The organism is Roseomonas haemaphysalidis, assembly GCF_017355405.1.
Taxonomy (GTDB): domain Bacteria; phylum Pseudomonadota; class Alphaproteobacteria; order Acetobacterales; family Acetobacteraceae; genus Pseudoroseomonas; species Pseudoroseomonas haemaphysalidis.
Window position 1 is genome coordinate 3,244,988 of the sequence record NZ_CP061177.1, and the last position, 55,705, is coordinate 3,300,692.

The 55,705-nt window shown below is 72.3% G+C and carries 49 protein-coding genes and 2 other RNA genes (2 of these 51 cut by a window edge); 36 read left to right on the top strand and 15 right to left on the bottom strand.

Features of this window, described 5'->3' with window-relative positions; all coding sequences use genetic code 11:
- The 3 genes from IAI59_RS15130 to hflK form a co-directional block, all read right to left on the bottom strand.
- Positions 1-282, bottom strand: partial view of a DegQ family serine endoprotease gene (locus tag IAI59_RS15130; RefSeq protein WP_207419012.1) — the start only. It extends 1,305 nt beyond the left edge of the window; only the first 282 of its 1,587 coding nucleotides appear in the window; it begins with the start codon at positions 280-282; its stop codon lies off the left edge, out of view.
- A gap of 182 nt (positions 283-464) precedes the next feature.
- Complete coding sequence (gene hflC, locus IAI59_RS15135) at positions 465-1,415, bottom strand: protease modulator HflC (protein ID WP_207419011.1); 951 nt, start codon at positions 1,413-1,415, stop codon at positions 465-467.
- A complete protein-coding gene (gene hflK, locus IAI59_RS15140) occupies positions 1,412-2,698 on the bottom strand; it encodes an FtsH protease activity modulator HflK (RefSeq protein WP_207419010.1) in 1,287 nt (428 codons plus the stop codon). The genes hflC and hflK overlap by 4 nt, the downstream gene beginning before the upstream one ends.
- A gap of 193 nt (positions 2,699-2,891) precedes the next feature.
- On the opposite strand from hflK, the gene IAI59_RS15145 reads away from it, so the two are divergent.
- From IAI59_RS15145 to IAI59_RS15155, 3 genes are all read left to right on the top strand, one after another.
- A complete protein-coding gene (locus IAI59_RS15145) occupies positions 2,892-4,016 on the top strand; it encodes an Mrp/NBP35 family ATP-binding protein (RefSeq protein ID WP_207419009.1) in 1,125 nt (374 codons plus the stop codon).
- A gap of 5 nt (positions 4,017-4,021) precedes the next feature.
- The gene (locus tag IAI59_RS23355; protein ID WP_207419008.1) at positions 4,022-4,708 is read left to right on the top strand and encodes a DJ-1/PfpI family protein; all 687 of its coding nucleotides are present in this window, start codon (positions 4,022-4,024) and stop codon (positions 4,706-4,708) included.
- Between the two features lie 75 nt (positions 4,709-4,783).
- Entirely contained in the window at positions 4,784-5,464 is a 681-nt protein-coding gene (locus tag IAI59_RS15155; protein WP_207419007.1) for a hypothetical protein, read from the top strand.
- Here the strand turns inward: IAI59_RS15155 and mbfA are convergent.
- From mbfA to thyX, 6 genes are all read right to left on the bottom strand, one after another.
- Positions 5,461-6,417 (bottom strand): iron exporter MbfA, encoded by a 957-nt coding sequence (gene mbfA, locus IAI59_RS15160; protein ID WP_207419006.1) that lies wholly within the window; start codon positions 6,415-6,417, stop codon positions 5,461-5,463. The genes IAI59_RS15155 and mbfA overlap by 4 nt on opposite strands.
- Positions 6,418-6,493: 76 nt before the next feature.
- Positions 6,494-6,796, bottom strand: coding sequence for a Dabb family protein (locus IAI59_RS15165; protein ID WP_207419005.1), 303 nt, complete (start codon positions 6,794-6,796; stop codon positions 6,494-6,496).
- Positions 6,793-7,689 (bottom strand): PfkB family carbohydrate kinase, encoded by an 897-nt coding sequence (locus IAI59_RS15170; protein WP_207419004.1) that lies wholly within the window; start codon positions 7,687-7,689, stop codon positions 6,793-6,795. Before IAI59_RS15170 ends, IAI59_RS15165 begins: the two co-directional genes overlap by 4 nt.
- On the bottom strand, positions 7,686-7,916 hold the full coding sequence (locus tag IAI59_RS15175; protein ID WP_207419003.1) for a hypothetical protein: 231 nt from the start codon (positions 7,914-7,916) through the stop codon (positions 7,686-7,688). Before IAI59_RS15175 ends, IAI59_RS15170 begins: the two co-directional genes overlap by 4 nt.
- 1 nt (position 7,917) lies before the next feature.
- On the bottom strand, positions 7,918-8,223 hold the full coding sequence (locus IAI59_RS15180) for a hypothetical protein (protein ID WP_207419002.1): 306 nt from the start codon (positions 8,221-8,223) through the stop codon (positions 7,918-7,920).
- Positions 8,224-8,225: 2 nt separating this feature from the next.
- Positions 8,226-9,164, bottom strand: a complete 939-nt coding sequence (gene thyX, locus IAI59_RS15185) for an FAD-dependent thymidylate synthase (RefSeq protein WP_207419001.1) — start codon at positions 9,162-9,164, stop codon at positions 8,226-8,228.
- Between the two features lie 262 nt (positions 9,165-9,426).
- Here thyX and IAI59_RS15190 point away from each other — a divergent pair, with 262 nt between their 5' ends.
- The 3 genes from IAI59_RS15190 (at position 9,427) to IAI59_RS15200 (ending at position 11,529) form a co-directional block, all read left to right on the top strand.
- Positions 9,427-10,587, top strand: a complete 1,161-nt coding sequence (locus IAI59_RS15190; RefSeq protein WP_207419000.1) for a M20 aminoacylase family protein — start codon at positions 9,427-9,429, stop codon at positions 10,585-10,587.
- Between the two features lie 5 nt (positions 10,588-10,592).
- Positions 10,593-10,924: a transfer-messenger RNA gene (ssrA, locus tag IAI59_RS15195) on the top strand.
- Between the two features lie 77 nt (positions 10,925-11,001).
- Positions 11,002-11,529: an SspB family protein gene (locus tag IAI59_RS15200; protein WP_207418999.1), complete on the top strand. Its 528-nt coding sequence runs from the start codon at positions 11,002-11,004 to the stop codon at positions 11,527-11,529.
- Here the strand turns inward: IAI59_RS15200 and IAI59_RS15205 are convergent.
- Positions 11,526-13,130 (bottom strand): helicase HerA-like domain-containing protein, encoded by a 1,605-nt coding sequence (locus IAI59_RS15205; RefSeq protein WP_207418998.1) that lies wholly within the window; start codon positions 13,128-13,130, stop codon positions 11,526-11,528. The two genes, IAI59_RS15200 and IAI59_RS15205, sit on opposite strands and share 4 nt — an antisense overlap.
- 268 nt (positions 13,131-13,398) lie before the next feature.
- Between IAI59_RS15205 and IAI59_RS15210 the strand changes: the two genes are divergently transcribed.
- From IAI59_RS15210 to IAI59_RS15235, 6 genes are all read left to right on the top strand, one after another.
- Positions 13,399-15,042 carry a fumarate hydratase gene (locus IAI59_RS15210; RefSeq protein WP_207419061.1) on the top strand — a complete coding sequence of 548 codons (1,644 nt, stop codon included), beginning with the start codon at positions 13,399-13,401 and terminating at the stop codon, positions 15,040-15,042.
- A 7-nt stretch (positions 15,043-15,049) separates the two neighbouring features.
- Positions 15,050-15,451, top strand: a complete 402-nt coding sequence (locus tag IAI59_RS15215; protein WP_207418997.1) for a RidA family protein — start codon at positions 15,050-15,052, stop codon at positions 15,449-15,451.
- Positions 15,451-15,849, top strand: a complete 399-nt coding sequence (locus IAI59_RS15220) for a VOC family protein (protein WP_207418996.1) — start codon at positions 15,451-15,453, stop codon at positions 15,847-15,849. The genes IAI59_RS15215 and IAI59_RS15220 overlap by 1 nt, the downstream gene beginning before the upstream one ends.
- A 102-nt stretch (positions 15,850-15,951) precedes the next feature.
- Positions 15,952-16,293, top strand: coding sequence for a hypothetical protein (locus IAI59_RS15225; RefSeq protein WP_207418995.1), 342 nt, complete (start codon positions 15,952-15,954; stop codon positions 16,291-16,293).
- A gap of 186 nt (positions 16,294-16,479) precedes the next feature.
- Positions 16,480-17,892, top strand: coding sequence for a class II fumarate hydratase (locus IAI59_RS15230; RefSeq protein WP_207418994.1), 1,413 nt, complete (start codon positions 16,480-16,482; stop codon positions 17,890-17,892).
- A gap of 4 nt (positions 17,893-17,896) precedes the next feature.
- Positions 17,897-18,115: a ribbon-helix-helix domain-containing protein gene (locus tag IAI59_RS15235; RefSeq protein WP_207418993.1), complete on the top strand. Its 219-nt coding sequence runs from the start codon at positions 17,897-17,899 to the stop codon at positions 18,113-18,115.
- Here the strand turns inward: IAI59_RS15235 and IAI59_RS15240 are convergent.
- Positions 18,112-21,033 carry an AsmA family protein gene (locus IAI59_RS15240; protein WP_207418992.1) on the bottom strand — a complete coding sequence of 974 codons (2,922 nt, stop codon included), beginning with the start codon at positions 21,031-21,033 and terminating at the stop codon, positions 18,112-18,114. The two genes, IAI59_RS15235 and IAI59_RS15240, sit on opposite strands and share 4 nt — an antisense overlap.
- Entirely contained in the window at positions 21,033-24,680 is a 3,648-nt protein-coding gene (locus tag IAI59_RS15245) for a hydantoinase B/oxoprolinase family protein (protein WP_207418991.1), read from the bottom strand. The genes IAI59_RS15240 and IAI59_RS15245 overlap by 1 nt, the downstream gene beginning before the upstream one ends.
- 179 nt (positions 24,681-24,859) lie before the next feature.
- Here IAI59_RS15245 and IAI59_RS15250 point away from each other — a divergent pair, with 179 nt between their 5' ends.
- From IAI59_RS15250 to ligA, 23 genes are all read left to right on the top strand, one after another.
- A complete protein-coding gene (locus IAI59_RS15250; protein WP_207419060.1) occupies positions 24,860-25,618 on the top strand; it encodes a TerB family tellurite resistance protein in 759 nt (252 codons plus the stop codon).
- Positions 25,615-26,364: an N-acetylmuramoyl-L-alanine amidase gene (locus IAI59_RS15255; protein ID WP_272877390.1), complete on the top strand. Its 750-nt coding sequence runs from the start codon at positions 25,615-25,617 to the stop codon at positions 26,362-26,364. The genes IAI59_RS15250 and IAI59_RS15255 overlap by 4 nt, the downstream gene beginning before the upstream one ends.
- Before the next feature lie 47 nt (positions 26,365-26,411).
- Positions 26,412-26,828: RNase P RNA component class A (gene rnpB, locus IAI59_RS15260), an RNA gene on the top strand.
- Between the two features lie 287 nt (positions 26,829-27,115).
- Entirely contained in the window at positions 27,116-27,589 is a 474-nt protein-coding gene (gene mraZ, locus IAI59_RS15265) for a division/cell wall cluster transcriptional repressor MraZ (RefSeq protein ID WP_207419058.1), read from the top strand.
- Complete coding sequence (gene rsmH, locus IAI59_RS15270) at positions 27,586-28,533, top strand: 16S rRNA (cytosine(1402)-N(4))-methyltransferase RsmH (RefSeq protein ID WP_207418990.1); 948 nt, start codon at positions 27,586-27,588, stop codon at positions 28,531-28,533. The genes mraZ and rsmH overlap by 4 nt, the downstream gene beginning before the upstream one ends.
- Positions 28,518-29,441 (top strand): cell division protein FtsL, encoded by a 924-nt coding sequence (ftsL, locus tag IAI59_RS15275; RefSeq protein ID WP_207418989.1) that lies wholly within the window; start codon positions 28,518-28,520, stop codon positions 29,439-29,441. Before rsmH ends, ftsL begins: the two co-directional genes overlap by 16 nt.
- 4 nt (positions 29,442-29,445) lie before the next feature.
- Positions 29,446-31,503 (top strand): peptidoglycan D,D-transpeptidase FtsI family protein, encoded by a 2,058-nt coding sequence (locus IAI59_RS15280; protein ID WP_207418988.1) that lies wholly within the window; start codon positions 29,446-29,448, stop codon positions 31,501-31,503.
- Positions 31,504-31,507: 4 nt separating this feature from the next.
- Entirely contained in the window at positions 31,508-32,956 is a 1,449-nt protein-coding gene (locus IAI59_RS15285; RefSeq protein ID WP_207419057.1) for a UDP-N-acetylmuramoyl-L-alanyl-D-glutamate--2,6-diaminopimelate ligase, read from the top strand.
- Entirely contained in the window at positions 32,953-34,326 is a 1,374-nt protein-coding gene (locus IAI59_RS15290; RefSeq protein WP_207418987.1) for a UDP-N-acetylmuramoyl-tripeptide--D-alanyl-D-alanine ligase, read from the top strand. Before IAI59_RS15285 ends, IAI59_RS15290 begins: the two co-directional genes overlap by 4 nt.
- Positions 34,323-35,414 carry a phospho-N-acetylmuramoyl-pentapeptide-transferase gene (mraY, locus tag IAI59_RS15295; protein ID WP_207418986.1) on the top strand — a complete coding sequence of 364 codons (1,092 nt, stop codon included), beginning with the start codon at positions 34,323-34,325 and terminating at the stop codon, positions 35,412-35,414. Before IAI59_RS15290 ends, mraY begins: the two co-directional genes overlap by 4 nt.
- Positions 35,414-36,775, top strand: coding sequence for a UDP-N-acetylmuramoyl-L-alanine--D-glutamate ligase (murD, locus tag IAI59_RS15300; RefSeq protein WP_207418985.1), 1,362 nt, complete (start codon positions 35,414-35,416; stop codon positions 36,773-36,775). The genes mraY and murD overlap by 1 nt, the downstream gene beginning before the upstream one ends.
- Positions 36,775-37,902 (top strand): FtsW/RodA/SpoVE family cell cycle protein, encoded by a 1,128-nt coding sequence (locus IAI59_RS15305; RefSeq protein ID WP_207418984.1) that lies wholly within the window; start codon positions 36,775-36,777, stop codon positions 37,900-37,902. Before murD ends, IAI59_RS15305 begins: the two co-directional genes overlap by 1 nt.
- Entirely contained in the window at positions 37,899-39,011 is a 1,113-nt protein-coding gene (gene murG, locus IAI59_RS15310) for an undecaprenyldiphospho-muramoylpentapeptide beta-N-acetylglucosaminyltransferase (RefSeq protein ID WP_207418983.1), read from the top strand. The genes IAI59_RS15305 and murG overlap by 4 nt, the downstream gene beginning before the upstream one ends.
- Positions 39,012-39,016: 5 nt before the next feature.
- Positions 39,017-40,450 (top strand): UDP-N-acetylmuramate--L-alanine ligase, encoded by a 1,434-nt coding sequence (gene murC / locus IAI59_RS15315; RefSeq protein WP_207418982.1) that lies wholly within the window; start codon positions 39,017-39,019, stop codon positions 40,448-40,450.
- 8 nt (positions 40,451-40,458) lie between these two features.
- Positions 40,459-41,355, top strand: a complete 897-nt coding sequence (murB, locus tag IAI59_RS15320; RefSeq protein ID WP_207418981.1) for a UDP-N-acetylmuramate dehydrogenase — start codon at positions 40,459-40,461, stop codon at positions 41,353-41,355.
- Positions 41,352-42,263 (top strand): D-alanine--D-alanine ligase, encoded by a 912-nt coding sequence (locus tag IAI59_RS15325; RefSeq protein WP_207418980.1) that lies wholly within the window; start codon positions 41,352-41,354, stop codon positions 42,261-42,263. Before murB ends, IAI59_RS15325 begins: the two co-directional genes overlap by 4 nt.
- Entirely contained in the window at positions 42,253-43,161 is a 909-nt protein-coding gene (locus tag IAI59_RS15330) for a cell division protein FtsQ/DivIB (RefSeq protein ID WP_237180902.1), read from the top strand. The genes IAI59_RS15325 and IAI59_RS15330 overlap by 11 nt, the downstream gene beginning before the upstream one ends.
- Positions 43,158-44,456: a cell division protein FtsA gene (gene ftsA / locus IAI59_RS15335; protein WP_207418979.1), complete on the top strand. Its 1,299-nt coding sequence runs from the start codon at positions 43,158-43,160 to the stop codon at positions 44,454-44,456. The genes IAI59_RS15330 and ftsA overlap by 4 nt, the downstream gene beginning before the upstream one ends.
- Positions 44,457-44,517: 61 nt before the next feature.
- On the top strand, positions 44,518-46,134 hold the full coding sequence (gene ftsZ, locus IAI59_RS15340) for a cell division protein FtsZ (protein ID WP_207418978.1): 1,617 nt from the start codon (positions 44,518-44,520) through the stop codon (positions 46,132-46,134).
- 221 nt (positions 46,135-46,355) lie between these two features.
- Complete coding sequence (lpxC, locus tag IAI59_RS15345; protein WP_207418977.1) at positions 46,356-47,303, top strand: UDP-3-O-acyl-N-acetylglucosamine deacetylase; 948 nt, start codon at positions 46,356-46,358, stop codon at positions 47,301-47,303.
- 80 nt (positions 47,304-47,383) lie between these two features.
- Positions 47,384-48,229: an outer membrane protein assembly factor BamD gene (locus tag IAI59_RS15350; protein WP_207418976.1), complete on the top strand. Its 846-nt coding sequence runs from the start codon at positions 47,384-47,386 to the stop codon at positions 48,227-48,229.
- A gap of 10 nt (positions 48,230-48,239) precedes the next feature.
- Positions 48,240-49,919: a DNA repair protein RecN gene (gene recN / locus IAI59_RS15355; protein ID WP_207418975.1), complete on the top strand. Its 1,680-nt coding sequence runs from the start codon at positions 48,240-48,242 to the stop codon at positions 49,917-49,919.
- Between the two features lie 43 nt (positions 49,920-49,962).
- A complete protein-coding gene (gene ligA / locus IAI59_RS15360; RefSeq protein WP_207418974.1) occupies positions 49,963-52,116 on the top strand; it encodes an NAD-dependent DNA ligase LigA in 2,154 nt (717 codons plus the stop codon).
- Here the strand turns inward: ligA and IAI59_RS15365 are convergent.
- Both IAI59_RS15365 and IAI59_RS15370 read right to left on the bottom strand, forming a co-directional pair.
- Positions 52,064-52,870 carry a hypothetical protein gene (locus IAI59_RS15365; RefSeq protein WP_207418973.1) on the bottom strand — a complete coding sequence of 269 codons (807 nt, stop codon included), beginning with the start codon at positions 52,868-52,870 and terminating at the stop codon, positions 52,064-52,066. The genes ligA and IAI59_RS15365 overlap by 53 nt on opposite strands.
- 14 nt (positions 52,871-52,884) lie before the next feature.
- The gene (locus tag IAI59_RS15370) at positions 52,885-54,666 is read right to left on the bottom strand and encodes an aminopeptidase P family protein (RefSeq protein WP_207418972.1); all 1,782 of its coding nucleotides are present in this window, start codon (positions 54,664-54,666) and stop codon (positions 52,885-52,887) included.
- A 191-nt stretch (positions 54,667-54,857) separates the two neighbouring features.
- Between IAI59_RS15370 and IAI59_RS15375 the strand changes: the two genes are divergently transcribed.
- Positions 54,858-55,199: a DUF1127 domain-containing protein gene (locus IAI59_RS15375; protein ID WP_207418971.1), complete on the top strand. Its 342-nt coding sequence runs from the start codon at positions 54,858-54,860 to the stop codon at positions 55,197-55,199.
- Positions 55,200-55,370: 171 nt separating this feature from the next.
- Here IAI59_RS15375 and IAI59_RS15380 read toward each other — a convergent pair whose 3' ends face one another.
- On the bottom strand, positions 55,371-55,705 hold the final stretch of the coding sequence (locus IAI59_RS15380) for a 50S ribosomal protein L11 methyltransferase (RefSeq protein ID WP_207418970.1). It continues 553 nt past the right edge of the window; the window shows 335 of its 888 coding nt (coding positions 554-888); the start codon falls outside the window, past its right edge; the stop codon is at positions 55,371-55,373.

Here is a 55,705-nt window from a genome sequence, read left to right on the forward strand (position 1 = left end):
CGGCGCGTCGGGGCGGCCGCCGCGCGCGGGGCGGTCGCCGCCGATGGTCTGGGTGGTCTGGATGTTCACGACCGAAGGCAGCAGCCGGCGCGCCAGCGGCGCGAAGGACGGCGGCTGGTTGGCCATCGGCGCCGGCAGGCCCTCGCGCGGCGTGGCGGGGGCCACGGGCGCGGTGGCGTTCGGCGGCGCGGCGCTGGGCGCGGGTTGGGCGTGGACGGAAAAGGGCGCCGCGAGCGGGACGGCTGCGACAGCAGCGGCCAGCATCAGGGGGGCGAGACGCATCGGCAGAACCTCGCTTTCGGCCGGAAGGTGCGGCCGGATGGGTCAGGGACGGGGGGCAGATAAGGCCCCCGTGCGGGATGGCAAAGGGCGCCGGGGCGCTCTGTTACGAAAGAACCCAACTCGCCACCGGCCGCAAGGGATGCGGCCGGTCCGACACAATCCGAGATGTTAACAGAAAGCCATCAAGGCGCCGACGTGGCCGGTGCCGGTGCGGTGGGCGCATCGGCGGTGGGGGCGCCCGGCGGCAGCGTGACCCCGGCCAGCGGCACGCCGGGCTGGGACGAGCGGAAGTAGCGGAAGAATTCTGAATCCGGCGTCAGCACCAGGCGGGCATCGCCTTCCGAGAAGGCTTCCCGATAGGCCTGCATGGTCCGCCAGAACTGGAAGAACTGCGGGTCCTGCTGGAAGGCGGCGGCGAACAGGCCGATCGCCTCCTGCTCGCCCTGGCCGCGCAGCACGTCCGCCTGCGCCTGGCTTTCGGCCAGGATGACGGTGCGCTCGCGGTCGGCGCCGGCGCGCACGCGGGCGGCCACCTCGGCACCCTCGGCGCGCGCCTCGCGGGCCACGCGCTCACGCTCGGACTGCATGCGGTTGAGCACCGCCTGGGTGTTCTCCTCCGGCAGGTCGGCGCGGCGGATGCGCACGTCCTCCACCCCGATGCCGAACTGCTGCGCCTCGGAATTCACCTGCCGCTTGATCTCGTCCATGATCCGCTGCCGGTCGGCCGACAGCACGGAAAGCAGCGGCTGGCTGCCCAGCACGCGCCGCAGCGACGACGAGACGATGGACGACAGCCGGCCGCGGATGCCGGCCTCCTGCGCGCCGGAGGTCTGGAAGAAGCGCAGCGGGTCCGTGATGCGGAAGCGGGTGAAGCTGTCCACGATCAGCCGCCGCTGGTCGCCCAGGATGATCTCCTCGCCCGCCAAATCGAAGTCCAGCAGCCGCCGGTCGAAGCTGACCACGGACTGGATGAACGGGATCTTGGCATGCAGGCCCGGCGTGCTGATCACGCGGATCGGCTCGCCGAACTGGGTGATCATCACCTGCTCGGTCTGCTGCACCGTGAACAGGGTGGAGGCGGCGGCGACGACGGCGACGACCGCGACGCCGGCCAGCAGGGTCAGGCGGTTCATCGGGCGGCTCCCTGCGCGGGGGCTTGCGGGGCGGGCGCCGCGCCGGCGGCGGGCGGCGTGGCGGGGCGCGAGCGATCGATCAGCCCCGGCGGCGCCGGGCGGGCGGCGCGCGGCGTGTTGCCGGCGCCCTGCGCGGCGCCATCCAGCGGCAGGTAGGGCACGACGCCCTGCAGCCGGTCGTCCACCACGATCTTGGGGTTGCGGCGCAGGATCTCTTCCATGGTTTCCAGGTACAGGCGGCGCACCGTCACGTCCTTGGCGGTCTGGTAGGCGGTCAGCACGCTGAGAAAGCGCGCGGCCTCGCCGCGGGCGCGGGCGACCTGCGATTCCTTGAAGCCCTCGGCTTCCTGCACAAGCCGCTGCCCTTCGCCGCGGGCGCGGGGGATGATGTCGTTGCGGTAGGCCTCGGCCTCGTTGCGGGCGCGCTCGCGGTCGGCATTCGCCCGCTGCACGTCGCGGAAGGCGTCGATCACGGCCGGCGGCGGATCGACCTTCAGCAGCTGCACTTGGGTGATCTCGACGCCCGAGCCGTACTGATCCAGGATCGCCTGCGTGCCGGTGCGGACCGACTGCTCGATCTGCGCGCGCGCTTCCGTCAGCGCCGGCTGGATGGGGGTGCGGCCCACCACCTCGCGCATCACGCTTTCGGCCGCCGACTTCACCGTCTGGTCCGGGTTGCGGGTGTTGAACAGGTATTCGCCCGCGTCGCGGATGCGCCAGAACACCGCGAAGTCGATGTCGATGATGTTCTCGTCGCCCGTCAGCATCATGCTTTCTTCCAGCACGTCGCGGGCGGAAACGGGGCGGGACAGCGGGCTGTCGTTGGCGCCGCGAAAGCCGACGTCCACGCGGTTGATGCGCGTCACGCGCGGCGTGGTGACGCTCTCCACCGGCCAGGGGATGCGGTAGTTCAGGCCCGGCTGGGTGGTGCGGTTGAAGGCGCCAAAGCGCATCACCACGCCCTGCTCGTCGGGCTGGACGCGATAAATGCCACTGGCGCCCCAGGCGATCAGCAGCACGGCCACGCCGCCCAGGATCCACTTGCGGTTGGACGCGCCGAACTGGCCGCCGCCACCGCCGCCCGGCAGGATGCGCCGCAGCGCCGCCTGCGCCTGGCGGATGGCGTCATCCAGGTCCGGCCCGCCGCCGCCATTGCCGGGGCCGCGGCCGCCGCCATTGCCGCCGCGGTTGTCCTGGGGCGGCTGCCCCCAGGGACCGCCCGGGCGCGGATTGCCCCACGGGTTCCCCCCGGAGTTCTGACCACCATTATTGTTCCAGGGCATCGGCCGGCACATCTCCGTGTCGTGTCGTCGCGCCACGCCTGCCGGCATGACGTTTGGCGGTTTCGGCCGCTTGCGCGAGGCGGGTGCATGCGCGACAGGGCCGGACCATATGTCGCCCTGTCCGGGCCATGGCGCAATGGCGCCACAGCGGGGGCGTGGCGGATATTGTCCGGGTGTAAGAGGTTTTCAAGCGATGACGGTTGAGCTGGCGGAAGCGGTGCGGCGGGCGCTGGCCGAGGTGCGCGACCCGGGAACGGGGCTGGACGTCGTGTCGTCCGGATTTCTCCAGGGCCTGTCGGCGCGCGACGGGCTGGTGCAGTTCGCCCTGTCCGTGCCGCGCGAGCGGGCGCGCGGGCTGGAACCGTTGCGCGCCGCGGCCGAGCGTGCCGCCGCCGCCGTGCCCGGCGTCTTGTCCGCCACCTGCGTGCTGACGGCGCACCGCGACGCCCCCGCCCCTGCCCCCGCACCCGGCGCCGCCCCCGCCCGGTCCAGCCGCCCCGCCCCCGGCCAGGGGCCGATGCTGCTGCCAGAGGTCAAGGCCATTGTCGCCGTCGCGTCCGGCAAGGGCGGCGTGGGCAAGTCCACCACCGCGGTCAACCTCGCCGTGTCGCTGGCGGCGGAAGGGCTGCGGGTCGGGCTGCTGGATGCGGACATCTACGGCCCGTCCCTGCCGCAGATGCTGGGCACGCAGGACAAGCCGCGCGCCAGCAACGGCCGCATCGTGCCGATCTCCCGCTGGGGGCTGAAGGCCATGTCCATCGGCTTTCTGGTGGAGCAGGAAACGCCCATGGTGTGGCGCGGCCCGATGGTGATGGGCGCGCTGGAGCAGATGCTCGGCCAGGTGGAATGGGGGGCGCTCGACATCATGATCGTGGACATGCCGCCCGGGACCGGCGACGCGCAGCTGACCATGAGCCAGCGCGTGCCACTGGCCGGCGCCGTGATCGTTTCCACCCCACAGGACGTGGCGCTGATCGACGCCCGGCGCGGCATCCGGATGTTCGAGAAGGTCAACGTGCCCGTGCTGGGCCTGATCGAGAACATGTCCTACTTCTGCTGCCCCAATTGCGACCACCGCACCGAGATCTTCGGCCACGGCGGCGCGCGGGCCGAGGCGGCGCGGATGGACGTGGAATTCCTGGGCGAGCTGCCACTGAAGCTGGCGATCCGCGAGCTCGCCGATGCCGGCACGCCGATCGCCGTGGCACGGCCGGAAAGCGAGGAGGCGCGCGCCTACCGCGCCATCGCCACCCGGCTGATGAGCAAGCTGCAACAAGGGGGCGCGGCGCCCGCCGCCCCCCGCTTCGTGGTGGAGTGAGCCTGATGTCGGACCCCCTGCAGATCGGCTTCGTGCTGTTTTCCGGCCAAACGCACCTGGATTTCGCGGGGCCGTGGGAGGTGTTGTCCCGCCTGCCCGGCGCCACGCTGCACGCCGCCGCCGCCGAGCTGGCGCCCGTCGAGTCCAGCGGCCTGCGCATCCTGCCCACCATCTCCTTCGAGCATTGCCCGCAGCTGGACCTGATCTGCGTGCCCGGCGGCCCCGGCCACCTGGCGGCGATGGAAGACCCGGCGGTGCTGGACTTCCTGCACCGCCAGGCGCCGGCGGCGCGCTTCGTCACCTCCGTCTGCACGGGCGCGCTGGTGCTGGGCGCGGCGGGGCTGCTGCGCGGCTTCGAGGCCACCACCCACTGGGCCTCGCGCGACCGGCTGGCGGCCTTTGGCGCGGAAGCACGGGACGCGCGCGTGGTGGTGGACCGCAACCGCATCACCGGCGGCGGCGTGACGGCGGGCATCGACTTCGCGCTGACCATCCTGGCGGCGCTGCAGGGCGAGAACTTCGCGCGCCAGGTGCAGCTTGGCCTGGAATACGCGCCCGAGCCCCCCTTCCCCGAGGCCGGCAGCCCCGACACCGCCGGGGCCACGGTGCTGGAAGCCGCCCGGGCCGCCACCGCCGGCTACCGCGCCCGCATGGCGGAGGTGGACACGCGCGCCGTGGCGCGGCTGGGGTGAGGCATCGGGCAACCGGGCGTTCATCATTGCGCGGCTAGGTTCCGCCGGACACCCAGTGCCGGAGCCACGCCGCCCATGACCGCCCAGGCCCGTATCGACGCCCCCGCCCCCACGCCCGACCTCGGCATGCTGATCGCCGCCGAGATGGCGCCGATGTTCCAGGAGCTGCGCGGCTTCATGGACCGCCGCATCGCGGAGCTCAGCGCCGAGCTGAGCGCCACCTCCGACATGGCGGACATGGCGGAGGAGAAGCTGTCCCGCCAGCTGGCCACGGTGCACGAGCAGATCGCGCAACTGGTCGCCATCCCGGCGTCCAGCGCCCGCAACAGCGGGCTGGAGCTGGAAGCGGTGGTCCATGCCACGGAAAGCGCCGCCAACGTGATCATGGAAGCGGCCGAGGCGATCTCGGCCTGGATTTCCGGCGGGCAGAAGGACGAGGCCTCCATCCAGGCGCTGTCCGCCCGGGTGAACTCGATCTTCGAGGCCTGCTCCTTCCAGGACGTCACCGGCCAGCGCATCCGCCGCGCCATCCAGCACCTGCAGCAGGTGGAAACCATGCTGGAGCAGATCGTGCCCGGTGTCGTGCCGGACGGCGCGCCCCGGCTGGTGATCGCCACCCAGATGCGCACCGTGACCGAGGCGGCGCTGGCGACCCCCGACCTGTCGCAGGACGACATCGACGCCCTGCTGAACGGCGCGCCGCCCAAGCCGGTTGAGATGTCGCAGGCCGAGATCGACGCGCTGCTGAACGGCTAGGCGCTGCCGATGAAGATGCCCGCCAGCAGCACCAGGATGCCGCCCAGCACCACCTGCAGGGTGGCGCTGAGGAACGGCGTTTCCATGTAGCGCCAGCGGATCCAGGCGATGGCGAAGAGCTCCACCACCACCACCATCCCCGCCACTGCCGTGGCGGTCCAGAAATCCGCGATCAGGTAAGGCAGGGTGTGGCCGAGCCCGCCCACCGCCGTCATCAACCCGCACACGCCGCCGCGCAGCCAGGGGTGGCCGCGGCCGGTGATCTCGCCATCGTCCGACAGCGCCTCGGTCAGCCCCATGCTGATGCCCGCGCCGATGGAGGCGGCAAGGCCCACCAGAAAGGCGCTCCAGCTGTCATGGGTGGCGAAGGCGGCGGCGAAGATCGGCGCCAGGGTGGATACCGATCCGTCGATCAGCCCCGCCAGCCCCGGCTGCACCACCTGCAGCAGCAGCGCCCGGCGCGCCTGGTGCTCTTCCGAGCTGCGCGCGTCGGGGGTCAGCAGCGCGGCTTCCAGCTCGCCGGCGCGCTGCTCGTGCTTGGCCTCGCTTTCGGCCAGGTCGCCCAAAAGGCGGCGGGTGTCCGTGTCCGTCGTGCGCTCGGCGGCCTTGGCATAGAAGCGGGCGGCCTGCTGCTCCATCAGCGCCGCCTGGCCGCGCACCACGTCCGGCCGCAGGTCCTTCATCAGCCACACCGGGCGGCGGCGCAGAAAGCCGCGCACGTCCTGGCGGGTGATGTAGGGCATGGAATGGCCGAAGCGCTGTTCAAACAGCGTCAGCAGGCGGCGGCGGTGTTCCTCCTCCTCTTCCGCCATGCCGTCGAAGACCGCGGCGGTGGCCGGATAGGCGGCACGCAGGCGCTGCGCGAAATGGCGGTAGATGCGCGAATCCTCCTCCTCGCTGGCCACGGCCAGGGCGAGAATCTCGGCTTCGCTCAGATCCTGCAGTCGCTTCATGGTCAGCGCCTCCTGCAGCGCATGTCGCGCCGCAGGAGCCAGAACGCAAGAATTTTATGGCAGCGTTTTCAATGACTTAAAGAGAATGCGGCGCGTTCGCAACATAGTCGGCCGCGATCCGCAGGTCGCGCAGCGGCCGCACGCGGTCGATCGACGCCTGGTAGGTCGGGTGCGCCTTGTAGGCGGCCAGCGCGGCGGCATCGGCGAATTCGCCATAAACCACCACGTCCACCTCGTTGCCGAGCTGGTCCAGCCGGCCGTTCAGCGTCACCTCCAGCAGCGTGGCGTGCGGAATGGTCTTGAGGATCGACAGCCCCTCCAGCACGGCGCCCACGTCCTCGCGCCGCCGGGCGCGAAAGAACACGATATGGCGGATCATGCGGCGGCTCCGGCCAGCAGCGTCGCGGTTTCGGCGGCGGTCGGCATGGCGGCGGCGGCGCCCGGGCGCCCCACCGCGATGGCGGCGGCGGCCGAGGCACGGCGCATCGCCTCCGCCAGCGTGGCCCCGCCGTCCAGCGCGGCGGCCAGGGTGCCGCACCAGCAGTCGCCGGCGCCAGTGGTGTCCACCGCTCGCGTCCGGAAGGCCGGCTGGTGGTGCAGGCCATCCCCAGTGGCGACCTCGGCCCCCTGCTCGCCCCGCGTCACGACCACGTCGATGCTCAGCGCCGCCCGCAGCGAGCCCGCATCCGGCGGCACGCCCAGGCGGCCGGCCAGCCAGTCGGCCTCGTGCTCGTTGGCGATCAGCAGGTCCAGCTGCCGCAGCATCGCCTCCGGCACCGGGGCGGGCGGGGCAAGGTTCAGGATGATGCGCGCGCCGCGCGCGCGGGCACGGTCCACCAGCAGCGCCATCTCGGCCACCGGCACCTCCATCTGCAGCAGCAGCACGGTGTCCGGCGTCAGCGCCGCGTCCTCCACCTGCGCCGCCGCCACGACGGCATTGGCGCCGGATGCCACGGCGATCTGGTTGGCGCCCCCCGCATCCACGCAAATGGCCGCGGCCCCCGTGGCCATGCCGGTGCGCGCCAGCCGCGACAGCTCCACCCCCGCCGCCAGCATGCCGGACAACGCCACCTCGGCCAGCGCATCGGTTCCGACGGCGCCGGCAAAGGAGGTCATGGCCCCGGCGCGGGCGGCGGCGGTCGCCTGGTTGGCCCCCTTGCCGCCGGGCGAGGCCTGCCAGCTGTCACCCAGCACGGTGTGGCCGGGCGCCGGCAGCGTGGGCGTGCTGAACACCAGGTCGGCATTGGCCGAGCCGAACACCAGCACGCTCATGCGCGGTGCTGCTCCACCTGGCGCCGCTGGCCCCAGCGATAGCCGAGCCACAAGGCGCCCACCACCAGCAGCGCCATGCCGGCGTCGTGGAACAGGAAGCTCAGCACCGCCCACACCAGCCCGAGCACCGCGCCGACCACCCAGATGCCCACCGAGAAGGCGGCGAACACGAGCATCAGCGGCAGGCCGAACACCAGCAGGATCAGCAGCATGGAAACCCAGAACACGTCATTCTCCCCCGGCCCGGCGGCGCGGAACGCGCATCCGGGTGATGGGAATATCGTGCTTCGCCGTGGCGCGTCCAAGGGCGAAGCCGCCAACGCCGGTCAGCAGCAGCAGCGCGCCAAGGTCCCCCACCAGCGCCACCGCCATGGGAATGCCGACGATCAGCACCACGACGATCACCGCCACCGGCAGCCAGTGGCGCGGCAACAGCGCCAGCCACAGGCTGAAGCGCGCCGCGCGGGTCGGGCCCTTGGGCTTGGCGGCGCGTGGCCTGGGGGCCGGGCGGGCCGCGCCGGGCTTGGCTGCCATGCTCAGGCCTCGCGGCCCAGCGTCTGCATCAACTCGCGCCATTCGCGCGGACTCAGGCCGCTGCCGCGCTGCTGCACCGCCTCGCCCGCCAGCAGGCGCCGGGTGATGTCCAGCATCTGCGCCGAAAAGGTGACGGCGCCGAGCCGGTAGTCGCGAAAGGCCTCGGCCACCGCCGGCACCCAAGCCTCCACCACGCCCATCATCGCCTCGGCATAGACGCGGATCTCGTACTGCGCGTGGCTGTCGGCGCGCAGCCGCAGGAAGCCCAGCAGGTTGTGCAGGTCGGCCTTCCAGTACCACTGGGTGTAGGTGTTCAGCGTCAGGTTCATGCGCGCCAGCTCGCGCGCCAGCCCCTGGCGGGCGGGGTCGCGCGGCGTGCCGTCCGGCGCCTCGTTCAGCATGTCCTCGTAGTGGTCGTAGGTCTGGTTGGCGTCGCGGCGCAGCAGGTCCAGCACATGCGCGGCATCCGCCCCGTCCAGCACCGCACCGCGCCCCTGGCGATTGACCACCGACTGCGCCGCCAGCTGCTCCGGCGCGGGGATGTAGAATTCCCGGTCCATCAGCGAATAGCGCGCGGAATACTCGTTCACGTTGGCCATGCGGTGGCGGATCCACTGGCGCGCCACGAAGATCGGCAGCTTCACATGGAACTTGATCTCGCACATCTCGAAGGGCGTGCTGTGCCAGTGGCGCATCAAATAGCGGATCAGCCCCCGGTCCTCTGTCACCGCCTTGGTGCCGCGGCCATAGGACACGCGCGCGGCCTGCACCACGGCGCCGTCGTCGCCCATGTAGTCGATGACGCGGACAAAGCCATGGTCGAGCACGGGGATCGGCTCAAACAGCATCGCCTCCAGCGCCGGCACGGTGGGGCGGAGGGTTTCGCTGCGGCCCGCCTTGGCCTCTGCCAGTTCCAGCCGTTGCGCGTCGGTGATGGCCATGTGCGGGTGCCCCAAACTCTCGATGCAGGCACCTAACCCGTCCCGGGGGGGACAGGAAAGGCCGGGGAAGGAATTCCCCGGACCCCTTCTTTCTTTCTCCGGGTCCGCGAGCCGGCACGGTGGGGCGCTCCGGCCGTGCCGGGTGGTCCCGGGGAACAGACAGAAAAAAGATGGGGTCCAGGGGAATTCCTTCCCCTGGCCTTTGCCCCCTCCCCGGCCCGGTGCTTGCATGACCGGATAGGCACAGAGGAGACAGCCCCGCATGTCCGCGATCGACCATATCCGCCGCTACGCCGCCGAGCTGGATGCCATCCGCCACGACTTCCACGTCCACCCCGAGCTGGGGATGGAGGAGCACCGCACCGCCGGCATCGTTGCGGACAAGCTGGAGTCCTGGGGGATCGAGGTGCATCGCGGCGTCGGCAAGACCGGCGTGGTGGGGGTGCTGCGCTCGGGCCGGGGCAACCGGGCGGTGGGGCTGCGGGCGGACATGGACGCCCTGCCGATGACCGAAAAGACCGGCTTGCCCTACGCCAGCCAGACGCCGGGCAAGATGCACGCCTGCGGCCATGACGGCCACACCACCATGCTGCTCGGCGCCGCCCGGTACCTGGCCGAGACCAGGAACTTCGACGGCACCGTCCACTTCATCTTCCAGCCCGGCGAGGAAGGCTGCGGCGGGGCGCTGGCGATGCTGGAGGACGGGCTGTTCGACCGCTTTCCCTGCGACGCCATCTTCGGCATGCACAACCGCCCCAACATGCCGGTGGGCGAATACGGCATCCGCCCGGGCGCCACGGCGGCGGGCGGCGCCTTTTTCGACATCACGGTGCACGGCAAGGGCGCCCATGGCGCGCGGCCGGAGGTGAGCGTGGACCCGGTGCTGGCGGCCTGCCAGATCGGCACGGCCATCCAGTCCATCGTCGCCCGCAACATCTCGCCCTTTGAGCCGGCGGTGATCTCGGTCACCAAGATCCAGGGCGGGGACGCCTTCAACGTGATCCCCGACACCGCCACGCTGGCCGGCACCGCCCGCTTCTTCTCGCGCGAGGTGGCGCAGCAGATCGAGCAGGGGCTGAAGCGGGTGGCGGAAGGCGTGGCGGCGGGGCTGGGCTGCACCGCCGAGCTGGATTTCCGCCTGATCTTCGCCCCCACCGTCAACGACCCGGAGCTGACCACGGCCTATGCCGATGTCGCGGCCGGGCTGGTGGGCGAGGCCAAGGTGGCCCGCGACAAGGAGCCTGGGATGGGGTCGGAGGACTTCTCCTTCATGATGGAAAAGGTGCCCGGCGCCTACATCCATGTCGGCAACGGCCCGGGCGCCACGCCGCACAACCCCGCCTACAACTTCAACGACGAGACCACGCCCTATGGCGCCGCGCTGTATGCCGGAATTGTTGAAGCGCAGCTGCCGAAGGGCTGAGGGAACCCCTCGCAATGGGGCCCGGCCCGCGCTATATGGGTCGGGCTTACCTTCGGGTGGCTATGGCGATAAACGGTATTTGGAATAAGCATTGCGGACCCGGGGGCAGTGCCCGGCGTCTCCACCAGGTTTCCGGCGGTTATCATCCGCAGGTTGGACATGGGGACGACACAGCTTCGACGCGTGCGGTAAAGACTTACCTTTTGCCCGGCATTGTACCGCCGTCATCGGGCTAAATCACAAGTGCCAATGATAACGGTCGCGAGACCGTGGCGCTCGCTGCCTAGAGATAGGTAAGCGCTGCCCGGGGGGAGCAGGGCAACAGAATCCCCCCACCTTTCCCGCCGCATGGCCTTTTGCCGCATCCATCGCTATCCTGGCCGCCGATCGATGGACCGGCCGGGATTTTGCACGATGACGGATGACACGAAGCCGGTCGAAAGCCTGCTTCCCTATGACCGCTGGACCGAGGACGCGATGCGCGAGGTGGCGCTGCGCGCGCTGGACCATGCCGGCGCACATGGCCTGCCGGGCGACCACCATTTCTACCTGACCTTCCGCACCGACGCGCCCGGCGTGCAGATCCCCGGCCACCTGAAGGCGCGCTACCCGGACGAGATGACCATCGTCATCCAGCACCAGTTCTGGGACCTCAAGGTGGACCGCGCGGCGCAGACCGTGTCGATCGGCCTGTCCTTTGGCGGCGTGCCGGCGCAGCTCTCCATCCCCATCGCGGCGATGACGGCGTTCTGGGACCCGCATGTGCGCATCGGCCTGCGCTTCGGCCCGGTGGCCGAGGCGGAGGATGACGAGGGCGAGGCCGCCCTGCCCCCGGCCGGCGACCTGCCGGGCGAGGCGGCCGAGGCCACGCCGGCCGAGCCGGACGCGCCCGCCCAGGTGGTCAGCCTGGACGCCTTCCGCCGCCGCCCGTCCCGCGACTAGCGCTTCAGGAACGAGCCCAGCACGCCGCGCACCAGCGCGCGGCCGACCTGGCCGCCGATCTGCGAGCCGACGCCGCGCATCACCGACTTGGCCAGCGCCTCGGCCGGGCTTTGCCGCCGGCCGCCACCGCCGCTCAGGATGTCCGACAGAAAGCCGCCGCCATCGCTGGCGGGCTCGGCCCGCGGGCGGGGGGCGCGCGGCGCCGGGCCGCGGGGCACCGGTGGCAGCGTGGCGGCGCCGCCCCAGGGGTCGGTGCGCCGCACCGGCGCATCGCCCCAGGGGGAGCGCGGCGCGACCTCGGCCGGCGCGGTGGCGGCGCGCGATTGCAGCATCTCGTAGGCGGATTCGCGGTCCTCCACCGTGTCGTAGCGCCCGGCCATGGGGCTGGCGGCGATCAGCGCCGCGCGCTGCTCCGCCGTGATGGTGCCCATGCGGGACTGCGGCGGGCGGATTTTGGTCCGCTGCACCACGCCCGGCACGCCGCCGGGCTGCAGGGTGGACACCAGCGCCTCGCCCACCCCCAGCTCGGTGATCGCGGCCTCGGTGCTGAAGCTCTTGTTGGCGCGAAAGGTCTCGGCCGCCGCGCGCACCGCCTTCTGGTCGCCGGGGGTGAAGGCGCGCAAGGCGTGCTGCACCCGGTTGCCGAGCTGCCCCAGCACCGCCGGCGGCACGTCCAGCGGGTTCTGCGTCACGAAATACACGCCGACGCCCTTGGAGCGGATCAGCCGCACCACCTGCTCCACCTTTTCCAGCAGCGCCTTCGGCGCATCCTTGAACAGCAGGTGCGCCTCGTCGAAGAAGAACACCAGCTTGGGCTTCTCCAGGTCGCCCACCTCCGGCAGCTCCTCGAACAGCTCGGACAGCATCCACAGCAGGAAGGTGGCGTAAAGGCGCGGGCGCTGCACCAGATCCTCGGCGGCCAGGATGTTGACGGCGCCGCGGCCGTCGGGCGCCAGCAGCATCAGGTCGGTGAGCGCCAGGGCCGGCTCGCCGAAGAAGTGCTCTGCGCCCTGCTGCTCCAGCACCAGCAGGCGGCGCTGGATGGTGCCGATGGTGGCCTTGCCGACATTGCCGTAATGCGCCGACAGCTCCGGCGCGCGCTCGGCCACATGGGCCAGGATGGCGCGCAGGTCCTTGAAGTCCAGCAAGAGCAGCCCGTCGTCGTCGGCCAGCTTGAAGGCGATGTTGAGCACGCCTTCCTGGGTGTCGTTCAGCTCCAGGAGGCGCGCCAGCAGCAGCGGTCCCATCTCGGACACCGTGGCGCGGATCGGGTGCCCCAACTTGCCGAAGACGTCCCAGAACACCACCGGGGCCGCTTCATAGGCGAAGTCCGTGACGCCGGTCTTGTGCGCCCGCTCCTCCAGCTTGGGGTTGGGGGCCGCCGCCTGGCTCAGCCCGGCCAGGTCGCCCTTGATGTCGGCGCAGAACACCGGCACGCCCTGGCGGGAAAAGGCCTCGGCCATGATCTGCAGCGTGATGGTCTTGCCGGTGCCCGTGGCGCCCGCCACCAGCCCGTGCCGGTTGGCCAGCGGCAGGGACAGCCATTGCGGCGCGCCGTCGCCGCCCAAGCCCAGAAGAATCGCTTCCGCCGCCGTGCTCATGCCCGCATCCCTCGCAATCCGCGCCATAACGCCAGCAGAAGCCGATCGGCTGCCGCTGTCCAGCGGCGCGGCACGGCTTAGCGGTTGGCTTGCCGGGCCGCCTGCGCTACCTGCAACGCCGAGCGACGCCGCCCCTCCCGGCCGGCGCCGGGACCCGTCCGAACCTCCCCCTGCCGGAGCGCGCCCGATGAATACCCCCCTCGACACCCCGCCCGTTTCCGGCGCCGCCCCGCTGGCCGACACGCCGATCACCGAAACCGATGCCGGCATGCCCGTTTCCCAGCGCACGAAGGGCTTCGATTATTCGCCCATGCTGCCGCTGGGCGAGGACAAGACCACCTGGCGCAAGCTGGACATCGGCGGCGTGCGGACCATCGAGGTCGAGGGCAAGACGGTGCTCAAGGTCTCGCCCGAGGCGCTGGAGCAGCTGGCCTTCACGGCGTGCAAGGAGGTGTCCCACTTCCTGCGCCCCGGCCACCTGGAGCAGCTCGCCAAGATCCTGAAGGACCCGGAAGCCAGCGCCAACGACCGCTTCGTGGCGCTGGACCTCTTGAAAAACGCTTCCATCGCCGCCGGCGGCGTGCTGCCCATGTGCCAGGACACCGGCACCGCCATCGTCTTCGGCAAGAAGGGCCAGCGCGTCTGGGTCGAGGGCGACGAGGAGGAGGCGCTGAGCTACGGCGTCCACCGCACCTATACCGAGACCAACCTGCGCTATTCGCAGATGGCGCCGCTGACGGTGTTCGACGAAGTGAACACCGGCAACAACCTGCCCGTGCAGTTCGACATCTACGCCTCCCCCGGCGACCACCATGCGGACGAGTTCCACATGATGTTCGTGCTGAAGGGCGGCGGCTCGGCCAACAAGACCTTCCTGTTCCAGCAGACCCGCGCGGTGCTGAACAAGCCCAAGCTGCTGGCCTTCCTGGAAGAGAAGATCCGCACCCTCGGCACCTCCGCCTGCCCGCCCTACCACCTGGCCATCGTGATCGGCGGCACCTCGGCCGAGACGACGCTGAAGACCGTCAAGCTGGCATCGACCCGCTACCTCGACGGCCTGCCGACCCAGGGCAGCAAGGCCGGCCACGGCATCCGCGACCCGGAGCTGGAGCAGGAGGTGCACAAGCTGACGCAGAACCTCGGCATCGGCGCGCAGTTCGGCGGCAAGTATTTCTGCCACGACGTGCGGGTGATCCGCCTGCCGCGGCACGGCGCCAGCCTGCCCATCGGCATCGGCGTGTCCTGCTCGGCCGACCGGCAGGTGAAGGCCAAGATCACGCCGGAAGGCGTGTTCATCGAGGCGCTGGAGCACGACCCCGCCCGCTTCCTGCCGGAAGCGACCGACGACATCCTGGGCGGCGAGGTGGTCAAGATCGACCTCAACCAACCGATGGACGCCATCCGCGCCGAGCTGAGCCGCCACCCGGTCAAGACCCGCGTGTCGCTGACCGGCACCATCGTGGTGGCGCGCGACATCGCGCACGCCAAGCTGCAGGAGCGGCTGGACCGGGGCGAGGGCCTGCCGCAGTACCTGAAGGACCACCCGGTCTACTACGCCGGCCCCGCCAAGACGCCGGAAGGGATGCCCACCGGCTCCTTCGGCCCCACCACCGCCGGGCGGATGGACAGCTACGTGGCGGCCTTCCAGGAGGCCGGCGGCAGCCTGGTGATGCTGGCCAAGGGCAACCGCTCCAAGGCCGTGACCAAGGCCTGCCAACAGTTCGGCGGCTTCTACCTCGGCTCGGTCGGCGGCCCCGCCGCGCGCCTCGCGCAGGACTGCATCCGCAAGGTCGAGGTGCTGGAATATCCCGAGCTCGGCATGGAAGCGGTGTGGAAGATCGAGGTGGAGGACTTCCCTGCCTTTATCGTGGTCGACGACGAGGGCCACGACTTCTACGACGGCCTGGAGTAGCGCCGCCTTGGCCCGCCGCCTCGTCACCTCGGGCAGCCGCTTCGAGGAACAGATCGGCTATTCCCGCGCGGTGGTGGATGGCGACTGGGTGTTCGTGTCCGGCACCACGGGCATGGACTACAGCACCATGCGGCTGGAAGACGGCGTGGTGGCGCAGGCCGAGCGCGCCTTCGGCAACATCGACCTGGCGCTGCACGAGGCGGGTGCGACCATGGGGGACGTGGTCCGCGTCACCTACATCGTGCCCGAGCGCGCGGACTGGGAACCCTGCTGGCCGGTGACGCGCAAGTGGCTGGGGCGGGCGCGCCCCGCCGCCACGCTGCTGCACGCCGGGCTGCAGGACGAGGCCATGAAGATCGAGATCGAGGTGACCGCCCGGCTGCGGCGCCGGCAAGAGGATGCGCGCTGATGCGGTTTTCCGTCGACCGTCTGGACCACCTGGTCATCACCTGCCGCGACGAGGAGATCAGTGCCTCCTGGTACCAGCGCGTGCTGGGCATGGAGCGCGAGGCCTTCGGCGAGAAGCGCCGCACGGCGCTGCGCTTCGGCGGCCAGAAGATCAACCTGCGCCCGGCGGAGTCCAGCCAGGCCGACTGGTCGTCCAGCCACAATCCGCAGGTCGGCACCGTGGACCTGTGCTTCGTGGTGGCGGTGGGGCCGGACGACATCGTGTCCCACCTCCGCGAATGCGGCGTGACCATCGAGGACGGGCCGGCGCCCAAGGTCGGCGCGCTCGGCCCCATCACCTCGGTGTACTGCCGCGACCCGGATGGCAACCTGATCGAGATCAGCACCTACGGGCGCTGAGGCACAGTTGGTAACATCGCTCACCACGATCTTACCCCAGCGCCGCCATATTCCGGCGCTGATCGTCGCTATATTGGGGATGCGTAAGCCCAGGAGGGTGACATGACGAAAAGCTTCCGGGCCTTGGCCCTGGCCGGTCTGACCGGCGTGGCGCTGATGGCCGCTTCCCCCGCCGCCGAGGCCCAGGGTTGGCATCGCCGCGGCCCCGGTGGCGGTGCCGTGGCCGCCGGCATCATCGGCGGCCTGGCGGTGGGCGCCCTGGCGGGCGCCGCCATCGCCGCCCCGCCGCCGCCGGCTTATTACGCGCCGCCCCCGCCGCCCGCCTATTACGCGCCGCCGGTGGCCTACTACGCGCCGCCGCCGCCCGTGTACTACGCGCCGCCCCCGCCGCCGGTGGCCTATTACGCGCCGCCGCCGCGCTACTACGGCCGGCCTTACTGGTAAGGTTTCACGAACCCCCGGGGCAGCAGCCCCGGGGGTTTCGCATAGGCCCCCGCCTCCGGCCTCCCCATATCCGCGCCTGAGCCTTATGATCCAGGCGCTGAGGCCGCACTCCCCTGCGGTGGTCCGCAGCGCCGCCCGCCCGCCCCCGCCGCCCCGGGGCGAGGCCCAACGGGGAGCTTCCACCGCATGACCACCCGCACCGAAACCGACAGCCTCGGCACCATCGAGATCGAACAGGGCCGCTACTGGGGCCCGCAGACCGAGCGCGCCCGGCTGCTGTTCCGCATCGGCACGGAGCGCTTTCCGCGCGCGCTGATCCGCGCCGTGGGCCTGCAGAAGCAGGCGGCGGCCGAGGCCAACAAGCAGCTGGGCGAGTTGCCGGCCGAGATCGCCGACCCGATCGCCTCCGCCGCCGCCGAGATCGCGGAAGGGCTGCGTGACGCCGACTTCCCCCTGCCCGTGTGGCAGACCGGCTCCGGCACGCAAACCAACATGAACGCCAACGAGGTGATCTCCAACCGCGCCAACGAGGTGCTGGGATCGCCGCTGGGCAGCCGCAAGCCCGTGCACCCCAACGACCACGTCAACCGTGGCCAGTCCTCCAACGACAGCTTCCCCACCGTCATGCACATCGCGGCGGCGGAGGCGGTCACGGCGCGGCTGATCCCGGCGCTCAAGGTCCTGCACGCCTCGCTGAGCCGGCGCGCGGAGCAGTGGCAGAAGGTGGTCAAGGTGGGCCGCACCCACCTGATGGACGCGGTGCCCGTGACGCTGGGCCAGGAGTTCCATGCCTGGGCCAGCCAGATCGGCCACGGCATCGCCCGCGTGGAGGCCACCCTGCCCCGGCTGCTGCAGCTGCCCCAGGGCGGCACCGCCACCGGCACCGGGCTGAACACCCATGCCGCATTCGACCGCGTGTTCTGCGAGAAGGTGTCCGCCCTGACCGGCCTGCACTTCCGCGCCAACCCGGACAAGTTCGAGGGCATGGGGGCGCACGACGCCTTTGTGGAGCTGCACGGGGCGCTGAACGTGCTGGCGGTGTCCTGCAACAAGATCGCCAACGACGTGCGGCTGCTGGGCAGCGGCCCGCGGTCCGGCTTTTCCGAGCTGTTCATCCCGGCGGACGGGCTGTCCTCCTCCATCATGCCGGGCAAGACCAACCCGACGCAGTCGGAAGCGCTGACCATGGTGGCAGCCCAGGTGATGGGCAACCAGACCACCGTCACCGTCGCCGCGGCGCAGGGGCACCTGGAGCTCAACGTCTTCAAGCCGGTGATCATCCAGGCGGTGCTGCAATCGGTCACGCTGCTGGCCGATGCCACGGAATCCTTTGCCCACAACATGGTGGACAAGCTGGAGCCCAACCTGCCGCGCATCGCGGAAAACCTGGCCAAGTCGCTGATGCTGGTGACCGTGCTGAACCCGCGCATCGGCTACGACAAGGCCGTGCAGATCGGCAAAAAGGCCCTGGCGGAGAACCTGACGCTGCGCGACGCCGCCGAGCAGCTCGGCTTCGTGTCGCCCGCCGACTTCGACGCCTGGGTGAAGCCGGAGGAGATGGTCAGCCCCGGCGCCTCGCTGCCCGGCGGCGGCGGCTGAGAACATGACCGGCGCGCATCTGGAAAAGCGCTCCTTCTCGCTGGCGGGCCACCGCACCAGCGTGGCGCTGGAGCCGACTTTCTGGGGCGCGCTGGAAGCACTGGCGGCGGCGCAGGGCCGGCCGCTGGCCAAGCTGGTGCAGGCGGTGGACGAGCAGCGGCTGGACTCCGGCGTGCCGCTGACCAGCGCCCTGCGGGTGCAGGCGCTGCTGCACCGCCCCTAGGGCTGCGCCGCCTTCCAGCGCAGCCAGTCGGCTAGGTCAGGCACCCGGCGCGGCTGTTGCCACGGCCCGGTCAGGCGCAGCCCGAAAGGCGGGCCTTCCGGCGGTGCCAGCAGCAGCGCGAGGTCCAGGCTGCCGCGCGCCAAGTCCAGCTCGCCCGCCACCGTGGCGGCGCCGCCCTGCCCGTCCAGGGCAATGCGCCCCTGCTGCAACATGGCCCGCCCGGCATTCAGCCGCAGCGTGGCATCCAGCTGGTCGAAGGCCGTGGCGCCGCCCATCATGGCCCGCCGCAGCGCTTCCGCCGCGTCCGGCCGCGCGGCGGCGCGCAACGCCTCGCCAAGGTCGATGCCCGTCAGCGTGCCGCCGCGCAGCGTCACCTGCGCCGTGCCGCCCAGGGTGGACAGCATGGCGGCGGGGCTGTGGCCGGTGGCCCACAGGTCCAGCGCGGCATCGGCCTGCCCGGCCGACGCGTCAAGCGGCAGCCCGGACAGCGGCCCGGGCAGCGCCATGCCGGACAGCCGCAGCTGCGCCGTGGCCTGCGGCGGCGTGGCGGCGCCATCCAGCGTCGCCGTGCCTTCCGCCTGCCCGCCGGCCGCCTCCGCCCGCATCTGGTCCAGCGACAGGACGCCGCCATTCAGCCGCAGCGTGGCGGCGGCCTGGGTCAGGGTGGGGCCCCAGGGGGGCAGCACGCGCGCGGCGGTCAGGGCCAGCTCGGCATCCAGCAGCCGCAGCGGCGCCAGGGGCAACGGCTCCTCGCCGCCCAGCGGCGCGGGCAGCGGCAGGCGCTCGGCCTGAATGCGCCCGGTCAGGCGCGGCCGGGCGGCGGGCGCCAGGGCCAGGGCCAGCTGCCCGCCGGCGCGCAGCTGGCCGGCCACGAGGTCGATGCCATCCAACTGCCCGCCGCGCGGCGTGGCGGCGATGGCGGCGATCAGCGAAAACGAGCCCTCGCCCAGCCATTCCGGCGCGGGCACCTGCAGGGCCTCCGCCGCGAAGCGCGGCGCGCCGGGGTGGCGCAGCGTCAGCGTGCCGCCAAAGCGGCGGGCCTGGCTGTCCAGCGTGCCGCTGGCTTCCATGCGGGCCTCGCCCAGGTCCAGCCCGCCGCGCAGCGCCAGCGCGGTCAGCGGGCCGCTGGCGGACAGGCGCAGCGCCAGCGGCTGGCCGGCGATCGGTGCCGTGGCGTCGCGGATCGCGGGCCAGGTGGCCGGCAGCAGCGCCAGCATGGGCCGCGCCACGGGGGCGCTCACCTCCAGCGCCACGTCGGCCAGCCGCGCCGGGCTGGCGGGGGTGTTGCCGGCGGCGGCCGTGGCCGGGGCCAGCACGCCGCTCAGCGCCGCCTCGCCCCCCGCCAGCTTGGCGGACACGCGGCGCGCGGTCAGCCGGCCGGCTTCCAGCGCCGCGTCCACCGACAGCCGTTCCAGCGCGGTGCCGCGCCAGCTGGCCTGCTCGGCGGCCAGCCGCAGGTTGGCGTCCCAGCCGGTGTTGCCGGTGGCCAGCTCCAGCAGGTCGCCCCGCTCCGGCAGCCAGGCATCCAGGTCCAGCCGGTCGAAGCTGAGGCCGAGGCCCAGCGCCGGCCGCGTGCCTAAGCGCAGCACGCCGGCGCCGGAAATGCGCGCGCCGTCGATGGTGGCGGCGAATTCCGGCATGGCGACCTGGGTGTCTTCCAGCACCAGCCGCATGCGCCCCTCGCCCTGGCGCAGCAGCGTCGGCTCGGTGCGTTCCAGCTTCGCGCCCAGCGCCAGCAGCGTGGTGCGCAGGGTGCCGCCGGTGAAGCGGATGGCCGTTTCCAGCTTGCCGCCGGCGCCGGGGCGCCCGGTGCTGGCGCCCGACAGCTCGATGCTGGTGTCGCCCGGCAGAATGGCCGCGACATCGGACAGCGTCAGCTGCTCGCCGTCCAGAAAGGCCGCCGCGCGCAGCCGGCGCAGGGTGATGCCGCCGGCCGTCGCCGCCTCGGCCGAAAGGTCGATGCCGAAGGGCAGCATCCAGGCGCCCGCGGACTGCGCCGCGTTGGCCTGGGCCTGGCGCAACGCCGCCACCCAGGGGTCCAGCGCCACCCGGCCGGTGGCCAGCGACAGGTCCAGCCGTGGTTCGGGCGCCAGCCGCAGCGTGGCGGCGCCGCGGGCCGGGCTGCCGGCGATGTCCAGCGCCAGGTCGTCGGCGGTCAGCAGGTCGGCGGTGGCGGACAGGCGGCCACGCAGGCGGAAGTTGCCGCCGGGGCCGGGCAGCAGGGCCGCCAGGTCGTTGCCGCCGCCCTGCAACGTGCCCTCGAAGCCGCCCTGCGGCAGCAGCACGCCGCTGGCGGACAGCGAGGCATTGCTGGCGGACACGGTCAGCGCCAGCGGCGCCGCGTCGTCGTCGCCCGGGCGGCTCAGGCTGGTTTGGAAGGTGGCGTCCAGCCCGCGCCAGCGGAAGCGGCCGTCGATGCGCAGCGCGTCCAGCGTGCCGCCGGCGGCGAGGTCCGCCGTCACCTGCTCCAGCGCCACGGAGCCGATGGTGATGCGGCTGTCCTCGATGCGGCCGCGCAGCCCGGTCAGCCACGGCGGCGGACGGAAGGACTGGGCGGAGGTGGGCGGCCAGGGCAGCCGCACCTCGGCGCCCACCAGCACCACCTCGCGCGGTTCCAGGCGCAGGCGCAGCAGCGCCCCGAGGTCGAGCCGCAGCCGCAGCGCGCGGGCCTGGATGGACAGGCCGCTGTCGGCATCGCCGATGGTCACGCCGCCGGCTTCCAGCATGGGCTGCGGCAGCAGCGCCAGCTTCACCGGTCCGGTCAGCATCACCGGCTGGCCCAGCCGCCCGGCGGCCAGGATGGCCAGCCGGTCGCGGTGCTCGTTCCAGTCGGTCAGGCGCGGGCCGAACCACAGCGCGAGCAACAGCAGCGGCAGCAGCACCAGCAGGCCGAGGCCGAGGCGGCGGGACCAGCCCATCAGCGGGCGGGCTTTCCCCAGCCGCCGCCGCCGGGGGTTTCCAGCCCCAGCACGTCGCCGGCGGCCAGGTCAGCCCGGTCGCGGCCACCCATGGGCTGCACGCCGCCATCGGCGCGCTCCACCCATTGCCGGCCGGGGGCGCCGTCGGCGCCGCCATGCAACCCGTGCGGCGGCACCTCGCGCCGGGACGCCACGATGATCGCCTGCATGGGCCGCAGAAAGCGGATGCGGCGCCGGGCGCCATCGCCGCCACGCCATTGCCCGGCGCCGCCGGAGCCGCGGCGGATGGAGAATTCCTCCAGCCGCACCGGGTAGCGCAGCTCCAGGATCTCCGGGTCGGTCATGCGGGTGTTGGTCATGTGGGTTTGCACGGCGGAAGCGCCGTCGAAGCCCGGGCCGGCGCCGACGCCGCCGCACACCGTCTCGTAGTACTGGTAGGTGCTGTCGCCGAACAAAAGATTGTTCATGGTGGCCTGGGCGCTGGCGCAGCTGTCCAGCGCCGCCAGCAGGGCGTTGCACACGGCCTGCGATACTTCCGTATTGCCTGCCACTACGGCGGCCCCGGGGCGCGGCGACAGAAAGGTGCCCTCGGGCAGCACGATGGTCAGCGGCACCAGGCAGCCGTCGTTGAGCGGGATGTCGCCGCCCGCCAGGCAGCGGAAGCAGTACAGCACCACGGCATGCAGCACGGCGGGGGGCGCGTTGAAGTTGCCCGGGCTTTGCGGCCCGGTGCCGGAAAAGTCGATGGTCGCGGCCCGCGCCGCGCGGTCCACCCGCACCGCCACGCGCAGCGGCGCGCCATCGTCCATGGTGTAGGCGAACGCGCCGTCGGACAGCCGGTCGATGGCGGCGCGGACGCTTTCCTCCGCGTTGTCCATGACGTGGCGCATGTAGGCGCGCACGGTGTCCAGCCCGAAGTCGCGCACGGCGCGCTGCAATTCCTGCACGCCCGTCTCGTTGGCGGCAACCTGCGCCTTGACGTCGGCCACGTTCACGTCCGGGCTGCGGGCCGGGTACTTGGCGCCGGCCAGCAGGGCGCGGAACTCCGCCTCGCGGATCCGCCCGCCATCGACCAGCAGGAAGTCGTCGATCACCACGCCCTCCTCCTCCAGCGTCGTGGAGTTGGGGGGCGTGGAGCCGGGGGTCAGGCCGCCGATATCGGCGTGATGCCCGCGCGAGCCGACGAAGAACAGGATCTCCGCCCCCGCCTCGTCGAACACCGGCGTCACCACCGTGATGTCCGGCAGGTGGTTGCCGCCATTGTAGGGGTTGTTCAGCGCCACCACGTCGCCCGGCTTCAGGGTGGCGCTCCGGGAGCGGATCACGGCGCGCACGCTTTCGCCCATGGCGCCCAGGTGCACCGGCACGTGCGGCGCATTGGCCACCAGCCGCCCGCCCGCATCGAACAGCGCGCAGGAGAAGTCCAGCCGTTCCTTGATGTTGACGGACAGCGAGGTGTTCTGCAGCACCAGCCCGGTCTGCTCGGCGATGCTCATGAACAGGTTGTTGAACAGCTCCAGCAGCACCGGGTCGGGCCTGCCGGTGGCGGCGGCGAGGGCGTTGGCGCGGGGCGCGGTGCGGCGCAGCACCAGGTGGTTCAGGGCGGTGACCTCGGCGGTCCAGCCCGGCTCCACCACCGTGGTGGCGATCGCCTCGCGGATCAGCGCCGGGCCGGGGATGCGGTCGCCGGCCAGCAGGGCATCGCGGTCGAACACCGGTGCGTCCTGCGCCGCGCCGGCGGTGAACAGGGACACGGTGGCCAGCGGCACCGGCGCCTCGCCCGCCGGGCGGGGGGCCAGGGCGGGCTCGTCCACCGCCTCGCCGGGGGCGATGCTTTCCACCACGCAGGCTTCCACCACCACCGGGCGCTCCGGCGTTGCGAAGCCGAAGCGGCGGCGGTGCGCCTCGGTGAAGGCGGCCAGCACCGTGGCGTGGTCGCCAAAGGCGATGGGCAGCACGCTGTCGGTGCCGGCGTAGCGCAGGTGCAGGCGGCGCTCGGCGCGCAGGCGGGCGGCGGCGTCGCCCTCCTTGCCGCCGCTCTGGGCCAGCAGCGCGGCGCGGCCCTGTTCCGCCAGCGAATCGAGCTGCGCCGCCAGCGCGGCCATGCCCTCCGGTGCCAGCGGCGCTTCCACCGGCGCCTCGCCGATCACGCCCTGGTCGGCCAGCCCCATGCCGTAGGCGGAGAGCACGCCGGCGAAGGGGTGGATGAACACCGTTTCCATGCCCAGCTCGTCCGCCACCAGGCAGGCATGCTGGCCGCCGGCGCCGCCGAAGCACTGCAAGGCGAAGCGGGTGGCGTCGTGGCCCTTCTGCACCGACACCTGCTTGATGGCATTGGCCATGTTGGCCACCGCGATGCGCAAAAAGCCTTCCGCCAGCGCGCGCGGGTCCTGGGCGGGCGCGCCGGTCGCGGCGGCGACCTCCGCGGCCAGCGCCGCGAACTTGTCCCGCACCACCGACGCGTCCAGCGGCTGGTCGCCCTGGGGGCCGAACAGGGCGGGGAACTGCGCGGGCTGGATCTTGCCCACCATGACGTTGGCGTCCGTCACCGTCAGCGGGCCGCCGCGGCGGTAGCTGGCGGGGCCCGGCACGGCGCCGGCCGAATCCGGCCCGACCCGGAAGCGCGCGCCGTCGAAATGCAGGATGGAGCCGCCGCCGGCCGCCACCGTGTTGATGGCCATCATCGGGGCGCGCATGCGGATGCCGGCCACCACCGTCTCGAAGGCCCGTTCAAAGGCGCCGGCGTAGAGCGCCACGTCCGTGGAGGTGCCGCCCATGTCGAAGCCGATGATGCGGTCGAACCCCGCCATGGCCGCCGTGCGCGCCGCGCCGACAATGCCGCCCGCCGGCCCGGACAGGATGGCGTCCTTGCCCTGAAAGGTTTCCGCGAGGGTCAGCCCGCCAGAGGACTGCATGAAGTACAGGCGCGGCGCCTCGGCCCCCGCCGCCGGGCGCAGCTCCTCGCCCACCTGCTCCACGTAGCGGCGCAGGATGGGGGACAGGTAGGCGTCCACCACCGCCGTGTCGCCGCGCGGCACGATGCGCGGCAGGGGGCTGGCCTGGTGGCTCAGCGTCACCTGGGTGAAGCCGGCCTCGCGGGCGATGGCGCCGAGGCGCTGCTCGTGCGCCGGGTTGGTCCAGCTGTGCATCAGCACCACCGCCACGGCGCGGATGCCGGCCGCGAAGGCCGCGTCCAGCGCCTGCCGGGCGGCGGCCTCGTCCAGCGGCGCCACCTCGGCGCCGTCGGGGCCGATGCGGCCGCCGACCTCGGCCACCCGCTCGTGCAGCAGCTCCGGCAGGCGGATGTCGAGGTCGAACAGCCGGGGGCGCGCCTGGTTGCCGATGCGCGGCATGTCCGCGAAGCCGGGGTTGACCAACAGCAGCACCCGCTCGCCCTTGCGCTCCAGCAGGGCGTTGGTGGCGACCGTGGTGCCCATCTTCACCGCCTCCACCACCCCGGGCGGGATGGCGGCGCCGTCCGGCAGGCCCAGGGTGGCGCGGATGCCGGCGACGGCGGCGTCGCGGTAGCGCTCCGGATTCTCCGACAGCAGCTTGCGGGTGGACAGGCGGCCGGCGGGGTCGCGCGCCACGATGTCCGTGAAGGTGCCGCCGCGATCCACCCAGAACTGCCAGCCCCTCGCGCCCATCGTGATCTCCAGCCTGTCTGTTTCCCCCGTGTGGCGCCCGGGCGCGCGGCTTGCAACCGCTTTGCCGCCGTTTGCCGCCGCTTTGCCTCGGCTTTGCTTCCCCAGGAGCACAGCCCGGCATGGCAGCGTGCGATGCGGCATGGTAGGGCAGGAGGGAGCGGATCGGGAGCGGCGTGGCCTTGAGTTTCTGGGGCAAGATCATCGGCGGCATGGCGGGCTTCGCGATGGGCGGGCCGTTCGGCGCCGTGATGGGCGCGGCCCTGGGCCACGCGGCGGAGAACGGCACCCGCGCGCCCGAGCTGGACCCCCGGCCGGAGCTGGCCGCGCAGATCACCAACCGCGACCAGCTCTTTTCCATCGGCGTGATCGTGCTGTCCGCCAAGCTGGCCAAGAGCGACGGCCCGGTGAAGCGCGAGGAGATCGACGCCTTCAAGCGGGTGTTCCGCATTCCGGACGAGAACATGCGCGACGTCGGCCTGCTGTTCGACCGCGCCCGCGAAGCCCAGGGCGGCTACGAGGCCTTCGCCAACCGCATGGGCGTGGTCTTCGCCGACACGCCGCAGATGCTGGAGGAGGTGCTGACCGCCCTGCACCACATCGCCCGCGCCGATGGCCCGCTGACCCGCGGCGAGGCCATCTTCCTGGCCCGCGTGCGCACCGCCTTCCGGCTGGACGAGGCGGCGGGCGAGCGCGCCAGCACCGGCCGCGCCCGCGGCGTGGAGCCGATCGGCGTCGACCCCTATTCCGTGCTGGGCGTGCGCGAAGGTGCCTCGGACGAGGAAGTGCGGCTGGCGTGGCGCCAGTTGATGCGCGAGCACCACCCGGACAGCCTGGCCGCCAAGGGCGGCATGTCGGAGGAGCTGATGCGCGGCGCCACGCGCCGGGTGGCGGAGATCAACGCCGCCTGGGACCGCATCAAGCGGGCGCGCAACCTGTGACCCCCGCCCCGCGCGAGTGCCCCAGCCCCAACCATGACGAGCGGCCGCCCGGCACGCCGGTGGATATGCTGGTGCTGCATTACACCGGCATGAAGACCGCCAGGGCGGCGCTGGACCGGCTGTGCGACCCCGAACCGCCGGCGCCGCTGCCCCGCGTGTCCTGCCATTACCTGGTGGAAGAGGACGGGCTGGTGTGGCGGCTGGTGCCGGAGGAGCGCCGTGCCTGGCATGCCGGCGTGTCCTTCTGGCGGGGCAACCAGACACTGAACGGCCGTTCCATCGGCATCGAGATCGTCAATCCCGGCCACGAGTGGGGCTATCGCGAGTTTCCGGCGTTGCAGATGGCGGCGGTGGCCGACCTGTGCCTGGACATCCTGGGCCGCCACCCCATCCCGGCGGTGAACGTGGTGGGGCACAGCGACATCGCGCCCGACCGCAAGCAGGACCCGGGCGAGTTGTTCGACTGGGAAGGGCTGGCCGCCAACGGCATCGGCTTCTGGCCCGTGGGCGTGGACGGCAGCGGCGGCGACCGGCCGGACGGCGGCATGGCGCGGGCGGCGGCGCTGCTGTCGCGCATCGGCTATCCCGTGGACCCGGCGCGGCCGGCGGTGGCGCTGCGGGCCTTTCAGCGCCGCTTCCGCCCCGAGCGGGTGGATGGCGAGGCCGACTCCGGCACCCTGGCGCGGCTGGATGCCGTGGCAGCGCTGGCCGATGCCGGCGCCCGGCCGGACAGCTTGGCGGGCTGACCCCCCGATTGACTTCCCCGCCGCGCCAGCGCACTTGCTGCCCCGCGTCAGACGGCCGGGCGGCCGCTGGCACGGGAGCGATCCCGTGCTGGAGGAAAGTCCGGGCTCCACGGGAATACGGTGCCGGTCAACGACCGGCGGGGGCGACCCCAGGGACAGTGCCACAGAAAACAAACCGACCGCGCGACTCCGGTCTCGCGGGGATGGGTGAAACGGTGCGGTAAAAGCGCACCGCGCCCCTGGCGACAGGGGCGGCAGGGTAAACCCCACCGGGAGCAAGGCCGAATAGGGGGAACCGGCGGGATGGCCCGAAAGGGTACCGACCGCAGGGGCGTTCCCGCCCCGTTCCCCGGGTTGGCCGCGTGAGGCTCGGTGCGAACCGAGTCCCAGAGGAATGGTCGCCTATCCTGGCGGAGTCGCATCCGCCAGGGGGACAGAACCCGGCTTACAGGCCGTCTGACGCACCCAGGACACAGTCTGCATCATTTCTGGCGATTCCACTGAAGCTCGCGCTTCAAGTGGTTGATCGCGCACGTTTTGGCCAGATGCGCAACCCCGGTTTAGCCCTTGCTGACTGGTTACAACCCATGATATCCCATGCCATCCCATAAACGATCCATGAGCTCGGGGGGGCGAAGGATCGGTGCAGGGATGGTCGGGTGAGCCGGTGGGGTCGGGGGACCTCACCGGCCGCTTTCCCGGCCGATACGTGCCGCAAGGCATGCCGCGAAGGGGGATAGGCGGCGACATCATGGCCCGGTTCATGGGGACACACACCAATCGGCTGGATCGGAAGGGGCGCACTTCCGTTCCCGCTCCGTTTCGGGCCGAACTGGCGCGCCTCGGGACCGAAGAGATCGTGATCCGCCCTTCCCACCGCGACAACTGCCTGGAAGCCTGGCCGATGCCGGCCTTCGAGGCGCTGGCCGGCGGCCTGGACCAGTTCGATGTGTTTTCCGACGCGCAGGATGACATGGCCGCCGCCCTGTTTGCCGATGCGCATCCGATGCGCCCCGACGCCGAAGGCCGCATCCTGCTGCCCGAGCTGCTGATCTCCCATGCCGGCCTTGGCGAATCCATCTCCTTCGTGGGCCTGGGCAAGATGTTCCAGATCTGGGAGCCCGAGGCCGCCCGGCGCCACACGGAGGCCGCGCGCGAGCGGGCCCGCGAGCGCGCCCTGACGCTGCGCGCCGCCGCCGCCGCCGGCCCGGGAAGCGCGGCATGAACGCCATGACCCCCGGCCACATCCCGGTCATGCTGGCGGAGGTGCTGCAAACCCTCGCCCCGCGCGACGGCGGCCGCTACCTGGACGGCACCTTCGGCGGCGGTGGCTATGCCTCGGCCATTCTGGGGGCGGCCGACTGCACGCTGCACGCCATCGACCGCGACCCGGACGCCATTGCCCGGGGCGCCGCCGTGGCCGCGCGCTTTCCCGGCCGGCTGCACCTCGTGCAGGGCCGCTTCGGCGACATGGCGGAGTTGGTGGAAGGGCCGCTGGACGGCATCGTGCTGGACCTCGGCGTGTCGTCCTTTCAGATCGACCAGGCGGAGCGCGGCTTTTCGTTCCGCTTTGACGGCCCGCTGGACATGCGCATGGAACGCGACGGGCCTTCCGCCGCCGACCTGGTGAACCGCCTGCCCGAGGCCGAGCTGGCCGACGTGCTGTGGCAGCTGGGCGAGGAGCGGCATTCCCGCCGCATCGCCCGCACCATCGTCGCCGCCCGGCGGGAGGCACCGATCGAGACCACCGCGCAGCTGGTCAAGATCATCCATTCCTGCATGCCGCGCGACCCGTCCGGCATGGACAGCGCGACGCGCTCCTTCCAGGCGCTGCGCCTGAAGGTGAACGACGAGCTGGGCGAGGTGGAGCGTGGCCTCAAGGCCGCGGCCTCCCTGCTGGCGCCCGGCGGCCGATTGGTTGTGGTGGCGTTTCATTCGCTGGAAGACCGCCTCGTCAAGCGTTTCATGCAGCAGGTGGCCGGGCGCGCGCCGGGGGTTTCCCGGTACGTGCCCGTCAACCTGGACCGGCCGGGGGCGGCGCCCTTCCGGCTGGTGGTCAACAACGCCCTGCGTCCCGGGGAGGCCGAGACATCGGCCAACCCGCGTGCCCGTTCCGCCCGGCTGCGGGTCATCGAGAGAATTGAGGAGGCATCATGTTCCGCCCCCTGACCGTCATCGCCATCACCGCCTTCTGCGTGGTCGGCTGGAACGTGTACCGCGCCGAGGACGCCGCACGGCACCTCGACCGCGAGTTGCGTGATCTCCAGCGCCGCACGGAGCAGGCGCGCGACCGCACCCAGGTGCTGAAGGCGGAGTGGGCCCTGCTCAACGAGCCGGAGCGGCTGCGCCAGGTGGCGCAGAAGTACCTGCCGCTGGAAACCATGACGCCCGCGCAGTTCCTGCGCCTGCCGGAGCTGGAGCGGAAGCTGCCGGTGGCGGTGGCCTTTGCCGGGCCGGTCAACCTGTTCGCCCCGCCGCCGGGCGCCGCCACGGCGGTGGCCGCCGCCGAGCCGCCGCACCCGCCCGCCGCGGCCCCCCCGGTGACCGCCCCGGTGGCCGTGGCCGCCGCCCATGCGGCGCCGCCGCCCGCGCTGGTGGCCGCCGCGCGCGCCGCGACGCCGCCCGCCGCCTCTCTGCCCACCACGGTCGCCGCCGCCCGCCCGGCGCCGCGCCCAGAGCCGGTGCAGGCCGAGGCCCGCCCGGCGCCGGTGGCCGTGGCCCGCGCCGAGGAGCCGCGCCGCCGCCTGCCGCTGCCCGTGCCCCGCGCCGAAACGGTGGCGCTGCGCGAGCCCGCGCCGGTGGCCGTGCCCGCCCCGGTGCGCGAAGCCGCGCCGCGCCGCGAGGCGACGGTGGCCGAAGCCGTCCGCCCCGGCCTGCTGCGCCAGGCGATGCACATGCCGATCAGCTCCGCCAATGCCGCCACCCTGCCGGTGCCGGGCACGGGCGGCAGCATCGGCGCGCCGAGCGGCTCGCCGTATGGCGGCTCCTCGCTGGGCGGCTCCAGCCTGGGCGGCGTGGCGCGCGGCGGGCTGGCCGCCCCCGTGCCGATGCTGCCCGCCCCCGTGCCGGTGCGCTGAGCCCATGCGCGACCACCTGCCCCCGCCTTCCCCGGACTCGGTGCCGACGCGCGGCTTCGCCCATCTGCGGCAGCCGGCGGCGGTGGATGATGGCGCGCCGCCGGTCGGCCCCCGCGCCGCGCATGTGCGCGTGACGCAGCCCGACCTGCTGCGCCGCGCCCAGCTTGAGAAGAGCCGCGGGCGGCTGGTGGTGGCGGCGCTGGGCTTCGGCGCGCTGTTTCTGGCGGTGGCCGGCAAGCTGGCCTGGTCCACCGTGGTGGCGCCGGCCGAGCCGACGCGCCTCTACGCCGCGCTGCGCGCCGTGGCGCCGCCGGCCGAGCACGCGGCTTCCCGCGCGCCGATCATGGACCGCAACGGCGAGATGCTGGCGATGTCGCTGCCGGTGACGGCGCTGACCGCCAACCCGCGCGTGCTGCACAACGTGCCGGACGTGGCCGACCGCCTGCGCACCGTGCTGCCGCAGCTGGACCGCGCCAAGCTGATCGAGCGTCTTTCGGGCGACCGCGGCTTCGTCTACATCCAGCGCGCCCTGACCCCGCGCGAGCAGCAGGGGATCATCAACCTCGGCATCGCCGGCGTGGACTTCGAGCACGCGGAGCGCCGCTACTACCCGCAGGGCCGCGCCGCCGTGCACGTGCTCGGCAACATCGACGTGGACGGCAAGGGGCTGTCGGGCGTCGAGCGGTATTTCAACGAGCGGCTGAGCACGCGGCGCGACGACCCGCTGCGGCTGTCCATCGACGTGCGCGTGCAGCTGGCGCTGCGCGATTCCGTCAGCCAGGCGATCTCGGACTTCAACGGCATCGGCGGCGTGGGCGTGGTGCTGGACATCAACAGCGCCGAGGTGATCGGCATGGTGAGCCTGCCGGACTACGACGCCAGCGACATCACCGCCGCCACCAACGACCAGCGCTTCAACCGCGCCACCGTGGGCGTGTACGAGCCGGGCTCCACCTTCAAGCTGCTGACCGCCGCGGCGGCGCTGGAGTACGGCACCGCCAACGTCTACACCAGCCGCTTCGACGCATCGCGCCCCATCCGCTACGGCCGCTTCACCATCAGCGACTACAAGGGCAAGAACCGCGTCATCTCCTTTCCCGAGGTGCTGGCCTATTCGTCCAACCTCGGCGCCGCGCACATGGCCGCGACCTTCGGGCCGCAGCGCCAGCGCGAATTCCTGCGCAGTGCCGGCATGCTGGGCCGGCAAAGCCTGGAGCTTCCGGAAACCGCGCTGCCGCTGGTGCCGCCCGCCAACTCCTGGCGCGAAATCAACATGTTCACCATCGCCTTCGGCCATGGCATCAGCGTCACGCCGATGCACGTGGTCACCGGCATCGCGGCCATCGCCAATGGCGGCATCCTGCGCCAGCCGACGCTGCTGGCCCAGCCGCCCGGCACCGTGCGCGACGGCACGCGCATCGTCAGCGAGCGGACCAGCGACATCGTGCGCCGCCTGATGCGCCTGGTGGTGACCGACGGCTCGGCCAAGGGCGCCGAGGTGCCGGGCTACTTTCTGGGCGGCAAGACCGGCACGGCGCAGAAGACCGGCCCGCGCGGCGGCTACCTGCCCAACAAGCGCATTGCCGCCTTTGTCGGCGCCTTTCCGATCAACGCGCCGCGCTACGCGCTGTACGTGATGATCGACGAGCCGAACCCCAACGCCAACTCGCACGGCTACGCGACCGCCGGCTGGGTGGCGGCGCCGGCCGCGCAGCGCGTGATCAGCCGCATCGCCCCCATCCTGGGGCTGGTGCCGGAAGACCCCGCCAACTCCGCCATCATCGCCGCCACCAGCATTCCGCTGCAGCCGCGCGGCAACCCCACCGCCGCCCCGGCCGTGGCCGGCGCGCCGCGCGCGCCAAGCGTCTCGCCCGCGCTCAGCACCCGCCCGGCCGAGCCGCGCCCGCCGGCGCGCCCCACCGCGTCGCCCACTCAGGGGCTGCAGCCGCCCGGCTACCGCCCGCCGGCGCAGGGCACGCCCTCGCTGCGCCTAACCTCCGTTTCGCCGCAGGTGACGGGAAACCTGGCGCGCGAGGCGGGGCTGTCCCTTGCACCTCGCTGACCTCATGCGCCAGGCGCCTGGCCTTTCCGCGCTGCCCGCCGCTGTCCCGGACATCCTGGGGCTGACGGCGGACAGCCGCGCGGTGCGGCCGGGCTATCTGTTCGCCGCCCTGCCCGGCGCGCGCTCGGACGGCCGTGCCTTTATCGCGGATGCCGTGGCGCATGGCGCGGCCGCCGTGCTGGCGCCGGAAGGCACGGACTGGCCGGCCGGCGTGCCGCCCCGCCCGCTGCTGACCGCGCCCGACTGCCGCCGCGCCCTGGCGCAGATGGCGGCGGGCTTCTACGGCGTGCAGCCCGCCACCGTGGTCGCCGTCACGGGCACCAACGGCAAGACCAGCACGGTCGACTTCCTGCGTCAGATCTGGACGCTGGCCGGCCGCCGCGCCGCCAGCCTCGGCACGCTGGGGCTGCAGGCGCCGGACATGCCGGTGACGCCCTCGCTGACCACGCCGGACCCGGTGAAGCTGCAGGAAACCATGGCGGAGCTGGCGCGCGGGCGGGTGACGCACGCGGCGCTGGAAGCCTCCTCGCACGGGCTGGAGCAGCGGCGGCTCGATGGGCTGCGCATCGCCGCCGGCGGCTTCAGCAACCTGACGCGCGACCACCTGGACTACCACGGCGACATGGCCGCCTATGCCGAGGCCAAGCTGCGGCTGTTCGGCGCGCTGCTGGAGCCGGGCGCCGCCGCCGTGGCCAGCGCGGACATGGACCCCGGCGTGCTGGCGCGGCTGCGCGCGATCGCCGCCAAGCGCGCCCTGCGGCTGCACACGGTGGGCGAGGCCGGCGAGGCGGTGCGCCTGTTGCGGCAGGAGCCGCGCCCGGACGGACAGTTGCTTTCGATCGACCTGTTCGGCCGCCGCGCCGAGGTGATGCTGCCCCTGCCCGGCCGCTTCCAGGCCGACAACGTCTTGCTGGCGGCGGCGCTGGCCGTGGCTACCGGCACGCCGGCCGACCAGGTGCTGGCGCTGCTGCCGCAATTGACCGGCGTGCGCGGGCGGATGGAGCTGGCGGCGCGCACCGGGGCGGGTGCCGCCGTTTATGTCGACTACGCCCACACGCCGGACGCGCTGGAGCGGCTGCTGCTGGCGCTGCGCCCGCATGCCACCGGCCGGCTGCTGGTGCTGTTCGGCGCCGGCGGCGACCGCGACCCCGGCAAGCGCCCCCTGATGGGTGAGGTCGCATCCCGCCTCGCCGACGTCGCGATCGTCACGGACGACAACCCGCGCAGCGAGGACCCGGCCGCGATCCGCGCCGCCGTGCGGGCCGGCATGTCGCACGGCGAGGATGGCGGCGACCGCGCTGGGGCCATCAGCCGCGCCGTGGCCGCGCTGGGCCCAGGCGACGTGCTGGCGGTGGCCGGCAAGGGCCATGAGCAGGGCCAGACCATCGGCAGCACCACCCTGCCCTTCGACGACGTGGAAACCGTCCGCCGCGCGCTGGGCCTGCGGCCGTGACCCCGCTGTGGACCGCAAGCGCGCTGCGGGCCGCCACGGGCGGCACGCTGGCGGGGGAAGCCAATGTGACCGGCGTGGCCATCGACAGCCGCGCCGTGCAGCCGGGCGACCTGTTCGTGGCGCTGCGCGACGCGCGCGACGGCCATGACTTCGCCCCCGCCGCGCTGGCGCAAGGCGCGGCCACGGCGATGGTGGACCGCGCCGTGGATGGCGCGCCGCTGCTGATGGTGGGCGACACGCTGGCCGGCCTCGCGGCGCTGGGCGCCGCCGGGCGCGCGCGCAGCACGGCGCGCATCGTCGCCGTCACCGGCAGCGTCGGCAAGACCACCACCAAGGACATGCTGCGGCACGGGCTGCAGGGCTTCGGCGCCGTGCACGCGGCGGTGGCCAGCTACAACAACCAGTGGGGCCTGCCGCTGACCCTGGCCCGCATGCCGCAAGCCGCCGAGTTCGGCGTGCTGGAGATCGGCATGAACCACCGGGGCGAGATCGCGCCGCTGGCGCGCCTCGCCGCGCCGCATGCCGCCGTGATCACGCAGATCGGCGCCGCGCATATCGGCCACCTCGGCTCGCTGGCGGAGATCGCCGCCGAGAAGGCGGACATCCTGGCCGGGCTGGCGCCGGGCGGCGTGGCGGTGCTGCCGCGCGACAGCGAGTTCTTTTCCATGCTGGCCGCCCGCGCGGCGGAAGCCGGCGCCACGGTGCTGAGCTTCGGCGAGCATGCGCAGGCCGACATCCGCCTGCTGCGCGCCGAATGCGGCCCGCTGTCTTCCACCGCCGAGATCGCGGTGCGCGGGGCCGCCATGGCGCTGCGTCTCGGCGCGCCGGGGCGGCACCTGGTGCTGAACGCGCTGGCCGCCACCGGCGGCGCGCTGGCGCTGGGCGCGGATGCGGCGCGCTTCGTGCAGGCGCTGGCGGAGTTTCGCCCCGGGGCCGGGCGCGGCGCCCGCGTGGCGCTGCCGCTTGCCGGCGGCGGCGAGGCGCTGTTGCTGGACGAAAGCTACAACGGCCAGCCGCCCGCCATGCGCGCGGCGCTGGCCGTGCTGGGCACGCAGCGCGCGGCGCGGCGCATCGCCGTGCTGGGCGACATGCGAGAATTGGGCGAGCACGGCCCGGCGCTGCATGCCGGCCTGTTGCCCGATGTGCTCGGCAACGCCGACCTCGTGTTCTGCTGCGGCCCGCTGATGCGCGCGCTGTCCGACGCGCTGCCCGGCGGGCTGCGCGGCGGCTGGGCCGAAACCAGCGAGGCTTTGGCGCCGGTCGTGCGCGATGCGCTGCGCGACGGCGATGTTGTGTTGGTAAAAGGCTCGCTCGGCACCCGCATGGCAGCGGTGGTCGGCGCCCTGATGTCCCAAGGGGCGCATTCATGATCTACAACCTGCTTTCGCCGCTCAGCGAAGGCTTCATCCTTTTCAACCTGATCCGCTACGTCACCTTCCGCTCCGGCGCCGCCTGCATGACGGCGCTGGTGATCAGCCTGTGCTTCGGCCCCATGGTCATCCGCTGGCTGCGCTCCTTCCAGAACGGCGGCCAGCCGATCCGCGCGGACGGGCCGGAAGGCCACCTGCTGACCAAGAAGGGCACGCCCACCATGGGCGGCGTGCTGATGCTGCTGGCGCTGGTGCTGTCCACCCTGCTGTGGGCGGACCTGCGCAACGGCTTCGTGTGGGCGGTGCTGCTGGTGACGCTGGGCTACGGCGCGCTGGGCTTCTGGGACGACTGGCTGAAGGTCACCAAGCGCAACACCAAGGGCGTCTCGGCCCGGGCCAAGATGATCGCGCAGGCGGGCTTCGGACTGGTGGCCGCCATCTGGATCACCTCGCTGCTGCCGGGCCACCTGGCCTTCAAGCTCGGCATCCCGTTTCTCAAGGACACCATGCTGAACTTCGGCATGATCCTGTTCCCGGTCGTCGCCATGCTGGTGATGGTCGGCGCCTCCAACGCCGTGAACCTGACGGACGGGCTGGATGGCCTCGCCACCGTGCCGGTGATGCTGGCCGCCGCCGTGTTCGGGCTGATCTCCTACCTGGTCGGCAACCGCATCTTCGCGGACTACCTGCAGCTCAACGGTGTGCCGGGCACGGCGGAGCTGGCGGTGTTCTGCTCGGCGCTGGTCGGCGCGGGCCTCGGCTTCCTGTGGTTCAACGCGCCGCCGGCGGCCGTGTTCATGGGCGATACCGGCAGCCTGGCGCTGGGCGGCGCGCTGGGCGCGGTGGCCGTGGCCACCAAGCATGAGATCGTGCTGGCCATCGTCGGCGGCTTGTTCGTGGTGGAAACGGTGTCCGTCATCGTCCAGGTGTTCTGGTTCAAGCGCACCGGCCGCCGCGTGTTCCTGATGGCACCGCTGCACCACCACTTCGAGAAGAAGGGCTGGGCGGAGCCGACCATCGTGATCCGCTTCTGGATCATCGCGATGATCCTGGCGCTGGTGGGCCTGTCCACTCTGAAGATCCGCTGATGACCACCTTCGCGCCCTTTTCCGGCCAGCGCTTCGCCGTGGTGGGGCTCGGCCGCGCCGGGCTGCCGTCCGCGCGGCGCCTGGGCGACTGGGGCGCGGAGGTGCTGTGCTGGGACGACGGCGAGGCGGCGCGCGTCGCCGCGCAGGAAGCCGGCCTGTCGGTGGGCGACCCCGCCGCCGTCGCCGGCTTTCCCTTCGATGCGCTGCTGCTGTCGCCCGGCATCCCGCACATCCTGCCGCGCGTACACCCGGCGGCGGCGGCGGCGCGCGCGGCCGGCGTGCCGGTGCTGTGCGACGCCGAGCTGCTGTTCCGCGCCGTGCGCGCCAGCGGCTCGCGTGCCCGCTTCGTGGGCATCACCGGCACCAACGGCAAGTCCACCACCACGGCGCTCCTGCACCACCTGCTGGTCCGCGCCGGGCGCGAGGCGGCGGTGGGCGGCAATCTTGGCCCCGCCGCGCTGGGCCTGCCGCTGCTGGGCGACGACGGCGTCTACGTGCTGGAGATGAGTTCCTACATGCTGGAGCGGCTGCACCGGCTGCGCTTCAATGCCGCGGTGCTGCTGAACCTGTCGCCCGACCACCTGGACCGGCATGGCGGCATGGATGGCTACGCCGCCGCCAAGGCACATGTGTTCGACCGGCAAACAGGCGCCGACATCGCCGTGATCGGCATGGACGATCACTGGGGCGCAGGCTTCTCAACCCCTGCGCGCATTCTGCCGGTGTCGGGCCAGGCGCCGCAGCCGGGTGGGATCTGGGCGCAGGACCGCCTGCTGCGCGACGACGCCGGCGTGATCGCGGACCTGTCCACGGCCCGGGCCCTGCCCGGCGCGCACAACGCGCAGAACGCCGCCGCCGCCGCCGCCGTGGCGCTGTGGCTGGGCCTGTCGCGGGAGCAGGTCGCGGCGGGCATCGCGGATTTCCCCGGCCTGCCGCACCGGCAGGAAGCGGTGGGCCGGCTGGATGGCATCAGCTTCGTCAACGACAGCAAGGCCACCAACGCCGACAGCACGGAACGCGCGCTGGCCAGCTACGACCGCGTGGTGCTGATCGCGGGCGGCGTGGCCAAGGCGGGCGGCATCGCGCCGCTGGTGCCGCTGTTTCCGCGCATCGCCCATGCCGTGCTGATCGGCGAGGCGGCCGGTGACTTCGCCACCACGCTCGCCGCGCACGGCGTGGCGCATGAGATGGCCGGCACGCTGCAGCGCGCGGTGCCCGCGGCGCTCGCCGCCGCGCGCGCCACCGGCGCCCGCGTGGTGCTGTTGTCGCCCGCCTGCGCCAGCTTCGACCAGTTCTCCGGCTTTGACGCGCGGGGCGATGCCTTCCGCGCCGAGGTCGCCCGCATGATGGAACCCGTGTGATGGCCCTTTCCCGCGCCGACACTTCCACCCTCGGCCGCTGGTGGTGGACCGTGGACCGCTGGACGCTGGCGGCCCTGCTGTCGCTGGTCGGCTTCGGCTACGTGATGCTGCTGGCGGCATCGCCCGGCGTGGCCGAGCGCATCGGCGCCTCGTCGCGCGACATGTTCATCCTGAAGCAGGTGTTCTTTCTGGCCGCCGCCACGGCGGTGATCGTGGTCATCTCCGTGCTGCCGGTGAAGCAGGTGCGGCGCCTGGCGCTGCTGGGCTGCCTGGGCGCGCTGCTGCTGACCATGGCGACCTTGTCGGTCGGCGTGGAGATCAAGGGCGCGCGGCGCTGGCTGCACCTGCCGGGCGTCACCATCCAGCCTTCCGAGTTCATGAAGCCCTGCTTCGCGGTGGTCGCCGCGTGGCTGCTGTCGGAAGGCAAGAACTGGGGCATCAAGGCGCATGGCGCGCTGGGGCTGCTGTTCCTGGCCATCGTCGCGGTGCTGGCCAAGCAGCCGGACATGGGCATGCTGATGGTCGTGGCCTCCGTATTCTGCGCCCAGCTTTTCGTGGTGGGCATCAACATCTTTCTGGTCGGCGCCTGCGGCGTGGTGGGCATCCTGGGGGCGGTGGGCGCGTATTTCGCCATGCCGCACTTCCGCGACCGCCTGAACCGCTTTCTCGACCCCGCTTCGGGCGACACCTATCAGGTGACGGTGGCGATGGAGGCCTTCGGCCACGGCGGCATGCTGGGCGTCGGCCCCGGCGAGGGCCGGCTCAAGGCCATGCTGCCCGACGCGCATGCCGACTTCGTCTACGCCGTGGCGGGCGAGGAGTTCGGGCTGCTGGTGTGCCTGATGATCCTGGGCCTGTTCGGCTTCATCGTGCTGCGCGGGCTGCTGCGGCTCCTGGGCGAGCGGGACATGTTCGTGATCCTGGGCGCCACCGGGCTGCTGACGCAGTTCGGCCTGCAGGCCTTCATCAACATGGCCTCCGCCCTGCACCTGATCCCGACCAAGGGCATGACGCTGCCCTTCGTGTCCTATGGTGGCTCTTCCGTCATCGCGGTGGCGATCGGCATGGGCATGCTGCTGGCGCTGACACGCCGGCGCATCTCGCGCTCGGCGCAGGACGAGGAATGACACGGCCCATCGTCATCGCCGCCGGTGGCACCGGCGGCCATTTCTTTCCCGCCGAGGCCCTGGCGGCGGAGCTGCTGCGCCGTGGCCACCGCATCGTGCTGATGACGGACAGTCGCAGCGTGGACTATGGCAGCGCCGTCTTCGCGCAGTCCGAGCGGCATGTGCTGCAGGGCGCGGGGCTGGCCGGGCGCGGCCTGCTCAAGGCGGCCAAGGGCGCCTTCGCGCTGCTGGCCGGCACGCTGCAGGCGCGCCGCTTGCTGAAGCGGCTGCGGCCGATGGCGGTGGTGGGCTTCGGCGGCTACCCCTCCGTGCCGCCGTTGCTGGCCGCGCGGCTGCTGTCCGCCGCGCGCCGCCCCGCCACCGTGCTGCACGAGCAGAACGCCGTGCTCGGTCGGGCCAACCGGCTGCTGTCGCGGGGCGCCGACACGCTGGCCATGGCCTTCGCCGACAGCCACCGCGTGCCATCGGGCGTCGATGCCGTGGCGGTGGGCAACCCGGTGCGCCCCGCCGTGGCGGCGCTGGCCGGCCAGGGCTTCGTGCAGCCGCAGGGCTCCGTGCGGCTGCTGGTGCTGGGCGGCAGCCTGGGCGCCAAGGTGTTTTCCGACGTGGTGCCCGCCGCCGTGGCCGAGTTGCCCGGCGCGCTGCGCCGCCGCCTCAACATCGTGCAGCAATGCCGCACGGAAGACCTGCCGCGCGTGCGCGCCGCCTATGACGCGCTGGGCGTGCCGGCGGAGCTGTCGCCGTTCTTCGGCGATGTCGCCGGGCTGTACGGCACCGCGCACTGGGTGATCGCGCGGGCCGGCGCTTCCACGGTGGCCGAGCTGGCCTGCGCCGGGCGGGGCAGCCTGCTGGTGCCGCTGCCGCACGCGATCGACGACCATCAATCCGCCAATGCCCGGGCGCTGGCCGATGCCGGCGCGGCCGTGGTCATGCCGCAGCCCGGCTTCACCCCCGCGGCGCTGGCCGCCCGGCTCGCCGCCGTGCTGGAAAGCCCGGACGCGCTGGGGCGCGCCGCCGCCGCGGCCGCGGCCCTCGCCGCCCCCCAGGCGGCCGCCACACTCGCCGACCTCGTACTTTCCCGCGCCGCGGCGCGCGGCTTTCAGGAATAATTCGTATGCGCGCGTTGCCGTTGAACATCGGGCCCATCCACTTCGTCGGCATCGGCGGCATCGGCATGTCCGGCATCGCGGAGGTGCTGCACAACCTCGGCTACACCGTGCAGGGCAGCGACATCGCCGAGGGCTACAACATCGACCGGCTGCGCGCGGCCGGCATCAACGTGATGATCGGGCACGACGCGGCCAACCTGGGCGCCGCGCAGGTGATCGTCACCTCCACCGCCGTGAAGCGCGACAACCCGGAGGTAATCGCCGCCCGCACGCGCCTGATCCCGGTGGTGCGGCGCGCCGAGATGCTGGCGGAGCTGATGCGGCTGAAGTGGGGCATCGCCATCGGCGGCACGCACGGCAAGACCACCACCACCTCGCTGGTCGCCTGCGTGCTGGAGGCCGCCAAGCTGGACCCGACCGTGATCAACGGCGGCATCATCAACGCCTACGGCACCAACACCCGCATGGGCTCGGGCGAATGGATGGTGGTGGAGGCGGATGAAAGCGACGGCTCGTTCCTGCGCCTGCCCGCCGTCGCCGCCGTGGTCACCAACATGGACCCGGAGCACCTGGACCACTGGGGCACCGAGGATGCGATGAAGCAGGGCTACGCCCAGTTCGTCGGCAACATCCCCTTCTACGGCTTCGCGGTGCTGTGCGCCGACCACCCCAACGTGCAGGCGATGATCCCCTCCATCGACCGCCGGCTGATCACCTACGGCTTTTCCCAGCAGGCCGACGTGCGGGCCGAGCGGCTGATCACCGACCGCATGGGCGCGACCTTCGAGGTGACGGTGCACGACCGCGGCACCGGCCGCACCCGGCAGCTCAAGCCCATGCGCCTGCCGATGCTGGGGCAGCACAACGTGCAGAACGCGCTGGCCGCCATCGCGGTGGGCATCGAGATGGATATTGACGAGGGCACGATCCGCTCCGCGCTCGCCGGCTTCAAGGGGGTCAAGCGCCGCTTCACCCGCGTGGGCGAGGCCGGCGGCATCCAGGTGATCGACGACTACGGCCACCACCCGGTGGAGATCGCCGCCGTGCTGAAGGCGGCGCGGCAGGCCGGCGCGCGGGACGTGATCGCGGTGGTGCAGCCGCACCGCTATTCCCGCCTGCAGCAGCTGTTCGAGGATTTCTGCCAGTGCATGAACGACGCCGGCACGGTGATCGTGGCGGATGTCTACGCGGCGGGCGAGCAGAAGATCGAGGGTTTCGACCGTGACGCGCTGGTGGACGGGCTGCGCTCGCACGGCCACCGCTCCGTGGTGCCGCTGCCCAGCCCGGAAAGCCTGCCGGAGATGATCAACGCCATCGCCAAGTCCGGCGACTACGTGGTCTGCCTGGGCGCGGGCAACATCACCACCTGGGCGGCCAAGCTGCCGGAGCAGCTGACCGAGCTGCAGCCGCGCGGCCGCGCCGCCGGCGCCAAGCGGTGAAGCCGGGCATGGCGGCGAGCCCCACCCTGCCCCCGCTGCGCGGCCGCGTGCAGGACATGGCGCCGCTGGCCGCCATCACCTGGTTCCGCACCGGCGGCCCGGCCGAGCTGCTGGTGCGCCCGGCGGATCTCGACGACCTGCTGCTGCTGCTGCGCGACCGCCCGCCCGCCATGCCGCTGACCGTGATCGGCGCCGCGTCCAACCTCCTGGTGCGCGACGGCGGCGTGCGCGGCATCGTGCTGAAGCTGGCGCGCGGCTTCGCCGACATCGCGGTGGAGGCGGATGGCATCGTCGCCGGCGCCGCCGCGCTGGATGCCACGGTCGCCGAGCACGCGGCCGAGGCGGGGCTCGACGGTCTCAGCTTCCTGTCGGGCATTCCGGGCAGCATCGGCGGCGCGGTCGCGATGAATGCCGGTGCCTACGGCGCCGAGGTCAAGGACGTGCTGGACTGGGCCGAGGTGGCGACGCCCGCGGGGCTGCTGCGGCTCCCCGCTGCGGAGCTCGGCTTCGCGTATCGCCGCGCCGCGCTGCCGGACGGCGGCGTGGTGGTGCGCGCGCGCTTTCATGCCCGCCCCGGCGACCGCGTGGCCATCGCGGCGCAGATGCGCGAGATCCGCCAGGCGCGCGAGGACACCCAGCCCGTGCGGGCGCGCACCGGCGGCTCCACCTTCAAGAACCCCGAGGGCCGCAAGGCCTGGGCGCTGATCGACGCCGCCGGCGGGCGCGGGCTGAAGCGGGGCGCGGCGCAGGTGTCCGAGAAGCATTGCAACTTCCTGCTGAACCTGGGCGGCGCCACGGCGGCCGACCTGGAAGCCCTGGGTGAGACAGTGCGCGAAAAGGTGAAGGCGATGTCGGGCATCGGCCTGGAATGGGAAATCAAGCGCATCGGGGAGCACGGCGCATGACGCGGGTGGCGGTGCTGCATGGCGGCTTTTCCTCGGAACGCGAGGTTTCCCTGGCCACCGGCGCGCAGGTGGTGGGGGCGCTGCGCGAAGCGGGGTTCGAGGTGCTGCCGGTCGAGGTGACCGAGGACCTGCCCGCGCTGATCGCCGCCCTGCGGGCGGCCCGGCCCGACGTGGTGTTCAACGCGTTGCACGGCCCGTTCGGCGAGGACGGCTGCATCCAGGGCGTGCTTGACTGGCTGCGCCTGCCCTACACCCATTCAGGCGTGCGCGCCTCGGCCATGGCCATGGACAAGCACGCCGCCAAGGCGGTGTTCGCCGCCGCCGGCGTGTCGCTCGCGCAGCACCGCGTGGTATCGCCCGAGGAGCTGGAAGCGGCCGACCCGCTGCCCCGCCCCTTCGTCGTCAAGCCGGTGAACGAGGGGTCCTCCGTCGGGGTCGAGATCCTGCGCGACGGCGACAACCGCCGGGCCGAAATCGCCCGCGCCTGGCGCTTCGGGCCGCAGGTGATGGTGGAGGAGTTCATCCCCGGCCGCGAGCTGACCGTGGCCGTGATGGGCGACGAGGCCCTGGCGGTGACGGAAATCGACACCGGCCACGTGTTCTACGACTACGACGCCAAGTACGCGGATGGCGGCAGCCGGCACATGATCCCGGCCCCGGTGCCGGAAAATATTGCACAGGAAGCAAAAAGGATTGCTCAACTCGCACATGATGCGTTGGGTTGCCGTGGCGTGTCGCGCGCCGATCTGCGATATGACGATCAGACCGGCCGCGTGGTGCTGCTGGAAGTGAACACACAGCCCGGCATGACCCGTACCAGCCTCGTGCCCGAACAGGCCGCGCACCGCGGCATCGGTTTCGCCGAGCTCTGCACCTGGATGGTGCGGGAGGCCCGCCATGGCCCGTAACCCGGCTTCCATGCGCGGCGAGCCGCGCGCGCGGCTGTCGTCCGAGGGCGCGCGCCCGCGTGCGGCGCCGCCGCGCCGCCCCAGCAGCCTGCGCCTGTGGCTGCGCCGCCGCCGGCCGCTGCTGCGGCCGATCCTCTTGTGCGTCGGGGCGCTGGGCGTCGCTGCCGTGTGCGGCGTGGCGGTCGCGGCGCTGGAACCGGCGGGGCGCTTTTCCTGGGTCAACACCGGCGTCGCCGAGATCGGCGCGCGCGCCGGGCTGGTGGTGCAGGAAGTGGTGGTGCGCGGGCAGCAGAACACGCCGCGGGAGCTGGTGCGTGCCGCCATCGGCGTGCGCAACGGCGACCCGTTGCTGGCCTTCTCGCCCGATGCGGCGCGCGAGCGGCTGGAAAGCATCGCCTGGATCGAAAGCGCCGAGGTGCAGCGCAACCTGTCCGGCAACATCGTCGTCACGCTGCATGAGCGGCGACCCTTCGCGATCTGGCAGCACCAGAACGACTTCGCGGTGATCGACCGCGAAGGACGCGTGGTGTCGGCCGAAACGCTGGACGCCTTCGGCCCGCTGCCGCTGCTGGTGGGCGAGGGCGCGCAAAAGACCGGCGCCGCGCTGTACGACCAGCTGGCCCGCGCGCCGGAACTGCTGGCGCGCGTGCAGGCGCTGGTGTTCGTCAGCCAGCGCCGCTGGAACCTGCGATTGCACAACGGCGTGGATGTGCTGTTGCCCGAAGGGCACGAGGATGCGGCGATCACGCGGCTGGCCGAGCTGCACAAGTCGCAGGCGCTGCTGGATCGTCCGCTGGTCAGCATCGACATGCGGCTGCCGGACCGGCTGGTGGTCAAGCAGCTGCCGCAGCCTGAGGCGCCGGCCGCGGCGCATCCGCGCGGGCGTGGCCGCGGATGAGCCGCATGTCCGGCGCCCGCATGCCGTCGCTCACCGAATCGGCGCCGAAGCTGAAGCGCAAGCGCGCGCGTAGCGGCCCCTACGGCGTGCTCGACATCGGCTCGTCCAAGGTCGTCTGCCTAATCGGCCGCGTGGAAGGCGACGGGCGGCCGCGCGTGCTGGGATACGGCTGGCAGCGTGCGCGCGGCGTCAAGGGCGGCAACATCGTCGACCTGCAGGAAGCCGAGCATGCGATCCGCGCCGCCGTGGCGCAGGCCGAGGAGATGGCGGACCTGAAGCTGTCAGGCGCCATCGTCAATCTTTCCTGTGGCCAGCCGGCGTCCCGACTGATGAACATCCAGTGGCCGATCGGTGGCCGCGCGGTGACGGAAGCCGACCTGCGCGCCGTGCTGAGCGAGGGACGCCGCCGCGCGCAGGACGAGGGGCGTGAAACCGTGCACGCCACCACGCTCGGCTTCACAATCGACTCGACCTCGGGGGTCGAAGACCCGCGCGGCATGATGTGCGAAACGCTTGGCGCGCGGCTGCACATGGTGGACGCGTCCTCCGCCGCGCTGCGCAACCTCGGCCTCTGCCTCGCGGGCTGCGACCTGGAGGTGGAGGAGCTGGTCAGCGCGCCCTTCGCCGCCGCGCTGGCCGTGCTGGTGGAGGACGAGAAGCAGCTCGGCGCCACCGTGATCGACATGGGCGGCGGCACCACGGGCATCGCAGTGTATGGCGACGGCCACCTGCTGCACACCGCGCAGCTGCCGGTGGGCGGCTGGCAGGTGACCAACGACCTGGCACGCGGACTCGCGACGCCGCTGGGACATGCCGAGCGCATGAAGACGCTGCACGGTTCCTGCATGGATGGCGGCAACGATCTCAAGGAGATGCTGTCCGTGCCGCAGGTCGGCGAGGACGAGGACCAGCTGACGCAGATGCCGCGCACGCGGCTGGTGGAGATCATCCGCCCGCGGCTGGAAGAAACGCTGGAACTGGTGCGCGACCGCCTGGAAGGCGCGCTGCTGGACAGCGAGGCGGGCGCGCGCGTGGTGTTGACCGGCGGTGCCAGCCAATTGGTTGGCGTGCGGGAGATGGCCGCGCGCATCCTCGACAAACCCGTGCGCATCGGCCGGCCGCAGCCGGTGCCGGGACTGCCCGATTCCGCGTCCGGGCCCGATTTTGCCACCACCCTGGGGCTGCTGCACTGGGGTGCCGGCGAAGGTCGCCCGTTGCTCGATCTCGACCCCGGTCCGGATCGCAGCGGCGGTCGTTTTATTCGTTTCGTCAACTGGCTTCGCGAGCGCGTCTGATGCACATTGCGAACGCGCCGTTCCACCGCCTGCCCGAGCCCGCCCAAGGAGACCTGCTGTCATGACGCTGAACCTGACAATCCCGCGCCAGCAGCACACGGATTTCAGTCCCCGCATCACCGTGGTCGGTGTTGGCGGCGCGGGCTGCAACGCCGTGAACAACATGATCGCCATGGGCCTCGATGGCGTCGAGTTCCTGGTGGCCAACACCGACGCGCAGGCGCTGGTGCACAGCCGCGCGGAGCGCCGCGTGCAGCTCGGCCCGCACCTGACGCAGGGCCTGGGCGCCGGCGCCAAGCCGGAGATCGGCCGCGCCGCCGCCGAGGAAGCGACCGAGGACCTGGCGCGGCACCTCGAAGGCATGCACATGGTGTTCATCACCGCGGGCATGGGCGGCGGCACGGGCACGGGCGCGGCCCCGGTGATCGCGCGCATGGCGCGCGAGCGCGGCATCCTGACGCTGGGCGTCGTCACCAAGCCGTTCGACTTCGAGGGACCCAAGCGCAAGCGCGCGGCGGATGCGGGCCTGGATGAGCTGCAGTCCTACGTGGACACGCTGATCGTCATCCCCAACCAGAACCTGTTCCGCAAGGCGAACGAGCGCACCACCTTCGCCGAAGCCTTCAAGATGGCCGACGACGTGCTCTACATGGGCGTGCGCGGCGTGACCGACCTGATGGTCAACCCGGGCCTGGTGAACCTCGACTTCGCCGACATCCGCACCGTCATGGCGGAGATGGGCAAGGCGATGATGGGCACCGGCGAGGGCGAGGGCGACGAGCGCGCCGTCAAGGCCGCCGAGGCCGCCATCAGCAACCCGCTGCTGGAAGACACCTCGATGATGGGCGCCAAGGGCGTGCTCATCAACATCACCGGCGGCTACGACATGACGCTGTTCGAGGTGGACGCGGCGGCCAACCGCATCCGCTCGGAAGTGGACGAGGACGCCAACATCATCTTCGGCTCCTCCGTGGACGAGGACATGAACGGCCGCATCCGCGTGTCGGTGGTCGCGACCGGCATAGACGCCATTGTCGAGGCTCCGGTGGCCGAGAAGCCCAAGCTGGTCGCCATGGGCGGCGGCAATGGCCCGGCGCATGCGGTGTCCAACAGCATGATCCCCCAGGGCATGCAGGCCGGCCAGCAGCCGCGCGGCGTGCCGGGCGCGCCGGTGGCCCCGGGCACGCACCGCCCGGCGATGCCGCAGAACAGCCAGCCCTCCATCGCCGGTCCAGTGCGCATCGGCCCCACGGCCGGCCAGCCGCGCCGCCCCGCCGGCATGGCCGCCGCGGCCCCTGCCCCGGCCGCGCAGGCCTCGGGCTTCGCCGAGGCGCAGACCGCCTACCAGGAAGCGCCCTCGGCCGACGACATGCCGGCTGGCATCGGCACCGCGCCGGTGGAGTCGCCGGTGCGGCCCGCGCCGGCCCCGGCCGCCCGCGCTGCCTCGGCCCCCTCGCCGGTGTCCGCCCCCTCGGGCGGTGGCTTCAACCTGTTCCGCAAGGCGACGGGCCTGATGCGCCGCAACCTGGGCACGGACAGCGAGGCCGCACCGGCGCCGCAGGCCCCGCGCCCGGCCGCCGCCCAGCCCGCCCCGGCCGCCCGCCCGGCGCCTCAGGCCCCGGCGGACGACGTGAACGGCCTGGATATCCCGACCTTTCTGCGCCGCCAAAGCAACTAAGGGTCCGGGCGCAAGCCCGGTGACCAAAACCGCAGCGCAAGGCCCCCGTGTATCACGGGGGCCTTTTGCGTTTAAAATTGTGTCTTTAAATCAATGGGTTGCAGCGAAATACGCGGAAACAAGCGTTGACTCGCACTGCACTGCACCACCTGTCATCTAAGCGTCGGCCACGGCGTTTCTCTTGCGCGGATGTGGCCCCTGACGTTGAGGACGAAGGCGGTATGGACGGTTCCCTGGCAGTTGAGACGGGTCGGCGCACGACGCTGAAGGCACCGATCGGCTGCGTGGGCGTGGGCCTGCATTCCGGCCTGCGTGCCAGCCTGACCCTGCGCCCCGCCGCCGCCGGCAGCGGCATCGTGTTCCACCGCACCGACCTCGGCATCGACCTGCCGGCCACCTTCGACATGGTGGGGGACACCCGGCTGTGCACCGCGCTGGTGGACCCGGCCCGGCCCCAGGCCCGTGTCGGCACCATCGAGCACGTGATGGCCGCCTTCGCCGCCTGCGGCATCGACGACGTGCTGGTCGAGGTCGATGGCCCGGAAGTGCCGATCATGGACGGCTCCGCCGCCCCCTTCCTGTTTCTGATCGACTGCGCCGGCAAGTCGGAAAGCCCGGCGCCGCGCCGCCGCGTGAAGGTGCTCAAAACCATCCGTGTCGAGGACGAGCACGGCGCCTGGGCCGAGCTGGCCCCCACAGCCACGCCGGGCTTCGAGGCGCATCTGGCGATCGACTTCGCCGGCACCGCCATTGGCCGGCAGGAGATGTCGCTGCGCGTCACCGAAAGCGCCTTCCGCGCTGTGCTGGCCGATTCGCGCACCTTCACCCTGGCCGCCGACATCGAGCGCCTGCGGGCGGCTGGCCTGGCCCGTGGCGGCAGCCTGTCCAACGCCGTGGTGGTGGATGGCGACGCGGTGCTGAACCCCGGCGGTCTGCGCCATGCCAACGAGTTCGTGCGCCACAAGCTGCTGGACGTGGTGGGCGACCTGGCCCTGGCCGGCGCCCCGCTGCACGCCTGCTTCCGCGGCGAGCGCTCGGGCCACGCGCTGAACAACCGCCTGCTGCGCGCCCTGTTCGCCGACAGCACCGCTTGGCGCTGGGAAGAGGACGAGTCGCTGGTCCTGCCGTTTTCCCGCCCCCTGGCGATGCGCGAAGTGGTGGCCGCCTGACGCTTCCGCAACGGCCGCCGCCGGCCGCTGGCGGGGCCCCCTGGCCCCCGCCCCGGCGGGCGTGATAGAGAGCAGGCGCGATGCGCACCCATCCCCCAAGCTCCCTCCGTCTGTCCCTCCTGCTCGTGGCGCCGCTGTGGCTGTCCGCCTGCTCGGCCTGGGATGGCAAAGACTCGTCCCTGACCTCGCAGGCCGCCCTGGCGGCCGAGACGCCGGACAGCCTGTATGCCGCCGGCATGGACTCGCTGAAGCAGCAGCGATATGCCCAGGCCAAGGAGTTCTTCGACGCGGTGGAGCGGGAGCACCCCTATTCCACCTGGGCCACCGGCGCCTCGTTGATGTCGGCGTATTCCGACTACCAGCGGAACCGCTACACCGAGGCCATCGGCGGGCTGAACCGCTTCATCCAGCTGCACCCCGGCCATCGCGACATCGCCTATGCCTATTACCTGCGCTCGCTCTGCTACTACGAACAGATCGTCGATTCGCAGCGTGACCAGAAGGGCACCGAGGCGGCGCTGGCGCAGTTGCAGGAAGTGGTGAACCGCTTTCCCGACACCTCCTACGCCCGTGATGCCGCCCTGAAGATCGACCTGGCGCGCGACCATCTGGCCGGGCGTGAGATGGAGATCGGCCGCTTCTACCAGGGCCGCAACCTGCCGCAGGCCGCCATCGGCCGCTTCCGCCGCGTGGTGGAGGACTACCAGACCACCAACCACGTGCCCGAGGCACTGCACCGCCTGACCGAGATCTACATCTCGCTCGGCCTGACGGACGAGGCGCGGAAGACCGCCAGCGTGCTGGGCCACAACTACCCGGGCAGCCCGTGGTACCAGGATTCCTACGCGCTGCTGGTCGATGGTGCGCCGCCCGCCGCCGGGGACCGCCCCGGCTTCCTGCGCCGCAGCTTCGACTGGATCTTCTGAGGCCGGCGGCATGCTGGTATCCCTGGCGATCCGCGATGTGGTGCTGATCGAGCGGCTGGACCTCGCGCTCGGCGCCGGGCTGACCGTGCTGACCGGCGAAACCGGCGCCGGCAAATCCATTCTGCTGGACAGCCTGGGGCTGGCGCTGGGCCAGCGGGCCGAGGCCGGCATGGTGCGGGGCGGCCAGAACCAGGCTTCCGTGGTCGCCTGCTTTCACCTGCCCGCCGCCCACCCGGCGCTGGCCCTGCTGGCCGAGCAGGGCATCGAGGCCGAGGACGAGGTGGTGCTGCGCCGCGTGCTGCAGGCTGATGGCCGGTCCCGCGCCTTTATCAATGACGAGCCGGTGGGCGTGGCGCTGCTGCGCCGCCTGGGCGCGCTGCTGGTCGAGGTGCAGGGGCAGCACGACCAGGTGGGTTTGGCCGATCCTGCCACGCATGCCGGCCTGCTGGACGCCTTTGGCGGGCTGGACGCCGTCCGCACCGGGGTGTCCGACGCCTTCCGGGCCTGGCGCGGGGCCGAGCGGGCGCTGGACGCCGCGCGCGAGGCCATCGCCGCCGCGCAGCGCGACGAGGAATGGCTGCGCCACGCCGTGGACGAGCTGCAGTCCCTGGCGCCGGAGGACGGCGAGGAGGACTCGCTGGCCGAGGAGCGCGGCACCATGCAGCAGGGCGAGCGCCGCGCCGAGGCCGTTGCTTCCGCCCTGTCCGAGTTGCAGCCGCGCGACCGCCGTGGCGGCGCCGGCCCGGCCGCCGCGCTGCGCAACGCCGCCCGCGCATTGGAACGCCTGCCCGCCCCCAACGAGGATGCCGCCCCCGCCATCGCCGCGCTGGGGCTGGCGCAGGACGCGCTGGCTGAGGCGGAAGGGCTGCTGGAACGCCTGTCCGCCGGCATCGCCCCCGACCCGCGCCGGCTGGAGCATGTGGAGGAGCGGCTGTTCGCCTTGCGCGCCGCCGGCCGCAAATACGCCGTGGCGGTGGTCGAGCTGCCGGCGCTGCTGACCGACCTGAAGACCCGGCTGTCCGCGCTGGACGCGGGCGCCGAGCGTGCCACCGCGCTGGAAGCCGCCGCCGCCGCCGCCAAGGCCCGCTTTCTGGACGTGGCGCAGGCGCTGTCCGCCACCCGCCGCGCCACCGCCGGCAAGCTGGAGGACGCGGTCGCCAAGGAACTCAAGCCGCTGAAGCTGGAGCGTGCGCGGCTGCACATCTCCATCGAGCGGCGGGACGAGCGCGGCTGGGCCAGCGACGGGCTGGACCGCATCATGTTCCTGGTGTCCACCAACCCCGGCCAGAAGCCGGGGCAGCTCGACAAGATCGCCTCGGGCGGCGAGCTGTCGCGCCTCATGCTGGCGCTGAAGGTGGTGCTGGCGCGTGGCTCGCCGGTGCCAACCCTGGTGTTCGACGAGGTGGACAGCGGCGTCGGCGGCGCCACCGCCGCCGCCGTGGGCGACCGGCTGGCCCGCGTGGCGGAGCGGCTGCAGGTGCTGGTGGTGACGCACAGCCCGCAGGTGGCCGCCCGCGGCAACCAGCATCTGCGAGTCGCCAAGGGCATCCGCGCCGAGCGGGCCGAAACACGCGTGGAGCCGCTGGACGACGCCGCGCGGCGCGAGGAGCTGGCGCGCATGCTGGCGGGCGAGACCATCACCGCCGCCGCCCGCGCCGCCGCCGACAGCCTGCTGGACGGCGCCGTCTAGCAGGGCCGTTGCCGATCGGCGCATGGGCGCGTTAGCAAGCGGCATGACCCGCCGCGACACGCCCCCCGACCAGCTTTCCCCCGCCGACGCCGAGGCCGAGCTGGCCGCCCTGGCGGCGGAGATCGCGGCCGCCGACATCGCCTATCACCAGAATGACGCGCCGGAGCTTTCGGACGCGGAATACGACGCGCTGCGCCGTCGCAACGCTGCCATCGAGGCCGCCTTTCCGGATCTCAAGCGCGCCGACAGTCCTAGCGAGGCACCGCCCGGCGCGGCGCCGGCCGCGGGCTTCGCCAAGTCCCGCCACGGCACGCCGATGCTGAGCCTGGACAACGCCTTCAACGCCGCCGAATTCCTGGAATTCACCAAAACCATCCGGCGCTTCCTGAAGCTGGGCGAGGATGCGGTGCTGCGCTTCGTGGGCGAGCCCAAGATCGACGGCCTTTCGGTGAACCTGACCTATGAGCACGGCCGCTTCGTGCGCGGCGCGACGCGCGGCGACGGCACGGTGGGCGAGGACATCACCCGCAACTTGGAAACGCTGGGCGACCTGCCGCGCGAGCTGCCCGCCCCCTTCCCCGACTCGATCGAGATCCGCGGCGAGGTCTTCATGACCAAGGCCGATTTCATCGCTTTTCGCGACGACCAGGCCCGGTTGCACGAGGAGCGCGAGCAGCGGCGCGAGCGCGGCGAGAAGGTGGGGCCGGAGATCCGCATCCCCGCCAACCCGCGCAACGCCGCCGCCGGCTCGCTGCGGCAGCTGGACCCGGAGGTCACGGCGCGGCGGCCGCTGAAGCTCTTCGCCTATGCGCAGGGCGCGTCCTCCACCCCCGTGGCGGACACGCACAGCGACTACCTGGCGGCCCTGCAGCGCTGGGGCTTCGACGTGAACCCGCTGTCCGCCCCGCTGACGGACGAGACGGAGGCCGAGGCCTTCCAGGCCAAGCTGGCCGAGCGGCGGGCCGGGCTGGACTACGATATCGATGGCGTCGTCTACAAGCTGGACAGCCTGGACTGGCAGCGGCGGCTCGGCTTCGTCGGGCGCACGCCGCGCTGGGCCATTGCCTGGAAGTTCCCGGCCGAGCAGGCCACCACGGTGCTGCTGGAGATCCAGATCCAGGTCGGCCGCACCGGGGCGCTAACGCCGCGCGCCGTGATGCAGCCGGTCAATGTGGGCGGCGTGATGGTGCAGCACGCCACGCTGCACAACGAGGACGAGGTGGCGCGCAAGGACGTGCGCGTGGGCGACACCGTGGTGCTGCAACGCGCGGGCGACGTGATCCCGCAGATCGTCTCGGTGGTGCCGGACAAGCGGCCGGCGGACAGCCAGCCCTGGCAGCCCCCCGCGCGCTGCCCCGCCTGCGGCAGCCATGCCGTGCGGCCGGAGGGCGAGGTGGTGCGGCGCTGCACCGGCGGGCTGATCTGCCCGGCGCAGACGGTGGAGCGGCTGAAGCACTTCGCCAGCCGCAACGCCATGGATATCGAGGGCCTGGGCGAGGAGAACATCGTCGCGCTGCACGATGCCGGGCTGGTGAAAAGCCCGGCCGACATCTTTCGGCTGGCGGAGCATGCCGAGGTGCTGCGTGGCTGGGAGGGCTGGGGCAAGGGTGCCAAGACCTCCAAGAAGGTCGCCAATCTGCTGGCTGCCATCGAGGACCGGCGCAGCCCGCCGCTGGAGCGCTTCATCTTCGCGCTCGGCATCCGCCGCATCGGCGCGCAGAACGCCAAGCTGCTGGCCCGTCACTACCATGACGTGGCGCACTGGCGGGACAAGATGCTGGCCGCCGCCGCCACCGTAGGCTCCGAGGAGCGCGAGGAGCTGGGCTCCATCCAGGGCATCGGCCCCGCCATCGCGACCGAGCTGGTGGAGTTCTTCAAGGAGCCACGCAACCTTGCCGCGCTGGACGACCTGACCGCGCAGGCGCCGCCGCGCCCGGCGGAAAGCTTTGGCGACAGCGGCAGCCCCTTTGCCGGCAAGGCCGTAGTCTTCACCGGCACGCTGGAGCTGACCTCCCGCGACGAGGCCGAGGCCATCGCGGAGCGGCTGGGCGCCAAGGTGACCAAGAGCGTGTCCAGAAAGACGGATTTCGTGGTGGTCGGCGCCGATGCCGGCTCCAAGGCGAAGAAGGCGGCCGAACTGGGCGTCAGGACCCTGACGGAAGCGGAATGGCGGGCAATGGCGCTGGAACAGGGCTGAGCAGCAGCGGCAGCGCCCGGCGCAGCACCCCCACCGGGTCCCGGCCCGGCCCGGTGGTGACCAGCCCGTGGTGGCTGCCCGGCAGCACCAGGTGCCGCGCCCCCGGCAACAGGGCCGAGGCCACGGATACCAGCGCGTCGTTGGGCCCCTGCCCGCGCTGGTGCATCCAGCGCACCAGGGGCAGGCACATCCGGTCCTGCCCGGTGGCGGTTTCCGGTTGCAGGCTGCTGGCCACGCACAGCACGGGCACCTGGCCCAGCAGAGCCCGCAGCGGCGCGGCATGCGCCGCCATCCAGGCGGCACGCCCGCCCACGGTCAGGTCCGGCAGGCCGCCCATGTCGCCGGCCCGCAGCAGCCAGGCCAGCCAGCGCGTGGGCCGGTGCAGCAGCCGGCGGCGCAGAAAGGCATCGGCCATCGGTGAGCCGGCGAAGGGCGACTGAAAGGCCAGCAGCCCGTCGCACTGGGCCGCCACCGCCGGGTCCAGCAGCGCTTCCAGGGCTTCCAGCCCGCCCTTGCTGTGCGCCACCACCAGGCAGCGGCCTGGGCTGGCCTGGATCGCCGCCGCCAGCCGCTGGGCATTCGCCGCGACGGGGGCCGTGGTCGGCACCGGCACCACCCGCGCATCGGCCCCGCAACTCCGGAGCCAGCGGAGCTGCGCGCCCATGTAGTTGAAGCCCACGGGGGCGAGCAGCCGGTTGGCCTCGCCCGCCAGCCCGTAGGCCAGCAGCACGCGGCGCCCTCGCAGCGCTGGCAAGGGCGGCGGCGGCGTCACAGCGGCGCGCAGGCGGCGGCCAGCCAGTCTGCGGTGGGCTGGTCCAGCCCGGGCGACACCTCGGCCAGCACGCGGGCGTGGTAGGCGTCGATCCAGCTCTGCTCGGCCGCGGAAAGCTGGGCCTGGTCGATCAGCCGCCGGTCATAGGGGGCCAGGGTCAGCGTTTCGAACTCCAGAAAGGGCTTGGCCTGCCCGGGCAGCGAGGGCGCCTCGCGCACCAGCAGCAGGTTCTCGATGCGGATGCCATAGTGGCCGGGGCGGTAGAAGCCCGGCTCGTTGGACAGGATCATGCCCGCCTGCAGCGGCACGAGCTTGGCGGCGCGGCTGAAGGCGACTGGGCCTTCATGCACCGACAAGAAGGACCCGACGCCATGGCCGGTGCCGTGGTCGTAATCCAGCCCGGCGTCCCACAGCGGCCGGCGCGCCACGGCGTCCAGGTGCGGGCCGGCGGCGCCCTGTGGAAAGCGCAGGGTGGAAAGGGCGATGTGGCCGCGCAGCACGCGGGTGTAGCGGTCCATCAACTCGGCCGGCGGCACGCCCGGGCCGGTCCACAGGGTGCGGGTGACATCGGTGGTGCCGTCGGAAAACTGGCCGCCGCTGTCGATCAGGAAGCATTCGTCCGCGGCGATGCGGCGGTCGCTGGCTTCCGTGGCGCGGTAATGGATCACCGCGCCATTCTCGCCCGCGCCGGAGATGGCGGGAAAGCTTTCCGCCCGGAACAGCGGCAGTGCCGCCCGGAAGGCCAGCAGGCGCTGCGCCGCGGAAACCTCCGTCAGGCCGCCCCGGGGCGCTTCTGCCGTGAACCAGGCGAGGAACCGCGCCATCGCCAGGGCGTCCCGCGCATGGGCGTTGCGGGCGCCCTGCTGTTCCGTGCTGTTCTTGCGGGCGCGCGGCAGGCGCACCGGGTCCTCGCCCCGCGTTACCTCGGCACCGGCCTCGGCCAGGGTCGCGGCATAGGCCACGGGGGTCAGGTCGGGGTCCACCCGCACCCGCTTGCCGCCCATGCGGGCCAGCACGCGCGGCAGCTCGGCCGGCGGGTGCAAGGCCACGGCGTTGCCCAGGTGGGCGCGGGTGTCGGGGCCCAGCTTGGCGGGCTCCATGAACAGGTCCACCGCGCCATCGGCGTGCAGCAGGGCACTGCCCAGGGCCAGCGGGGTATGCGCCAGGTCGCCGCCGCGCAGGTTGAGCAGCCAGGCGACGGAATGGGCATCGGCCAGCACCGCCGCGTCCTCGCCCGCCTGTTGCAGCGCCGCCGCGGCGGCGGCGCGCTTGTCGGCGGCGGCGAGGCCGGCGAAGCCGGGCGGCTGGGGGATGGCGGCGGCCAGTGGCGGCGCTGGGCGGTCATGCCAGATGGCATCCACCGGATTGCCGGCCAAGGGCACCAGCACCGCGCCGGAACCGGCCATGCGGTCCACAAAGGACTGCGGGTGCAGCAGCGGGTCGTAGCCGATGCGCAGCCCCGCGGCATGTTCGGCCAGCCAATCCTGCGGCGGCTGCTCGACGAGGTGACGGCGTTGCCAAAGGGCCGGATCGGTCTCAACCGCCACCTGGGTGGTGTAGCGCCCGTCGGTGAACACCGCCGCGCGGTCGGCGAGCACGATAGCCATGCCGGCCGATCCGGTGAAGCCGGTCAGCCATGCAAGGCGCTCGGCACTCGGTGGCACGTACTCGCCCAGGAACTCATCGCTGCGCGGGATCAGAACGCCATCCACCCCCAATCCAGGCAGGGATTCCCGCAGGGCCACAAGGCGGGCAGCATGGGATGGGGGCGATGTCATTTTTGTGAGCTTCCCGTTAAGAACATGTTTCGGTAGATTTCAATGCGTCTGACGCATGGCAATACTGCTGGGCCGGCGCTGCTCATCCGCGCGTGAGTTGAGTATAAGCTGCTGCAACGCACAAGGGCGGGCGACGGCGGCAAGGGCCGGCGGCGCTGACCACCTTGGAGCGACACTGGAAACCTTTCGTCATGGACGCCCGGATCACCTTCCCCACCGCCCACTCTGCCGCGATCGAGGCCATCCGTCAGGATGCGATGCACGAGCGCGACGCCAAGATCGGGCGCTGGTTCCGCAACCTGTTCACGGCCATCGTCGAGTATCCGAGCCGCCGTCGGGTGATGGACGAGCTGTCGATGCTGAGCGACCGCGAGCTGGCCGACATCGGCCTGAACCGTGCCGACATCCGCCACGTCTTCACGATGTCCGAGACCCGCCCGAGCGCGACCGTGCACACCCTGCCGGTGGCCCCCAAGGCCGCTGCCGCCACCACGGTGGAAGTGGGCGTGCGCACGCACCGCATCGCCGCCTAAAAAAATGCGGCTGCCTCGCAACCTGGGCCTGCCGGCCCGGTTGTATAGGCAGAGACCAGTTACCGAGGCGGCGCTCCTCACTACTCCCCCTCCCCCCAACGCCGTCTTGGTTTGATCGCCTCCGTCGCCCTTCCCCCGGGCAACGGAGGCGATCTTCGTTTTGGGGTGGCTTCAGCGCTTCCGCAGCACCAATGCCGACCAGTCGCCCTGGTCGATGCGCCGTTCCAGCACCAGCCCCGCCCGGCGGTGGGCGGCCAGCACCATGCGCACCTGCCGGCCCAGCAGCCCGGCCAGGATGGCCGTGCCACGCGGGGCTAGATGGTCGGCCAGATCCTTGGCCATGGAGCACAGGGGGCGGGCCAGAATATTGGCGAACACCAGATCGTAGCGCCCGCCATGCACGGCCGGGTGGCGCCAGCCATCGGCCAGCTTGGCGCGGATCTGGTTGCGCAACCCGTTCATGGCGGCGTTGTCGGCGGTGATGCGCACGGACCAGGGCTCGATGT

Excerpts from the sequence above, each read along its gene's own strand:
- hflC (WP_207419011.1), bottom strand. The coding sequence starts at position 1,415 with ATGAACCGCCTGACCCTGCTGGCCGGCGTCGCGGTCGTCGCCGTCGTC.
- hflK (WP_207419010.1), bottom strand. The coding sequence starts at position 2,698 with ATGCCCTGGAACAATAATGGTGGTCAGAACTCCGGGGGGAACCCGTGG.
- IAI59_RS15145 (WP_207419009.1), top strand. The coding sequence starts at position 2,892 with ATGACGGTTGAGCTGGCGGAAGCGGTGCGGCGGGCGCTGGCCGAGGTG.
- IAI59_RS23355 (WP_207419008.1), top strand. The coding sequence starts at position 4,022 with ATGTCGGACCCCCTGCAGATCGGCTTCGTGCTGTTTTCCGGCCAAACG.
- IAI59_RS15155 (WP_207419007.1), top strand. The coding sequence starts at position 4,784 with ATGACCGCCCAGGCCCGTATCGACGCCCCCGCCCCCACGCCCGACCTC.
- mbfA (WP_207419006.1), bottom strand. The coding sequence starts at position 6,417 with ATGAAGCGACTGCAGGATCTGAGCGAAGCCGAGATTCTCGCCCTGGCC.
- IAI59_RS15165 (WP_207419005.1), bottom strand. The coding sequence starts at position 6,796 with ATGATCCGCCATATCGTGTTCTTTCGCGCCCGGCGGCGCGAGGACGTG.
- IAI59_RS15170 (WP_207419004.1), bottom strand. The coding sequence starts at position 7,689 with ATGAGCGTGCTGGTGTTCGGCTCGGCCAATGCCGACCTGGTGTTCAGC.
- IAI59_RS15180 (WP_207419002.1), bottom strand. The coding sequence starts at position 8,223 with ATGGCAGCCAAGCCCGGCGCGGCCCGCCCGGCCCCCAGGCCACGCGCC.
- thyX (WP_207419001.1), bottom strand. The coding sequence starts at position 9,164 with ATGGCCATCACCGACGCGCAACGGCTGGAACTGGCAGAGGCCAAGGCG.
- IAI59_RS15190 (WP_207419000.1), top strand. The coding sequence starts at position 9,427 with ATGTCCGCGATCGACCATATCCGCCGCTACGCCGCCGAGCTGGATGCC.
- IAI59_RS15200 (WP_207418999.1), top strand. The coding sequence starts at position 11,002 with ATGACGGATGACACGAAGCCGGTCGAAAGCCTGCTTCCCTATGACCGC.
- IAI59_RS15205 (WP_207418998.1), bottom strand. The coding sequence starts at position 13,130 with ATGAGCACGGCGGCGGAAGCGATTCTTCTGGGCTTGGGCGGCGACGGC.
- IAI59_RS15210 (WP_207419061.1), top strand. The coding sequence starts at position 13,399 with ATGCCCGTTTCCCAGCGCACGAAGGGCTTCGATTATTCGCCCATGCTG.
- IAI59_RS15220 (WP_207418996.1), top strand. The coding sequence starts at position 15,451 with ATGCGGTTTTCCGTCGACCGTCTGGACCACCTGGTCATCACCTGCCGC.
- IAI59_RS15225 (WP_207418995.1), top strand. The coding sequence starts at position 15,952 with ATGACGAAAAGCTTCCGGGCCTTGGCCCTGGCCGGTCTGACCGGCGTG.
- IAI59_RS15230 (WP_207418994.1), top strand. The coding sequence starts at position 16,480 with ATGACCACCCGCACCGAAACCGACAGCCTCGGCACCATCGAGATCGAA.
- IAI59_RS15235 (WP_207418993.1), top strand. The coding sequence starts at position 17,897 with ATGACCGGCGCGCATCTGGAAAAGCGCTCCTTCTCGCTGGCGGGCCAC.
- IAI59_RS15240 (WP_207418992.1), bottom strand. The coding sequence starts at position 21,033 with ATGGGCTGGTCCCGCCGCCTCGGCCTCGGCCTGCTGGTGCTGCTGCCG.
- IAI59_RS15245 (WP_207418991.1), bottom strand. The coding sequence starts at position 24,680 with ATGGGCGCGAGGGGCTGGCAGTTCTGGGTGGATCGCGGCGGCACCTTC.
- mraZ (WP_207419058.1), top strand. The coding sequence starts at position 27,116 with ATGGCCCGGTTCATGGGGACACACACCAATCGGCTGGATCGGAAGGGG.
- rsmH (WP_207418990.1), top strand. The coding sequence starts at position 27,586 with ATGAACGCCATGACCCCCGGCCACATCCCGGTCATGCTGGCGGAGGTG.
- ftsL (WP_207418989.1), top strand. The coding sequence starts at position 28,518 with ATGTTCCGCCCCCTGACCGTCATCGCCATCACCGCCTTCTGCGTGGTC.
- IAI59_RS15280 (WP_207418988.1), top strand. The coding sequence starts at position 29,446 with ATGCGCGACCACCTGCCCCCGCCTTCCCCGGACTCGGTGCCGACGCGC.
- IAI59_RS15285 (WP_207419057.1), top strand. The coding sequence starts at position 31,508 with ATGCGCCAGGCGCCTGGCCTTTCCGCGCTGCCCGCCGCTGTCCCGGAC.
- mraY (WP_207418986.1), top strand. The coding sequence starts at position 34,323 with ATGATCTACAACCTGCTTTCGCCGCTCAGCGAAGGCTTCATCCTTTTC.
- murD (WP_207418985.1), top strand. The coding sequence starts at position 35,414 with ATGACCACCTTCGCGCCCTTTTCCGGCCAGCGCTTCGCCGTGGTGGGG.
- IAI59_RS15305 (WP_207418984.1), top strand. The coding sequence starts at position 36,775 with ATGGCCCTTTCCCGCGCCGACACTTCCACCCTCGGCCGCTGGTGGTGG.
- murG (WP_207418983.1), top strand. The coding sequence starts at position 37,899 with ATGACACGGCCCATCGTCATCGCCGCCGGTGGCACCGGCGGCCATTTC.
- murC (WP_207418982.1), top strand. The coding sequence starts at position 39,017 with ATGCGCGCGTTGCCGTTGAACATCGGGCCCATCCACTTCGTCGGCATC.
- murB (WP_207418981.1), top strand. The coding sequence starts at position 40,459 with ATGGCGGCGAGCCCCACCCTGCCCCCGCTGCGCGGCCGCGTGCAGGAC.
- IAI59_RS15325 (WP_207418980.1), top strand. The coding sequence starts at position 41,352 with ATGACGCGGGTGGCGGTGCTGCATGGCGGCTTTTCCTCGGAACGCGAG.
- IAI59_RS15330 (WP_237180902.1), top strand. The coding sequence starts at position 42,253 with ATGGCCCGTAACCCGGCTTCCATGCGCGGCGAGCCGCGCGCGCGGCTG.
- ftsA (WP_207418979.1), top strand. The coding sequence starts at position 43,158 with ATGAGCCGCATGTCCGGCGCCCGCATGCCGTCGCTCACCGAATCGGCG.
- ftsZ (WP_207418978.1), top strand. The coding sequence starts at position 44,518 with ATGACGCTGAACCTGACAATCCCGCGCCAGCAGCACACGGATTTCAGT.
- lpxC (WP_207418977.1), top strand. The coding sequence starts at position 46,356 with ATGGACGGTTCCCTGGCAGTTGAGACGGGTCGGCGCACGACGCTGAAG.
- IAI59_RS15350 (WP_207418976.1), top strand. The coding sequence starts at position 47,384 with ATGCGCACCCATCCCCCAAGCTCCCTCCGTCTGTCCCTCCTGCTCGTG.
- recN (WP_207418975.1), top strand. The coding sequence starts at position 48,240 with ATGCTGGTATCCCTGGCGATCCGCGATGTGGTGCTGATCGAGCGGCTG.
- ligA (WP_207418974.1), top strand. The coding sequence starts at position 49,963 with ATGACCCGCCGCGACACGCCCCCCGACCAGCTTTCCCCCGCCGACGCC.
- IAI59_RS15370 (WP_207418972.1), bottom strand. The coding sequence starts at position 54,666 with ATGACATCGCCCCCATCCCATGCTGCCCGCCTTGTGGCCCTGCGGGAA.
- IAI59_RS15375 (WP_207418971.1), top strand. The coding sequence starts at position 54,858 with ATGGACGCCCGGATCACCTTCCCCACCGCCCACTCTGCCGCGATCGAG.